Genomic DNA, 57,671 nt, shown 5'->3' on the forward strand with positions numbered 1-57,671 from the left:
TTTTTGCCTCAAATTTTGGTAAATTTTTTGTTTTTGATAACAATGAGGGAATTTCCGTTGTTGAAGAAAAATTTGATATAAACCAAAAAATTACACCAAAATTTTTAAAAATTATGACCCAAAAAGCCAAAAATAAATTTTCTGTAATTCCAGAAAATGAAGATTCTAATTTGCAAAAAACTGTAAATTCAGGGAAAAATAACGCTTCTGAAATTGCAATTTTCAAGGAACTCTCACAACTTTTTTCGCCAAATTGACGTTTTATTGACATGAAGCTTGTTAAACCAAACATTGTTTTTGATGATCAAAAGAATTATTTGTTAATAACGGCTTACAAAATTTTTTATTCAAATCCGATTATTAAATATGATCAAGAAAATGAAAAAAAAACTGATTTAACCTCTAAAATTAGCGAAAAATGGTCAATTTCAGCACCAAATCAGCTACCAACTCCAAGTTTTCGCCTTTATTGACTCGAACGCAATGCCAAAAAAAGATTCACAATGAAGTTGAATTCCAAGGAAAATGTAAATTCTGAGTATGATTTGCAGTTGATAAACAATGCTGATCAACCAGAGTCCGTTGAGGATTTTGCCTATAATTTTGGGGATGAAAAACCAACAAAACCTGAATTACCTTTAGAAAAGGAACGAAAAGAGCCGCTAATTAGGATTGTTTCGCAAAGTTTTTTAATTCCTTTTGAGGGTCAAGTTGCTGATTTTGAAGGTGAAAATTTTAAATTTAAATACCTTTTTAATTAAAAAACCCTGAAAATAGGGTTGTTTTTAGCCTTTAATTTAATCTCGAAAACACTTTTTTGATCCGAAAATTATGGTATAATTCTCTTAATTGAGTTTGCAAATTTTTACTCAATAAAATCTAAATGCCAGTTTGTTAAAAAGGATGGAGCAAGTTAAATATGCAAAAAAGAAAAAAGAAACTTTTAAATAGCAAAAAATCTATTTTTGCTTTGAGCGCAACTTTACTAACCTCAGGGTTAGTAATTGCTGTTCCACCAGTTGTTGTAAGCCTTCTTCCGAGGTCAAACCCATTGTTGGAAGTTCAAAATCAGGCAAAATTGATTTCAACTGTTGGTCTAAAAAGTGAATTTCTTGATGACAAAACGGATTATTTCGAGTTTAAAAAACAGCTTTTTAATCCTGACGGAAGTAGAAAAACTGATGTTAATTTAACTGATTTTTTCAGTTTTTACCAAAATTCTAATAGCAGTCTTCCAATTGATTTTAGTTCTGACATAATTTGATCACGTTTCAAAATAGAAATTGTTGATATTGATCCAATTGATAAGGAACAATCCTTTGAAATTTTTTACCGTCTTACACAGGATCTTGGTGATCAAAAAATTGCAAACTCTGATCTTTACAAACAAAAAATTGCTTTTAGTAATCCTATTAAAATTTTTTCATTGGGAAATTTTGCAGACCTTGCTAAGGGAAAACTCACTAAATTAAGACCTTTTTCAGTTCAAGAATTTGGTTTTCAAACAAACAAAAGAAAATTGACTAATCTAATAAAATTTGATGATTTTTATAATGAGGTAAATTCAGCAAAAAATTCTGTTGAAGCTCAAGAAATTATTGGAAAATACTTTAATTTGGATGAAATTTTAGAGAAAATTTTTGGCTTTAAACAAAATTATTTTCGTGATGAAACAGGAAGTTTTCATCCACGTTTTCAAATTGAAATTGCCAAGGATCCATTATTAAATTTAGAATACTTGTCAAAAACACCTAAGGAAAATCAATATAATTTGACATTTAAAGTTGGTTTTTCACCTTCTTATATTCAACAAAACCCAACTGAATCTCAAAAGGATTCCAAATTTCCTTTTGTTGTCACGCTTGATTTATCCAATAGATTTTTAGATAAATCAATTTCTGATAGCATAAAATTGACCGAATTTAGCCAGGATGACTACTTTTTCCCAGCTTCTCAACTAGAAGGCACCGAAAATGGTGTCACTAGTTGAGATTTTTTTAATTATTTTAATAACCAAATTTTTGCAACTCAGGCTGATAAACAAAAATTTTTAGATGATCTTTTAGCAAAAATTCTCAAAACACCTTTTTTATCTAAACTTAAATTTGATTCCGTGCTTGATGGTTTAGATTTTAGTTCAATTTCTAAATTTTTGAAGATTGATATTAAAACTGATTCTGAATCAACCAAACTTGTTTTTGATAATGGGAAAGTTGTTGCCAAGGTTGTTGGAAAAATTATCATTAAAAACAATAAAGGTGAATTAATTGCTGAAAAAGATTTTGTGCAAGATGTTCAAAATCCTCAAACTGCAGCGCAAAACGATTTGCAATTAACCAAAAGAATTGAAGAAACAAGATTTAGTTTTGAGCCGACTTTTGAGCAAAAAGTAAGTGATGGATCTGGTTTACCAAGAGCGGAAATTATGAATTTAGTTAAGAGCAACAACTTCGACAAATTGAAATTTGTTCTTGAAAACGGACGCTACTATGGCTACGATTTCAAAGAAGAAAAATTAAAACAACTAGTTGATGACTATGAATTTCCAGATCTTGAAAAATTTAATAAAAATTCAAATTTTCGCTTTATAAATAATGGTGGAACTGACCAAAAAACTAAACTTGTTGGTATTACAAATGGTTTTTTCAAAAACCAACTTGATGTTAGTCGTTTTTTTACAGCGCTTGCTAAAAAAGGTGTTAATTTTGTTGCGAAATTTTGATTTAATTGACTTAAACATTTAAAATTGATTGATGGAAATGTTAATTTACCTGAAAACTTAAGTTCAAATAATATTTTTTCTGAATTAGCAAAAATTAAACTTGTTACCAAGGATTCATCTTCTACAGCTTCAAGTAGTAGTAGTAGTTCTCAAGAGGATGGAATTTGACTTTTCTCTTTCAACAGTGGTCATCTAGCATCATCTGAAAAAGATTTAATAGATAGTTTTTATGTTAGCAAAAAATTTAAAAATATTTTAGATTTAATGAAAAACAACGAAAATAATTTAGATGCTAATTACTTTTTGGACCAAATTTTATCAACAACTAAAACAGTTTCTGAAAGCGAGTATATTTCAGAGGCAACAAGTAGCGGTAACATGATGAAAGATTTAGCTGATCTTTTAGTTGGTTTTTACTTTTTTGTTTTCAAAAAAAATGGTCAATTTTTAACCAAATCAATCGGTAAAAATTACGATTATAAAATTCAATTTGCTGTCGATGAAACAGCAAATCCAGTCTTAGTGAGCGTTGCTTCAACTCCTGCAGCAAATCAGGATCAAAAATTAAAACTAAAATATTGGTACAAAGTTGGTCCTGTTGATGAAAAAGGTAACCTGATTTCTACAATTTTTGAAACTAAACAACATGAATTAGAAATAAAAATAAACGAAAAAGTTAGATTGCTTACTGATGATGTTCAAAAATTAGAGGAAATTGCCCGTGAATTTCCAACTGTTAGTCAACACACTTTTTTAACACAAGAAGATTATAATAAACTTTTTGATGAAACAAAAAAAGCCCTCAACGGTAGAGTAAACAAACTTGTTGATATTTCAGATTTAATTAAAAAATTCCCATTTTATCACTATTTTACCACTAATTATCCAGGTTTTGGGCTCTATGTGTTTCAAAGACATTGAGGTGGTGCAAAAGAAGAAAACAAAGAAATCAACGGAATTTTTGAAAGCTCAAATCCAGTGGGTGTTGGTCCAAAACAGTACGATTTTTGACTTTATGTTTACAACAAAGAATACAATAAAAACCGTCCATGAAGACGTTCACCAGTTCCAATAAAAGTTATTATAATCATACACAAAGAATCGCTACTTTTGTCATAATTTTGAAAGGATTTTAGAAAATTATGAAAAAACTCACTTTAAAACAAATACTTTTTACAACTTTAGGAGTGAGTGCGATTGCCAGTGTTGCTGTTACAATTCCGCTTGTTAGTTCACTAACTTCAAGAAATTTTGATCAAAAATTGAAGGAATTTGTTGAAAATAAAAGCTCTGCCAAGAATTTGCCAAATTTTGACATTGAAAATAAACAAGAAATTGAAGAATTAGCTAAGAAATTACAGCTAAAATCAAAATTTTCTGAGCGCTTGGATGCTTATGATGCGCTTAATTTACATTATGACAAAAGTTACAATTTTGATATAAATGATGCAATTGATTTTTCTGATTTGCAGAAAAAATTTCCGAATTTAACTTTCAAAATTTTAGCACCTGAGTCAAAAAATGCTGTAAAAATTAGTCAAAATACCATCAAAGATTTGTTGCTCAGTGTAACAAATTTAGAAAAAACCGTCAATTTTACAACCAAAATCAGTCTTGATTTTTCCAAAAAATCGAAAAACTTTCAGTTTATCCCCGAAAATCTTAATGCTACAATTAATCTTTCAAAATTAGATTTTTTGAAAAACAAAACCGCAACAGAAATTGCAATTTTGTTTTATAAGGATTTTTACAAAAATTACAAGGAATCAAAAGATGAAAAAGTGGCAATTTTTAAAACTTTTTCCAAATTTGGTGGAGTTTCTTTGAGTTTAAGTTCAGATTCTTTGGTAATTTTACCCTCAAATTATGAACTAAAACCGGATTTACAATTGGAAAAACTGGTTTTTTCTAACGTTAACGACTTGCAAAAGTCAATTTCGCTAAGTATGATTTTGTTTGACAAATTAACAAACAAATCAACCAATTTTTCCTTAAAATTTGTTGATTTTCCGCCATCAAATGAAAATTTTGGCGATAAATTTTTACAAGCTTTTAGCCAAAATTATGAACTAAAACCGGAAATTACAAAATATTTATCTGAAAAAAATTCAAAAGTAAAGGATATTTTTCAAAAAAAACCTTCTGATTTAGTTGCAAATTTTGATTTTATTTCCTTATTTAAGGAAAAAGATCATAAGACAAAATCAACATTTTTAAGTGAAATTAAAGATTTTTTTCCTGGTTTTGAAGTCAAAAATGTTGATTTTAAATTAGGATCTTTTCATGAAAATCAAGCAGAAAACGATAATTTAGTGCCAATAAATTTGCAAGTTAGCGGAAATTTTTTAGAAAGCAACCTACCAGCTGGTCTAAATTTTGGTAACAAGAACGAGTATACTTATAATTTTAAATTTAATTTTGATGCTTCCAGCAAAATTAATTCTTCATATTTTGAAAATGCAATTAAAAATTTTGACTTAACCGTAAAAGATTTTAAAAATTTGAATTTCAAAATTAAAAAGGATTTGCCAATCACAATTTTTGCTTCAACAATTGACAATTCAATCAAGGATTTTTTGAACAAACCACTTGAATTAAAAAATATTACAAAGATTGTTTCTCCTCTTTTTCAAATTCTTAATTTTTCAGTAAATTCTAAGGAAATTGATGTTCCCGGAGCAAAATCAACCTTGCCAGCCCAATCAGTTGCCATAAAAACTCCTGTTTCAACGACCTTATTTGAAGAAAAGGTAGTTAATGGTCAAGAAGCACCAGTTAAAAAATCTGAACCAGCACTAGAAAAAAGTACTAAAAAAATGGGTGATTATTTAAAATCAATTTTTGATGGGCTTGAAAAATTGAGCTTTCCACCCAACACTTTTGTTTATTTATCAACAAGTTTCAAGGATGAATATACTCTGGAGATCAAGATAGAATCTGACAAGAAAGTGCTAGAAACGCTAAAGATTAAGATTAATGATGTTGCACGTAATAATGTTGCTTACAAAACGCTTAAGGAATCAACAAAAACAGATCTTTTCCTTGACTGACAAACAAATGTTGAAACAAAAATTGAGAAAACTGATGAAAAAAATTCAAAAACCTTGGTGACTTCAATTTCGTCAATTGACAATTCAAATTTAAAATTTGTGCCTGGATCAAGAGATTCCTCAAAGTGAAGCCTGCCCGAAACAAAACCTTTTCTTAACGAAAATGCCGGTGGAATTTACTTAACTGATTCAGGACTTGAGTTAGTAAAGTTACCAGAAAAAACAAGTGAAAAATCTCCAAAATTACCTTTACAGCCAAATTTTCAATTAACAAAAGGAAAAACTTTTGTTTATATTTTTAAACCTTCAAAGCAAGTTGGTCCAATTTATGCAAAATATTATTTGCTGCGATCATCCTTGAATGATAACAAAAGCGATTTTTCCTTAGTAATCAGGCCTTATTTTACAGTTAGCGAAAATTCAAAAATTAATTTAATTGGTCTTGATACTGAAAAACCACCAAAATCACCGTCTTTTTTTCCAACTTTATCAGCTATTCCAAATCAAAAATCAGGTGGATCAGGCACACTTTACGACACAGCAGGTTCATTGAAAACCACTTACAACGGTGAAGCGAAAATTAAATTCAGCATCAATAGATCACGCCAAATTGTCGCTGATCAATCAAGTTCAATCACCCCTCATAGCAATATTGATATATTTAAGGATTATTTGTCGCAACCTAATTCAACAATTATGTTAGTGGCAACAGTTGAAGTTGATAAGCAAGATAAACAAAAATTGAAACTTTCCTTTTACTCATCTGAGTACAAAAGTGGCAAAGTCGCAATTTGAGATTGGTTCCAGGACTTTAAACAAGGTCAAATTGATCTTTCCAAAGGTTTATTGCTAGGCGGTACAAAGTCTCCAAATGATAGTTGACCAGCGAATAAAGGAGTTAATCGCGACCTCGCGCCTCATGGTGCAGCAACTTTTAAAGCGCTTGCTTTGTTTGACAAGCCTGATAAAAAAGAAGAATACGACAAAATTATTGAAAAATTTCATCAGCAATATTTTGGAAAAACTGATAATTAGTGATTTCAAAAAAGAGAAAAAACCATTTTGTGCTCCAATATATAATTATAAAAAAGTTTCTAATAAAAATATATAAGAACTGTATAATGAATATATAAAAAAATTAAATTAAGTAAAAAAAGTATAAAGAAATACCATGACTTCCGTTTTATTGGATGCTTGTTGTTAATTATCAGTTTGCCATTTTTGTTTTCTTAAACTTAAAATCATATTATTAGCGTTTTTTCTTGGTTTAAAATTTAATTTTAAACGGACGTGCAAAAAAAAAAAAAAAATGTAAATTGTGTTATAATTAACGTTCAAGCAAATTTCCGCAACTAATTTAGGGGGTAAAAATATGAGAAAATTTAATTTACAACCTAATTTAATTGACATTTTTGGCAAAAAAAAAAAAAAACTGCCAAAACATTGTAAATTTATTTCTTTTTTTGTAAAAATATTATTTAATTTTCACTCTGTAAGTTCTCTCAAAAATTTTTATAGTTGAGAAAAAATTCACTATTTTTGCCGTAGTCTTGGGTGAGGGTTATAGAAAAATTATGAAAAAATTCACTTTAAAACAAATACTTCTCACAACTTTAGGAGTGAGTGCGATTACCAGTGTTGCTGTTACAATTCCGCTTGTTAGTTCACTAACTTCAAGAAATTTTGATCAAAAATTGAAAGAATTTGTTGAAAATAAAAGCTCTGCCAAAAATTTGCCAAAGTTTGACATTGAAAACAAACAAGAAATTGAAGAATTAGCTAAGAAATTACAACCAAAATCAAAATTTTCTGAGCGCTTGGATGCTTATGATGCGCTTAATTTACATTATGACAAAAGTTACAATTTTGATATAAACGATGCAATTGATTTTTCTGATTTGCAGAAAAAATTTCCGAATTTAACTTTCAAAATTTTAGCACCTGAGTCAAAAAATGCTGTAAAAATTAGTCAAAATATCATTGAAGATTTGCCACTTAGTGTGACAAACCCGGAAAAAACTGTTAATTTTGTAACCAAAATAAACCTTGATTTTTCTAAAAAATTGAAGGATTTTCAATTTAGACCAGAAAATCTTAGTGCAACAATTAGCCTTTCAAAATTAGATTTTTTGAGAAACAAAACCGCAACCGAAATTGCAATTTTGTTTTATAAGGATTTTTACAAAAATTACAAGGAATCAAAAGATGAAAAAGTGGCAATTTTTAAAACTTTTTCCAAATTTGGCGGAGTTTCTTTGAGTTTAAGTTCAGATTCTTTGGTAATTTTACCCTCAAATTATGAACTAAAACCGGATTTACAATTGGAAAAACTGGTTTTTTCTAACGTTAAAGACTCGCAAAAGTCAATTTCGCTAAGTATGATTTTGTTTGACAAATTAACAAATAAATCAACCAATTTTTCCTTAAAATTTGTTGATTTGCCGTCACCAAACGAAAATTTTGTCAACAAATTTTCAGAAATTTTTAGTCAAAATTTTGATTTTAACTCTGAAATTTCAAAATATTTAGCAAAAAATAATTTGAAACCGTCGCAAATCATCCAAAAAAAGTCTAAAGATTTAAATGTAGAATCAAATTTTTCCTCTTGATTTCAAGCCAAATTTGGTAAAGGCGAAACCACTTTTTTAAACGAAATCAAACCTTTTTTGTACGACTTTACGGCTAAAAAAGTTACTTTTAAATTAGGTGAATTTGAAAAAAATCAAACAAAAAATGAAAATTTGATTCCAATAAATTTAGAAATTTCTGGAAATTTTTCAAAATCACTTAATATTCCAGCCGGCCTAAATCTTAATAGCGGCAGCGAATACACCTATAATTTTAGTTTGAATTTTGACGCGACTGCCTCAATTTATTCATCCTATTTAAAAAATGCAGCTGAAAATTTTGGTTCTGTTGCAGCAAAAAATCCTGAAAAACTGAATTTTGAACTCAAAAAAGATTTGCCAATCACAATTTTTGCTTCAACAATTGATGACACAATTAAGCAATTTTTCAACAAACCACTCGATCTTAAAAACATTACGAAAACTGCGGCGCCATTGTTTGAATTGTTAAATTTCTCCACTAAATCTAAAGAAAAACTAGCAGTTGTGGTGCCAGAATCTGAGGCTAATGAGTCAAAGGATGCTGCTGCAACAGAACCTAAGCCAATGAAGGTTTCACATGTTTCAACTACTTTGTTTGATGAAGAGTCAGTAAAAGCAACTAGTCCTAAAAACCCAGCTTCTCCAATTGTTCCAGTGCCACAACCGCAGCAAAAACTAGGTGATTATTTAAAATCTTTTTTTGAGGATCTTGCAAAAAGCAAGTTTTTGCCGAACACTTTCGTTTATTTGTCATCAAGTTTTAAAGATCAATACACTCTTCAAATTGAACTCAGAGAAAATGAAAGCATTATTCAGAAATTTGAGGTCAAAATTGATGATGTTTTGCCAGACAATGTTGCCTACAAGGAACTCACAGATAACACCAAAACTTATCTTTTTCTTGATTGACAAACAAATGTTAAAACAGAAGTTCTTGAAAATGAAAAGACAAAAAAAGTAACTTCAATTTCATCAATTAATAATAAAGATTTAAAATTTGTGCCCGGAAAAAGAGAAGAAAAAAATTGAACATTGCCCGAAACAAAACCTTATATTAACGAAAAAGATGGCGGAATCTATTTAACGGATTCAGGTCTAGATTTAGAAAAAACAACTAAAAATAGCCCATCATCAGCAACACAGTCTTCAACTAGTTCACCAAAAACAAATCCAACCGCTGATGATTTAAAGTTAAAACTTGGAAAAACTTTTGTCTATGTTTTTAAACCAACAAAACCAGTTGGTCCGATTTATGCAAAGTATTTTTTGTTGAAAACAACCACAGAAACAAATAAAAATAATTTTGGTTTGTTAATCAGACCCTATAACACCATTTTTCCAAATATTTTGAGTACTAATTTGATAGGTTATGAATCTGAAAAAAAACCTTTATCACAAGGAAGATTTCCAGATTTAACTGATTATGAGCAAATTAGTTCTAATGGTGGTACAACCTTTGTAATGAAAACCACGCTGCAAAACACTTATAACGGAAAAGCTGATATTAAACTCAAGATTGATAAAAATAAAAACCCTCTTCTTGATGTTAATCTTAAAACTAAAAACTCTGTGGATCCGCGAAAAGATTTTCTTTCTCAACCTAATGCGACAGTGATGTTAGTTTTAACAATTGACAAAAATGATGAGGGAAAAAATAAACAAAAATTGAAATTTTCCCTTTACACATCAGAGCACAAAAATGGTTTAGAACCAATTTTCAATTGGGACCAGGACATTGAATTTGGTCTGCAAGTTGATTTGTCGAAGAATTTGACGCTTGGAACCACAAAAACTCTTGGCGAAAAATGGCCACCAGAATATCAGTCATCAGGTAAAACGTCCAAACCTGCGACACCAGTTAATCCTGATTTGGCACCAAAAGGTGGGATCACTTTTAAAGCCCTTGCCTTGTTTGATAAACCCAAAACCCATGAAGGCTTAACTGAAATCCTTAGAAAATTTCATCAACAATATTTTGAAAAAACTGATAATTAGTGATTTCAAAAAAAAAAAAAAAAACATTTTGCGTTTCAATATATAATATAAAAAGTATCTATATATTACATAATGGATATGTAAAAAAATAAAATTAAGTAAGAAAAGTTTTCATGTATTTCATTTTTTCCTTTATATTTGGCTTATTATTTGGCCGAAAAATTCAAAAAAGATCAATTTTAGCGCTATTTTTTTGGGCGATTTTTTTGTTGGTTACAGGGATTATAATTATTTTTGTGCTTGAAAAACCTTGATTTGATGCAACCTCAATTGTTGGTCTTTTGTCAATTACAATTTCAATGTTAGCAACAGTTTTAAGATTTGGCCTTTTTAGCAGTTTTTCGATTTCCTATCACAATTGAAGGATGGAATCGCAAAATAAAATTTTGAAAAAAAAGGGTTTTGAACCCCAAAAAATGGAAATTAACCATGCCTTTATTAAAAAAAAACAAAAAGAAATGTCATGACTTTCGATTTTTATTGGATTTTTTATTGGATGTTTGTTACTAATTATTAGTTTGCCATTTTTGTTTTCTTAAAATTAAAACCATATTTGTTAGCATCTTTTCTTGGTTTAAAGTCTAATTTTAAGTGGATGTACAAAAAGTTGTAAATTGTGTTATAATTAACGATCAAACAAATTTCCGTAACTAATTTAAGGGGGTAAAGATATGAGAAAATTTAATTTACAACCTAATTTAATAGACAATTTTGGCAAAAAAAAAAAAAAAACTGCCAAAAAATTGTAAATTTATTTCTTTTTTTGTAAAAATATCATTTAATTTTCGCTCTATAAATCCTCTCAAAAATTTTTATAGCTGAGAAAAAAATTCACTATTTTTGTCGTAGTTTTGGGAGAGTTATAGAAAAATTATGAAAAAATTTACTTTAAAACAAATACTTTTCACAACTTTAGGAGTGAGTGCGATTGCAAGTGTTGCTGTCACAATTCCGCTTGTTAGTTCACTAACTTCAAGAAATTTTGATCAAAAATTGAAGGAATTTGTTGAAAATAAAAGTTCTGCCAAGAATTTGCCAAATTTTGACATTGAAAATAAACAAGAAATTGAAGAATTAGCTAAGAAATTACAGCTAAAATCAAAATTTTCTGAGCGCTTGGATGCTTATGATGCGCTTAATTTACATTATGACAAAAGTTACAATTTTGATATAAACGATGCAATTGATTTTTCTGATTTGCAGAAAAAATTTCCGAATTTAACTTTCAAAATTTTAGCACCTGAGTCAAAAAATGCTGTAAAAATTAGTCAAAATACCATCAAAGATTTGTTGCTCAGTGTAACAAATTTAGAAAAAACCGTCAATTTTACAACCAAAATCAGTCTTGATTTTTCCAAAAAATCGAAAAACTTTCAGTTTATCCCCGAAAATCTTAATGCTACAATTAATCTTTCAAAATTAGATTTTTTGAAAAACAAAACCGCAACAGAAATTGCAATTTTGTTTTATAAGGATTTTTACAAAAATTACAAGGAATCAAAAGATGAAAAAGTGGCAATTTTTAAAACTTTTTCCAAATTTGGTGGAGTTTCTTTGAGTTTAAGTTCAGATTCTTTGGTAATTTTACCCTCAAATTATGAACTAAAACCGGATTTACAATTGGAAAAACTGGTTTTTTCTAACGTTAACGACTTGCAAAAGTCAATTTCGCTAAGTATGATTTTGTTTGACAAATTAACAAACAAATCAACCAATTTTTCCTTAAAATTTGTTGATTTTCCGCCATCAAATGAAAATTTTGGCGATAAATTTTTACAAGCTTTTAGCCAAAATTATGAACTAAAACCGGAAATTACAAAATATTTATCTGAAAAAAATTCAAAAGTAAAGGATATTTTTCAAAAAAAACCTTCTGATTTAGTTGCAAATTTTGATTTTATTTCCTGATTTAAGGAAAAAGATCATAAGACAAAATCAACATTTTTAAGTGAAATTAAAGATTTTTTTCCTGGTTTTGAAGTCAAAAATGTTGATTTTAAATTAGGATCTTTTCATGAAAATCAAGCAGAAAACGATAATTTAGTGCCAATAAATTTGCAAGTTAGCGGAAATTTTTTAGAAAGCAACCTACCAGCTGGTCTAAATTTTGGTAACAAGAACGAGTATACTTATAATTTTAAATTTAATTTTGATGCTTCCAGCAAAATTAATTCTTCATATTTTGAAAATGCAATTAAAAATTTTGACTTAACCGTAAAAGATTTTAAAAATTTGAATTTCAAAATTAAAAAGGATTTGCCAATCACAATTTTTGCTTCAACAATTGACAATTCAATCAAGGATTTTTTGAACAAACCACTTGAATTAAAAAATATTACAAAGATTGTTTCTCCTCTTTTTCAAATTCTTAATTTTTCAGTAAATTCTAAGGAAATTGATGTTCCCGGAGCAAAATCAACCCTGCCAGCCCAATCAGTTGCCATAAAAACTCCTGTTTCAACGACCTTATTTGAAGAAATGACTATTCAAGGAGTGCAAGTTGCAGATTCCGCAACTAAAAACCAGTCAACTCAAGAAGATTCTGTTGAAAAATTAGCGCCTGAGCCAAAAAAATCACTAAAAAAAATGGGTGATTATTTAAAATCAATTTTTGATGGTCTTTCAAAAAGCAACCTTCCACCCAACACTTTTGTTTATTTATCAACGAGTTTCGAGGATGAATATACTCTGGAAATCAAGATAGAATCTGACAAGAAAGTGTTGGAAACGCTAAAGATTAAGATTGAGGATGTTGCCCGCGATAACGTCGCTTACAAAGCGCTTAAAGATTCAACAAAAACAGATCTTTTCCTTGACTGACAAACAAATGTTGAAACAAAAATTGAGAAAACTGATGAAAAAAATTCAAAAACCTTGGTGACTTCAATTTCGTCAATTGACAATTCAAATTTAAAATTTGTGCCTGGTCAAAGGCAAAAAGATAATTGAAATCTAAATGAAACTAAACCTTTTATTAGTGAAAAAAATGACGGAATTTATTTGACTGATTCAGGACTTGATTTGCAAAAATCAATTACAGATCAAGCGTCAGGTTCAGATCTAAAACAAAACTCAGGTACTACTGATTTAAAATTGAAAATTGGAAAAACTTTTGTCTATGTTTTTAAACCAACAAAGCGAGTTTCACCAATGTATGCAAAGTATTTTTTGCTAAAAACAACTACTACAGAAAAAAATAAGAACAATTTTGGTCTATTAATTAAACCTTATAACACCATTTTTCCAAATATTTTGAGTGCCAATTTAATTGGTTATGAATCTGAAAAAACACCTTCATCACCAAAAAGATTTCCAGATTTAACTAGTGATTATGAAAAAAATATGTCCAATGGTGAAACCATTTATAGCATAAAAACTCAACTACAAAGCACTTATAATGGAAAAGCGGACATTAAATTAAGGATTAAAAATCACTCGCCTATTCCTGAAATTAATTTATCTACTAAAAATTCTGTGGATTCCCGAAAAGATTTTCTTTCTCAACCCGACGCAACAGTGATGTTAGTTGCAACAGTCGAAAAAAATGAAAATACAAATGAAAAAAATAAGCAAAAATTAAAATTTTCCCTTTACACATCAGAACATAAAAAAGGATTAGAACCAGTTTTTAATTGGAAACAAGATATTGAATTTGATTTGTTAGTTGACCTATCCAAAAATTTAACACTTGGAACTACAAAAACTATTGACGAAAAATGACCTCCTTCTGACCAACCTAAAGTTAGTTCTGATTTGGCACCAAAAGGCGGTATTACTTTTAAAGCTCTTGCCTTGTTTGATAAACCTAAAACCGATGATGCGCTAACTGAAATCCTTAGAAAATTTCAACAGCAATATTTCATTGATAATTAGTAATTTTTATATAAAAATCAAAAATTTATTATTAAAATTTTTGATCATATGGCGTGATTTTGAATTAATTTTGAGTAAGCACCCATGAAAAATGGTAAATTTGTTGTGAAAAAACAAAGGTTTTTCCTAAATTTTTCTATTTTTCAGGTCTTTAAGGTGACTTAAATTCAAAAAAGCGCCTATTATCGGCGCTTTTTTGAATTATCCACTTTTCAGGATTTTCAGCTTAAAAAATGGATAAAATTTGAAGCAAAAATTTTAGATGTTAACAATGAGACTTTATGGAAATTTACTCATAAAAACCTTTGTTTTTACCACTTTTTAGTGGAAAATCTATTTGATTTTTCTTAAATTTTTCCGCTTTTTACCAAAAAAAAAAAAAAAACGACTTTAATTTAAAAATATCACCGAAAATCAATGCTTTTTATAAAAAATTCATAAAATTAACAAAATTTGTCAAAATTATGAATTGTGCTATAATTTTTTCAGTTGATTTGAATAAAAATTATATATTTGAAGTAAAAAATTCGCTAATTTTACGCTAATTTTGAAAGGTGTTTAGATAAATTATGAAAAGACTGACTCTAAAACAGATAATTCTTATAACTCTCGGGGTCAGTGTAATTGCGAGCGCCGCTATTTCCATTCCATTTTTTAGCAGATTAAATTTAAAAAATTTTGATGAGAAATTGAAGCAATTTGTTGATAAAAAAAATTTTGCCAAAAATTTAGTAAAATTAACTAATGTAAATAAACAAGAAATTGAAGAATTAACTAAGAAATTACAACCAAAATTAAAATTTTCTGAGCGCTTGGATGCTTATGATGCGCTCAATTTGCATTATGACAAAAGTTACAATTTTGATTTAAACAATGCAGTTGATTTTTCTGATTTGCAAGAAAAATTTCCCAATTTAACTTCAAAATTTTAGCTCCTGAGTCAAAAACTGCTGTAAAAATTAGTCAAAATATCATCAAAGATTTGTTGCTTAGCGTGACAAATTCGGAAAAAACTCTTAACTTTACAACCAAAATTAGTCTTGATTTTTCTAAAAAATTGAAGAATTTTCAATTTATACCAGAAAATCTTAGCGCAACAATTAGCCTTTCAAAATTAGATTTTTTGAGAAACAAAACCGCAACCGAGATTGCGCTTCTGTTTTATAAAGATTTTTATGAAAATTACAAAGGATCAGGAGATTCTCAAAAAGCACTTTTTAAAACTTTTTCCAAATTTGGTGGAATTTCTTTGAATTTAGGCTCAGATTTTTTAACTGTTTTGCCCTCAAATTATGAAATAAAACCAGATTTGCAACAAGAAAAATTGGTTTTTTTAGAAATTGATGATACTAAAAATTCAATTTTATTGAACATGATTTTATCAAACAAATCGTCAAATAGTGAAACTAATTTTTCTCTAAAATTTGTTAATTTTCCAGCAAAAAGTGAAGATTATGGACAAAAATTTTTGCAAGCTTTTAGCAATAATTATGAGTTAGAACCAGAAATTAAAAAATATTTGTCTGAAAAAAATTCAAAAGTAAAGGATATTTTTCAAAAAAAACCTTCAGATTTAGGTATAAAGTTTGATTTTGTTTCTTGATTTAAGAAAAAAAATCAAGAAACAAAATCAACATTTTTAAATGAAGTCAAGGATTTGTTTCCTAGTTTTGAACTCAAAAATGTTGATTTTAAATTAGGGACTTTTCAAGAAAACCAAATAAAAAATGACAATTTAATTCCAATAAATTTACAAATTTCTGGAAATTTTGCAGATAAAATTTTGCTTCCAGCCGGCCTAAATCTTCACGAAAATAGGCAATATAGCTATAATTTTAGTTTCAATTTTGATGCAACTAGTTCAATTAATTCGTCACTTCTTAAAAAAGCAATTGAACTTTTTGATTTTGAAGGTGCCAAAAATCCTACAAATTTAAATTTTGAACTAAAAAAGAATCTTCCGGTTACAATTTTTGCTTCAACAATTGATGACACAATCAAAGAATTGTTTAATAAACCTCTTGATTTAAAAACTATTACAAAGGAAGCAGAACCACTTTTTAATTTGCTTAATTTTTCAGTTGAATCCAAAAAAGCAATATCATTTACCAAGACAAAACCTGTTGAAGTTTCAGCAACTTTGTTTCAGGAAGAAAAGCAAGTGGAAGAAGCTTCAAAATTACCAAAAGATGAGAAAAAACCAGGTGACTATTTAAAGTCTATCCTTGAAAATTTAGCAAAATTAACTTTCCCACCAAACACTTTTGTATACTTGTCTTCAAGTTTTGAGAACAAGTATACTTTAAAAATTGAAATTAAAACTAATGATATAACTCAAGAAAAACTTGAAATTGTAATTGGTAATGTTTTCAAAAAAAATAGTGCTTATGAAAAAATCAAGCAATTAACAAAAGTTCACTTATTCCTTGATTGACAAACAAATGTTGAAACAAGGTTTGATGATGCAAAAAAACAGAAGCTTTTAACTTCAATTTCGGCAATTGATAACCCTAATTTTAAATTTGTTGTTGGTGGTTATAAATCAAATTCAGATGAACTTCCTTTTCTTGATGAAAAAAATCAGGGAATTTATTTAGCCGAAAAAGGGATAATTTATCCAGAAAAGAAAGCAACTACACAACCCCAACCAGTTCAGCAAGGCAAAGGAACTGATAATAATGGCGGGACAAGCACAGTAAATAATTCAGCAAAAATCACGCTAGGCGAGGGCATTTCGCTTTTTTACGCTTTTAAGCCAACAAAATTACCGCGGAATTATTTTACAAGATATTTTTTATTCAAATCAGTAGCAAATAATGGTAAACAATTCGGTTTAATTGTTGAACCTGACAAAGTTAAAAAAGAATACAATCATATTGGTCCTGATTTTGTTAAAAGTGATAAATTTTCGGTTTTTGAAGCGGATAAATCAAAACAGGATTTTAAAATTGAACTAAAATGATGAAAAAAAGAAGCTGCACACATAACTTATAATGGCAAATTTAATCCCATTGATAGCAAAGACGAAAAATTTAAACAAGAGCCAGAAAATCCAATTAATCTTGACTATGATTTTCTTAATGAATCCGATTCAACAGTAATTTTGGCAGTAAAAGTTCAAAGAAAAGATGGTAAAATAGTGTTAAAATCTTCATTTTTCACAACTGGATATGAAAAAGGTGAAAAACCAAAATTTGAGTGAGAATGATCGATCCCAAACGACAAATATTTTGAAATAGATTTATCAAAAGGGCTTAGTTTAGGAGCGATTGCTTCAAAAGAATTGTTTTTGGTTGAAAAAGTGTTTAAAACTGAAAGAAGTTTTGCAGGAATTACTTTCAAAGGTTTTGCCATGGTTGATAATCCTAAAAATAATGATATTTATGACAAAATTTTTGAAATATTTAGGAAAGAATATATTTAAAAGTCTAATAAAAAGAGATTTTTGAAAAATTTTCTTTGATTATTTTTATTTTATGTTAAAATACACTTTAGTTTTTATAATTTTATAGGGTTTAAAAATGATAACAAAAAACTTGATATCTAAGTCTTTTTATATTGACATGATTTGAGCAAAAATCACGATTTTTGTTTTTAAGTTTTTTAGCATTTTTAGTAAATTTATTTACAAAAAAATAAAAAATACCCCCTTTTAATTTAATTATTTAACTTTTAGAAAAGAATTTAATTAAAATTTTAAAACGGGGTGAACAACCCCGTTTTTTCTTTTTAAAATTAAAAAAGTCAGCAGAAGAGGTGAAAAATGTCAGATAATAACAATGAAAATCCCCAACATTCTAATGAATTATTATCAAAAAATTATCTAAATTTGAAGATTAATCCAAAATATATTGACAATAATAAAATTTATACTGTTAAAAAGGCAAAAATCCCCAAATTTGTTTGACTAAAATACGTTAATTTTGACTCGCTTCCCTTTCGTTTTTTCAAAAAACTTGTCAAAATTTTTCTTGAATTCCTAATAGTTGCCTGAATTGTTGCCACCCTTGTTTTCTTGCTAATTGATTCAATTCCGGGTGAACCAGGTTTTCTTGATGGACTTTCGGAAGCACAAAAGGCAGCAGAAAAACATGCTTTTGGCCTTGATCTTCCACAAGCTCAACGCTATTTTAATTATTTATGAAAATTTATTAATTTTGATTTTGGAATTTCATACAGCTTACGCCCAAGAGTGCCAATTAATGACTTTATTTGACAGCGTTTCTTGACATCTTTTTCAATAGGAATAGTTTCTGTTTTCCTAACAATTGCCATTGGTGTCCCACTGGGGATCGCTGTGGGCAAAAACCCTGGAAAATTTCTTGATAATTTTGCAACAGTTTGAATTGCGATTTTTTCATCTATTCCCTCCTTAGTTTTTGCTTTAACCCTGCTTATAATTGGACAAAAATCAGGGATTCCTTACATTTTTAATGTTCAAGATTTTGCCACTTTTGTTCTTCCGGCACTAGCGCTTTCAATTGGTTCAATTATCAGCTATGTTCGTTATATTCGTTTTGAGCTCAACAATGAATTAAATTCCTTACATGCAAAATTTGCCTATCTTAAAAATTTGAGTCGAAACCGTTTTGTCTGAACTCACGCGCTTAAATCCTCACTTTTTCCAATAGCTACTTTTTTTCCAATTGTTGTTTTAGGTTCTTTTATTGGCTCAATTTTCGTTGAAAAAATCTTTTTAATTACAGGTTCCGGTGGAATAATGATTGATGCAATTCAATCAAAAGACAATAACATTATCCTGTTTCTTGTTATTGTTTATTCACTTTTGACAATAATTTCTTACACTTTACGTGACATTAGTTACGAATTACTTGATCCTAGAATCAGAAGGAGAGCAAAATAGTGCAGCAATTTCCCTCAATTGAAATTTATTTAAAAGATGAACTAAAACCAAATCCAGTTTTCCAACCATTTTCCTACCAAATGTGAAAATTAATGGTTAATCAAGCTAAAAATTTTGATCGTAATTATTTTGGTAAGCCAAGAAATAATTTTCATGACATTTTTCGCCGATTTTCAAGATCTTTTGCTGGTGTTTTTGGTCTTGTTACAATTATTTTTATGCTGATTTTAGCACTAATTATTCCGTTTACAACTGGTTCACCAACACAGTTGCGACCTGATATGAAAAATTTGAATTATTTTACTGGCAGCTTCATTCTCGGAACTGACTTACAAGGTCGAGATGTTTGGGCTTTTTTGTGACACGGACTCCGTTTTTCACTTATTCTGAGTTTTATTGTTGCTTGTTTTAATATTCTTTTTGGAACTCTTTTTGGAACTTTAATGGGAAATTTTGACCTTTTTGACAAAATTTTTACATTTATTATCAAAATAATTTCTAATGTACCAACAATTTTAGTGATAATTTTGATGACACTTGTTTTGCGCCCTAGTTTTTGGGTTTTAGTTTTATCATTTTCATTAACTGGTTGAATTGGTCTTGCAAATCAAGTTCGCGCACAAATCAAAAGAGCCAGAAATTTTACATGAGTGGTTGCTTCACGTGTTTTAGGAACGCCTTCATATAAAGTTCTTTATAATTTTGTGCCCTTAATTGTGCCACTTTTGATCACAAATATTGTTTTTGAAATTCCAGGAACAATTCTTGGCGAAACCGGCCTTGCTTTTATTGGTCTTTCATTGCCAAATGTGCCAACTTTAGGAAATGCAATCAATGCTGGAATCCCAATAGTTACCTTGTATCCACGTTATGTTTTAATTCCTTCTTTTTTCTTAATTTTATTAACTTCTTCAATTCAAATGATTGGAAATTCAGTTCAGGATGCCTTAAGGAGGCAAAGATAAAAATGTTTTCTTTTACATCATTTTTTAACAAAAACAGCAAATGTTCGCAAACAGAAAATCCAAAATTATGTCGTGAGTTAACTAAAAATCTTGAAAGATTTAAGATAGATTTGCAAAAATTAGAAGCAAAAAAATTACCTAAAACTAAATTTGAACAGGATTTTTTGAATCTTAAAGAAAAATTTCTTGCTTATGAAGTAAACATTAAAAAGCAATATAAAAACAAAAAAACCTTGAAAATTACTAATATTTTTGCTGATTTGCAAAAATATTACAAATCAAAATTCAGCAGATCTGATTTTGATTTTGCTGAATTTTCCAAAAACGTTGAATACAAGCAAGTCGGTGATAAAAAATACAAAATCGTTGCACAAATCAAGGATTTAAAACTTTCTTTTGTTAATCCGTCTGACCCAGGAGTTCGCAATATTGTCATTCGTAATGCCTCAATTGACTTTTATGAAGGCCAAATTCATGCAATTATTGGTGAATCAGGTTCGGGAAAATCGGTAATCACTGCTTGCCTTTATGGTCTTGTTGGCGAAAATGCTGTTGTTGAATCAGGCGAAATCAAACTTTTTAATAATCCAGTTCAAAATTTCGATTTTCGCGCTTGAGAACTTTCAAATTTCAGGGGCAAAATTATTTCTGCAGTTTTTCAAAATCCAATGTCAACTTTGAATCCAACAAAAAAAATTGGACCACAAATTATCGAAGGAATGTTACTAAATAAAATTGTCAAAACAAAAAAAGAAGCCTATGAAAAGGCGCTTTTGTATCTAAAAATGACCAAAATTGACAACCCTGAATTGGTAATGAAACTTTATCCGCACGAGCTTTCAGGTGGAATGATTCAAAGAATTGTAATTTCTGCGATTTTATCACTTGAACCAAAAATTATTGTCATGGATGAACCAACAACCGCGCTTGATACGACTGTACAATCACTTGTTCTTGATATCATTCGCGATTTACAAAAAAGACTGAAAATGACGATAATTTTTATCACTCATGATCTTGGTGTTGTTGCATCTTTGGCAAATTACATCACAATTATGTATGCTGGCCAAGTTGTTGAAGAAGGAACAAGAGACGAAATTCTTTTAAATCCAAAACATCCTTACACCTGAGGTTTGATCACTTCAATGCCTGATGTCAACAAGGGTGATCGTCTTCAGTCAATTCGTGGTGTCGTTCCATCTTCCTTGAATCAAATTGTTGGCGACGCTTTTGCAGTGCGGAATGATTACGCACTGGAGCAAGATTTTTTTGTGGAACCTGATTTTTACAAAATCAGCCCAACTCATCGTGTTAAATCTGCACTTTTAGATCCAAAAGCACCAAAAATTATTCCTCCAAAAATAATTTTGGAAAAATGGCAAAAATTTACCAAAATGAAAGGCGAAAATGAAAAATAATAGTAAATTTTACCTTGAAAAACAAACATGTTTTTTTGGTAAATTTAGCAAACAAATTTATCGAGTTTTGACACCTGGAGTTGAAAAAATGCTTGATTTTAAAGGAAAAACTCCTCTTGTCAGTTTCCAAAATGTTGATGTAACTTATGGTTCAGGATCCAAAAAAAACAAAGTAATTCATGATTTAAGTTTTAACATTTATGAAGGTGAAGTTTTATCTTTTGTTGGTGAATCAGGTTCAGGAAAATCAACAACTGGAGCAACACTTGCAGGTCTAATTCCACGTAGTTTTGGGAAGATTCAAATTAGTGATTTTGTGTTGCCACAAAATACACGAAAAATTCGCGGAAAAATTCTCGAAAAATTAGTTGCAACTGTGCAAATGATTTTTCAAGACCCAATGTCTTCACTAAATCCATATAAAAATATTTATGATGTGATTACAGAAGGGCTTGTTAATCTTGAAAGACGAAAAAAAGGTTCAATTAAAGAACTTTTTGCTCACCATTATTATCAAAATTGCCTTGAAAGTTTAATAAAAACTTTCAAGGCAAAGCAAAAAACAGAAATTATTCAGTACTTAAATGAGAATTTTTACCAAAATACTTTGCAAAAATCAGTTGATTTTTTATTTAAACAACTTATTGCTTATTTGAAAAATTTGCCAGAAATTGAAGAAAAAATTATTACCTTTTTAGAGCAAAAAGCTCTCTTTTTACAGCGTTTTTTACAAAAACCCACAAAGGATGTTACCCTTCAATTTGTGACTGATATGTTAAGTTCAGTTGGCCTTGACAATTCAGTTTTATCACGCTTTCCATTAGAATTTTCCGGTGGCCAACAGCAGCGAATCGGAATTTGTCGTGCACTTTTATTGCGACCAAAAATTTTGGTTGCTGATGAGCCAATTTCAGCTCTTGATGTTTCAATTCAAGCACAAATTATTAATATTTTTAAGGATTTAAAAGAAAAATATAATCTCACAATTCTTTTTATTTCCCATGATTTACGGATGGTTGAATACATTTCTGACCGTATTGCCGTAATTTATCGTGGACGAATTTTTGAGATTGGTCCAACAAAGGAAATTACAAAAAACTTTCTTCATCCTTACACAAAATCATTAATTGAGTCAATTCCAACAATTGAATCGCAGGGGGAATCACTAACTAAGTTTGTTTATGATCCTAAAATTCATGATTATAATGAAGAAAATCAACCTGAATGGATTGATTTAGGCAATAATCATTACATTTTAGCAACCGCTGATGAGGTTCATCGTTGGAAATCAGGAGATTATAATTATGAAAAAAAATAGTATCCTTTTTACTTACTTAGGCGCTGCGGGAGTTCTTGCTACTTCTTCAGCAATTATCGTTGGCGGAATCAAACTTTATGCAAATAGTAATGAACTTGGCGTTTACAATATTGAAGTTCGCCCTGAAAATCATACACAAATTAGCAATAATGAGATTAGTTTTGCTGATTTTCGAAATGCACAAGGTGAAAAAATTGCTTCATTTGATCTTAGTCAAACTGACAAGCCGATTGTACTTGATTCAAGTATTAAATCAGAAAAACGGCGTTTTTCAGTAGCAGAATTTGAAGACTGATTTGCTGATAATTATGATCGCCAAACCCCAATTTTTGATTTAAAAATTGGGGTAATGAAATTTGTTAATGAGTATTGAGATGCTTTGTCACCGCAAGAATTTATTAAATATGCTCGTTGGTTTAACAAAAATGTGGCTTGGGGCCCTGAAGCAATTACTTTGGAACACTTTGCACTTAAAAAAGGAGTAACAAAATCAGGAAATAATTTACTTTTGGGCCAACATCATATTGAACGGAAAGAGGAAACAAAAATTGAATTTTTTCCTGATTCTTTTTTTGGGTCCTTCCCAATTTACACTGAACTTTCAGGGGTTGGAAATGGTGCTGACAATCTTACTTATAAAATTTTTCAAGAGCCAATTTCTAAAGAATCACTTGACAAATATTTTTCTACTATTCCTATTCAACAAGTGCTTGCAAACTACGATAAATCAAAGGTAATTGGGGGAATTCCAGCCGTTGATTTGATTAAAAATGAACAAATTTACATCTATGATTTAGTAAAAATTTTAAAGGATTCAGTTGCACAGATTCCAGAACTTACAGCTCAAGTTAAAAATTTTAGAGATGGTGAATTTTTCTTTGTTTTTGCAGATCCTGCACAAAGCTTAGAAAAAGTAAAACAAAAATTCGAATTAGCAACTTTAATGTTTGCGCACGAAAAAAATATTCAATTACCAGCAAATTTTAGTTTTAAATTTAATGAAAATTTTAAAAAAACTCATAAAATTCTTGCTGTTAAAAACTTAGTTAGTCCACAATTAAATAATGACAAAAATATTCCTCAAGGTGTTTTGTCACTTCAACTTGAAAATTGACCAGATTCTGCTGAAAATAAGCAAAGCGATCTAAGATTTTATTTAACACCGCAAATTCAATCTGATACTACTACAATTTTGGCTGCTGAAATTGCAACTAAAATTCATGAAAAAGCAGCTAAAATAGCTCAAGAAGGATTTTTTGACCTTTACAATATCAATTTTTTAACTGGAAAAATAGTTGGAATTTACCAAAAAGATGCTGAAAATAGGCATTTTTTTTCAGTTGACCAATCTGATCCTTCGATTGAAGCGCAAAATGAATTTTTATCAGAATTTAACCCAAAATTATGGTCAACTTTTAAAATTGTTAAGGCAACAAAATTATCAAATTCAAAGTTAGAAATTCAACTTGAAAATTCTCAAAAACAAACAAAAAAAATTGTTTTTGATCTTGATCAAAAATCAACAAATTTTAAAAAAAACCTCAATGAATTCAATACTTTTAAGCTTGCAGTTAATTGAAAAAATCGCGCGATTCCAAAAGTAATTCAAGAAATTGAAACTCTTAAAGACGGTAAAAAAGTAACACTTTATCAACTTTATGGTGAAGTTTTTGATGGCCTTATTGACACAGTTTTAACTCATAAAAAAACAAATGGTGAAAATCTTTTTGGAACTTATGTTGATTTTGAAATTGATAGTGAGACTGGTCAAAAAAAATATCTAACAAAACGTGGAAATTACATTGGTTTTAGCCATTCATCAAGGATTCCCTACATTGCTTTGCTTAAAGCTTCGACTCATTTTTTCAAAACAACAGGAATTAATTACCTTAAATATGTGGGGACCCATGAGTATGGCCACCATCAGACATTAAATTATGCACAAGATAATTCAGATCCTAATTCCAATGTTGTTTTAAACGCGCTTTCAACAAATTCATCAATCAGTTTGCAATCTTTTTATAATTTAGATGTTTTGCAATTATACTTTGATGCTCGTTCATCAGGATTAACAATTCGGAAATCAGCACCGGGATTAAGTCCCCAAAATAATGGAGTTTATCCAAATTTTAGTTTTGATAGTGGTGGAAAATTTGAAAATGAATCTGAAATTTACGGTTCAAATGAAAATCAAGGGATTGATCGATTACTTTCACAGCCATCAAGACGATTTTTACAAACAATTGATGGTTTAAAAACCGCTGCTGAACTTCGTCGTCTTAAATTATATGATTTGTTTTTACTAAACTCAATTGATGCAGATTCTGCAACAATTAACCCAGCAATTTCTGATGCTGCGCAGTTTTTTCGTAACAAATCCAGTAAAAGTCCTGTTTCTGGCTTCATTAATTCCAGTAAAATTCCTGAATTATTTGCAAATTCTTTAACAGATGGAATGGGAAATTTACTTAAATTTGACCAAAATGGTCAAATTATTATTGCTGATTTTAAACCAAGTGCAGATAATAAAACTTTTAGTGATTTAAAAGTAAAAGTTTTCTATGCTAATGGTAACCCAGTAATTGATGTTTCTACTTTTAAAAATCCAAATAGTTTGATTGAACTTACAGAAAAAATTAAGAAAATTCGCCAAGATTTTTCAGCAAATATTGTTCAAAAATTTCAGAACAATGGTTGAAATTCTACTGGTGTAAAATTTCAACGTTTTTCACCCTCAAATCAATATTTTACTAAAACTTTAGGTGCAATTTTAACAAACAAGGTAGAAAATCAGGCATTTTTTGGTTCTATATTCAATTCAATTAATGATGAAATTACTGTGGGCATTGTCACTGATAGTTCAATTTTTGATTTAAGTATTTTTTTAAAAAGTGTTAGTGAAAGTAATATTCAAGGTATTTCAGAACTAAAATCATTCGCAAAAAATTTGCTTGACAAAGGAAAAAATAACTTTACTTTATCCCTAAGTAGTTTAAATTCACTTACTTCTATTTCAAAAGAAATTTTTGAGAGCGATAGCAATATTAATTCTTCAGCATTTGCTGAAAAATTGTCAAATTTTTTAAAAAATTCTCAAAAAAGCGGTATAAATTTGTTTGAAAAACTTAAAAATATTACAAATTTTGGAGATTCGTTGTTTATCAAAATTGCAAAAGTTATTGAGATTTTTAAAAAATCATATTCTCAAAGTTTTCGTGAGTGAATTCAAAAAAATAAAGGATCAGAAAATCAAGCTGAATCAGAAAAATTCACAAATGCTCTAATTTTTTTCTTTGAGAATATATATGTGGAATGAATTCTAAAAAATCATAAGAAAATCTTTAGTTTCACTGATAAAAATGGTCAAAACGTCGACTCTGATTATATTTTTGCCACACTTTCTAATTTTTATGATCTTCCAACTCGATCCGAAGACATTCAAACCTTGACAAATGGCCCAATTTTTGCAAGTAGTTACTTCGGAAAATTGATTTCAGCGGGTGAAAATCAATATTATCAGAATCCAAAATATGATTTTTATGCAGGGATTAACACTTCGCAAAAACTTGAAAATGTTCTTGATCAAACTGAATTTGATTCTAAAAAACCAATAACAAACCGTTGAATTTCACCTCTTGGAAATTTACTAAAATTTGATAAAGTGGTAGCAGATTCAACAAAAAATACTTCGCAATTACAGCCATTTTTTGGCATTGCTCATGAATTTAGGTTTAAAAATAAATCTGATTCAACTGAATTTGATACTTCAAAAATTTACTTAGATTCCTGAGATAAGACAGTTTTTAAATTTGATTATTCAGAAAATTATTTTGCCTTTCAAAATCAAAATCAGGAAACAGAATTTAATAATATTGAAGATTTTATTGAATTTATTTCAATTGATCCGTTTGCAATGAAAATAGCAAAAACTGAAAAAGGTTATGTCAGAAATTGAGATCTTTCATATGTAAATTCCAAATTTCACTTGTTAAAATATGCTTTCTCTAAATTGGGTGAAAAATTTGAAAAAAAATCATTAGAAACACCAAATTTTGAATGAAAAAAAGACCAAAAAAATGATCAAATTATTGCAAATCTTTTACCATACTTTAAAATTTCTGAAACCGAATTACATCAAAAAGTGCAAGAATTAGCCAACTTTCTTTTAGAAGCATTTGAAAAATCAACACTAAATTTATTAATTAAAAATACTAAAATTAATCAAAAAAATATTGATCACCTTTTTGATTCAAAAATTGGATTTATGGGATTTAAGAATTTTTCACGTGCAAATAATCCAAATTTACCATCGACAAAATTTGGTCCCTTGACAAAATTTGACCGAATTAAAATTGCATGATTAGATTTTGGTTCTTTTAATGAAACAAATTCGCTTGTTTTTGACAATGAAAGTTTTATAAATGATGACCTAAATAATTCAGAAAAATCAGAAGTGTTTGGTTGAATCAAAGACTTTTTAATTAGAAACAATATTAATTTTACTGATATTGACCTTTTTAAATTGCAATATTTGGTTGGTACAAAAACGACTGTAGATTACACAACACCAACAAGATCCGTGACAAGTCAATTTCAAAAAATGAACACAGATTTGGAACTTTCTTTACTTCGTTCGAAGAATATTTCTCGTTTTGAAACAAAACCTGATGACTTTTTTAGTAATTATGTTTATAATTTTCCTGAGTCCTTAACACGTGATTATGTTCAAATCCATTATTCACCAAGCACTGAAACTCTTGACAATATTGCTCCTGAATTTAAAAATATTACTGAATCCAATACTGGAAATGAGTATTTTGTAGACAGAATTTATACCCGAAAATGGATTAAAAATTTCATTCCAATTTATGATTTTGCTCAGGGTTATTCACAGAATTTTATTTCTAGCTATAACAATTATTTTTTAACAAATTTTGTTACTTCAAAGGATAAAACAAACCTTGATTTTCTTTATCAAAATTTGCTAGAAACCTACAAAAACTCCCAAAATAAAGGTCTTTATGGCAAATCTGCAAGTCTTAAAAATTTAGTTCAACAACAAATTACTAAAATTCAGGCTGAGCCACAGCCTGATAAATTCATTGATCAAATGCTTAAAAAAATTGAGCAATCAGCGAAAATTCAGGAATTAATCGCTAACTTTAATCGTGAAAAAAATGATTTATTTAGTGAAATTTCAATCAATTTAAATAAAATTCTCAATAAATACAAGGGAGAATTAGGTAACTATCAACAATTTTATCAAACAAACATTCAGCCAGTTGTTGGAAGATCGCAAAGCTGAAGAAATGGTTATATTAATAAAAATATTTCAACAAACAACGGTTTCTTTAAGGATCGTTTTCAACGAAAAGTGCTTGATTGGCAACTTTATGATGACAATTTAGAACCTGTTAAGGATCAAAATTTACGAATTACTGATCTAAAAGGTCAAAAAATTACCACTAGGCCAGAAGCTTTTTGGTATTATTTGCTAAAAACTCAAGGCGTTGGAGTTAAAACTGTCTCTGGAATTTGGCGTGATGCCGAGCATGATAAAGTCACTTTTTGAGGATTTGTTAAAAATGAAGATGCCAAAAAAGCTCATTTTTTAACCCTTGAAGATACACAAACACAACAAAAATATTTCATTAAAATTGCAACTGAAAACACAAATAACATTTTTTACTTAAAAAAACAGGCTGATTTATCAACAAAGTGAACTTTAGCAGATGAAGGTTACAGTTCCTGAATTTCTTCTTGATCAATTATTGGTGAATTTAAAAATGCATTAGTGCGCCCAGGTTCATCAGGTTCAAAAAAGCTTAGAATTTACTTTTCTGATGAAAAAAAGCAAGAAATTAAGGGACTTTTAACACTTGGCAAAAACAAATTTCTTGCTGAAAACGGGAAAAATTATCAACTTGCACCAACATACATAACAAATGAAAATGGCGAAAATTTTCTTGTAGTTCGCCCACAATTTAAATAGGTAGAAAATATGAAAAAATTAAAAAAAACCTTGATTTTAAATAGTTTTTTGTTACTTTCAGTTCCATTATTTGCTTCTTGTACAACAGCTCTTGAAAAAAATCGTGCTGAATTTGATTTTGGAATCGCCACTCCAGCAATTAACACCTTAAATTATGTAAAAAATAATTCTTCACATAAAATTTTGAATTCAATTGTTGAATCTTTTGTGAAACCGGGTCCATCTGCATCAAAATCTTATGGTGCTAAACTGAATTTACCGCCAATTTCATTTCAAATTTATGAAACAAGTTTAGGTTCAGCAAGTGGCACAAAAATCATGAAGAACCCCAAATTAATCAGTGATGCCGGTAGTTCTTACCCAATTAGTGACTTTGGAATGACAGTTGGTTCAGTTATTCCAACCGCTGGACAAGCAAAATCCTTTATTGGAATCCAAAATGAGGCACAATCATTTGTTTCAACAACGATTTTTTTAAACAACGGGGCATCAAAATGATCAAATAATCAACCAGTTGTTGCACAAAATTTTATTGATTATATTTTATATATTTTAAATATCAATGTTGCCTCACCTAATTTAGTTAAGGTTTTATCACTGAACATTAAAAATGCGCAACAACTTGTTTCACTTCAGCAAGATTATGTTTCTAAATTTGGAAAACCCTATTTAAATCCCTTTGGACAAAGAAATTACAAAAAAGATCCAAAAACTAGTGAGTTTTCACTTGATTTTTCCCAAAAAATCTTTCAATCTCAAAGTGAAAATGACGAAAAATTCGTGCAACAATTCAAGAGCTTAATGGCTGATTTTGGCATGTACACTGGCCAGGTTTTTGAACAAATGACAAATAAACAAGTTGTTGAACTTGTTAAGGAAAATTTCTCTTTAAATCCTGATTTCAGTGCTAATTCAACCAAAATTAACGTTGCTACAAAAGATGGCAAAAAAGTAATTGAATTAACAAAAAATCCTTTTTTAGATCCAGCGCAAATTTTTGATGGGCCCAATCTAGAACCAAGATTTGATTTTTTGCCTGGCGATGAATTTGGTCTCCGAATTCAATTTGAGGATACAGGCGCAAAAAAATTTATTAATCTTTTTCGTCAAATTATTGTTCCTGATACAATTGTGCCAATAAATCGTGAATTTGTGGAAACAAAAGCCGGCGGAATTGCTAATTTTGGCACTGATCTATCAAGGTTTGTTACCAATGGGCCCTTTGAAATTTCTGAATTAAACCTTGGTTCACAAGGTTCAATGGTTTTGTCCAAGAAACAAAGTTATTACTCTGCTGACAAAACTGTACCAAAAAAAATTAAGATTTTTTTCGCTGAACAACCAGAATTATTATCATCCTTATTTTTGGATGGTTACATTGCCGAAACGAAAATTCCTTCGACTTTTCAGGCTAAATTTTGAGCAAGTCAAAAAACAAGGCAGTATATGAAAAAGCAAACTGGATTTGGCACAATTGGAATTCAAATTAATCTTGATAATGTTAAAAAATCTTCTTCATTTCTTCAGGATCCTGACCTCCGCAGAGCTTTATTTTATGCAATTGATCGTGCAGATTTGCTAAAATTATATGGACTTGACCATTCTTTTACACAAACTACTTGGTCAAATTTTGATAATATTATGACTTCAAGAGGTTATCCACTTGAGACTTTTTTTACCAACCAATTTTATCAATCAGAAGTTCCAGATGGAAAAGGAAAGCAATTAACTTTTCCAATTTTGGCTCAGGATTTTGCCGATCATCTTGCAAAAAGTGTTTGATTTGAGTCAACATCACGAGTCGACAATTCTTACAATGTTCAAGCTGCTAAATTTTTCTTGGATCGTTTTCGCAAAAAACATCCTAAATTAACAAAAGTTGTATTAAATTTTATTTATAAAGATGATAATGCAGAAAAATTTGCAACTGGTTTGCACGATATTTTGAGTCGAAATTCCGATAATTTTATTAATATTGACCCTGTTAGATTGCCAGATGGAATTTATCAGCAGCGAATCTCCAACGGTGATTTTGATTTGACAGTAAAAAATTTTGACTTCTTTAACATTGGAAGCTCCCAACCACATTCATATATCAGAGCCTTTTTTAGCCCTGATGAAATCTCACCAATTGATAATAAATTTTCGGGGCTTGAATCAAATCCAGCAGCTTCACTTACATATTGAAAAATGTGAAATTCTTTAAGCGAGAGTCAGCGTGAAAGTTTAGTTGAGCGTCTGCAAATTTCGCCGATTTTCCGGGCAAAATTTGAAGATTTAATTACAAGAAAAGTAAAAAAAGATGCTAATGGTCAGCCAATTTACAAAAAAGTTTTTCTTGATAAAGAACAGAAAAATCTCGCCTATGATTTTAATGGCAAACCAATTTTAGTTCCCGATTTTGCTGAAACTTTAGATCAGTATAATTCGCGAATTGACGCATTTTTCAATGGTTTTTTTACTGACCAAGAAAAAAAAGATGGTTGAACACAAAATAAGGTTTTTGAATTTGTGATTGTTTTTGAAAAAATAATTCGCGAATTTGTGCCAATTATCCCCGTTATGGAAGTTGACACTTTTTGAACAATAAACCGGATTCGCGCTGGTGAAAGCAATTCATTCCAATTTGCATTTGATGTTGAAAACATTAAAGTTAATTTTGTTACTCCAGAAGATGGAAAAGAATAAAATTTTAAATTTTTTAACAAAAAATTCCTAATTAATTATATAAATTTAAAAAAGCTTGATTTTTTGTGTAAATTAGTATATTAATTTCAGACACATTAAGAAAGGGTGTGTCAAAATGAAACAATATAAATTCACAGTTGAACAGAAAATTAAATACATCAAAATCGCTGAATCTCAAGGAATAAAACTACAATTTTGCATGTTTATGGAAATAATTTAATACGAAATTGACAACAAAAGCTTTTCAATAACGGTATGAAAAGTCTAATAAGCGCTTGGGTAAAAATAAATTTCCTCGCAGACCAAGAAAGAAATACACAATTAACGATCCTTCTAAAAATAATCGTGGAATTTATCAAGAAATAATGGAAAATGTTCCTTAAAAAAAGCGCGGAATTAATATTGCAATATTTTTGATGAACTTAAAAGACGAAAATAAGAAATCAAAAAAAGATAAGCAAAAAATAAAAAATTCTACTAGAATTTGTTTGTTTTTTAAAGGAGAAGGAGATCCAACAATCAATGTTGCCAAAAGGCAATTCGCTTGTAAACCAGCCAACTGAATTTTTTAAAAATGAACATGTTAGAAAAAAAATGAAAATAGAGTCCGTCTTAAAACCATTGAAAAAAACTAATTTTCTGAATTTTCTCTACTGATTTATAAAATTTTTTGAAGTAGTTTTTCTCTAAAAATGCCAATGCTATTTCAATAATCATAATAAAACTTCATGCAATTCAGGAATAACTAAAAAAACCAATCTTGCTTCCAGTTATTCCGCTTTGCGATAAAACTGATATTTTTTGCCCGAGCAAAGAACCACCTAAAATTCCAAAAAGAAGCAAATTATGTACTGAATTTGAAATTTCAATGTTCAAATATTTCCAATATTCACTAGAAATTAGTGGTAAAATGTGATAAAAAATTATTTTTCATTTTTGTCAATTTTGCAATTTTAATGATTTACACTTCTGAAAATCAAGCGAATTTATCGTTTCATTCAGCTTTTTGGCCATCAAAATCGCTCCATTAAAACCAATTAACACCGCAACTAGCAAAATTGGTTGTAAACTAAAACTAACAAAAAGATAAAAAAATATTATTGTTGGAATTACACGGAAAAAATTTAATAAAAATTTAAAACTGAACGATTTAAGAAAATTATTTAATTTTTCATTTGCAAGAATTGCAAAAAATAAAGAAAAAACCATAATGATTCCAGCCGCAACCACAACTTGTGCGCTAAGACTCAAAATCATATAAGCTGGATTGTCAAGTTTTCCTAGCGCAAAAATTTTGCTATCAAAAAGGAAAAGCGAATTAAAAAAAGTCTTCAATTCAGCAAAATTTATTGTCCAATTTTTAATCTCAAAAATACTGAAAATCAGCAAAATTAGGACTAAAAAAATGAAAAAAAACTTAATAATCCGGTCATAATTCAATCTTAAAAACAGGAAAAATTTGTTTTTTTGCGCCACTTTTAGAGATTTTTTACAAAAAATAAATTTATTAAAAAATAAGAGCAAAAATTCAATAAGCATTGATAAAAAAAGCAAAACCAATAAAGGAATTCCAATAATTTTTCAACCCAAAACCGGATTTTGTAATCCATCATTAATTAAAAGGCCGATTCCAAGAACCCCTGTTGCAGAAATAATTGTTGTTCAGCGAATGTTAGATTCAAAACTAAATAAAAAAAGTGCAAAAAATTTATTTACAATTAATGGAAAAAGTTCACTTTTAAATGCAAAAAAGCGATTTTTTCCTATCATAATCGCTTTTTGATATCCAGATATGTCAAGTGTATTTAAAAAAGAGTGAAAATATCGGTGAAGTCAGATTCATGAGAACCAAAACAAAATTAAACTTGCAGCCAATTTTGATGGAAAAATAAGCTGAAAGGGAGAAATTATGAAGGGAATTGGGAAGGATTTTAAAATTATTATAACTCACCAGAAAAAAATTTTAATAAATTTATTTTTCATCAATTTTGAACTTGAAAGTGCAGTAAAAAAAGCAAAAACTGAGCCAAAAAATGTTCCAATTATTGTGTATTTAATTGTTGTTCACAAAAGTTTAATGCTTAATTCTAGAATCGAATTACTATAATTTGGGTGAAAATTGGAAAAATTAAATAAATTAAGCAAATTTTTTTTAAAAATTTCTCAACCTTTAAAATTAATTGGTGAATAAATATAATAAAAGGAAATAACAAAAAGCAGAAAAAATACGAGAAAAATAATAATTTTTCACTTTTTTATACTTGCTCTTTTTTGAAACCAAACCAAATTATTCTGCATTGCTCTCGCCAGAAATTAATTTGATTTTTTCCTGTTCAATTTTAGTGAAAGACTCATAAAAATCTCCTTTACCTTCGTTTATAATTAAAATTTTCCCTTTGTATTTTTTAATTAAATCAAGATTGTGTGTGACAATTAGACAAATTGAGTTATTTTTTTTTGCAAAATTAATGATCAAATCAATAATTTTTTTTGAATTTTTTGGATCAAGCGCTGATGTTGGTTCATCTGCCAAAATAATTTTTGGTTTTTGCAACATTAATTTTGCAATTTCAACCCTTTGCTGTTGTCCACCTGAAAGATCTTGAAAAGCAAAAAAAGCATGATTTTCCAGACCTAAATTAGCTAAAATATCAAAAATTTCCTCTTTTTGTTCATTTGTTGGAATTGTAAAAAAATTGTAAAAAAAGTTTTTATAGTTTGGCAAATTTTTTGCTAAATTTGTATAAACTGTTTGAAAATTTATTGAAGTTGGATCCTGCGATAGATAACTAATCAATTTTGCAAAGTTTTTTTTTGCTTTTTTGTTTTGTTCAAGCAAATTTTTTTGATTTCAAATCAATTTTCCGGAAACAAAAATTTCCTGAAAAATTGCAAGAAAAAACGATGTTTTTCCTTGTCCGCTTGGGCCTAAAATGAACAAAACATCCTCCTCACAGATTTCAAAACTAATTTTTTCAACAAGATTTTGACTTTTTCTATGAAGACGAAAGGAAAAATTTTCAAAAATCAAGCACTCTTTTTGGCTACTTTTGTTCATGAATTCTACGGAATTCAGGGTCTTTTTGGTCAACATGACGGTATCCGTTGTAACCAACGTTGGGTCCGTAGGTGTCCTTTCCGTTTTTGGCAAGATTGATAAAAGCCTCAACTAACATGTCGGCTTGAACCCTGTTAAAACCTGGCCGAAACGAGCCTATATCATACGAAGAAGGATTAGTGAGAATGAAAACTTCGATTTTTCCGTCTTTTTCAGTTGGGTAAAACTGTTTTTTATTGCCCGTATTTTTTGTTCAAGCAAAGGATGCTTCATCATCAAAGCTAATGCTGAAATTTTTGTCTTGTCCAATCGAAACCCCGTCCACTTTTTGAATAAATTTGTCCGGATTTTCCAATAGATCTTCACTTAAACTTGCAAAGAAAAAATTTTTGCCAAAGTGCTTTTTGATCAAATCAGCTTGCATTTTTCATCTGCCAGCAGAAGTCTGTTTTCCGTGAATTATCCCGTAATTACGGAATTTTTCTCAATTTTTTTGCTCTCAAGCATCACGGATTTTTGCCAATTTTTCCTGGTTGCCTGCAATTAAAATCATTCCGCGATAGTAGGAAATTAATTTTTTTGGCACTGATTCATCGTAAAAAAAACGATAGGCAATTCCATCCCATTTTTGCGCCCCACTTGCAAGATTAGACCAATTATTGTAAGAAATTTCGTTGAAAAGTAGGTCTAATTTTTTTGCACTTTGCCGAAGTGGATCATCATCAAGCCCATTTTGATAAAATTTTGGCTCATTTGAACTATTTTTGAAGGATCAAGTCAAGGTTTGTAAACCATTATAAAGTTTTTTTTCAGGATCATCTTCAATTGTTGTCGTCGCGTCAGCAATTGAAAAATCAAGTGCATTTTCGGAATTATCAGACGAAAGTAACTGAATTATCTTCGTCTTAGAGTCATCATTTCCAATAAAACTAAAACTAACAGGGGGCAAATTTTTTGTTTCAGGATTTTTTTGTTGTAAATTATTAAATTCTAGTGTCAAATTTTCAAGAAATTTGCTAATCCGATTAGGATCTTTTTCCTTTAAATCAAACCAACTTTGCCCTAATCCAAGATTTATTTTTGTGTCTCAGTTCAAGCTTATTGGCTGATCTTGCCTAGATTCTGGACTTATTTTGTCACCACAAGAGCCCAAAAAAACAAAACTGGCACAAAAAAATAGTGGAAAAAGTAGTATTTTTTTTTCAAATTTTTTAATTCACAACATATTCACCCTGTTTTTTAAAATAAATTTTAGCAAACAGGATTTTGTAACAAAAAAATGGCCAACTCGTTACGCTAGAATTACCTAGTTCAACTTTTAAGAGTTTCTCTCAGCCCAAAATGAGCACCTCTGTTTACCGTGTTTTAATTATAACACAAAAATCAACATTATTTTTAAGTTTTTAGGTTGGAAATAAATATAAGTTCGATTTAAAACAAATACAAAAAATAGTACAAGATAATCATAATATTTTTAATTCACCGCCTAAAAATTTAAAAATTAATTTAAAAGGAATAAGTAATCCTACAAAAGATAAAAGACAAATTCAACTTTTATTAAATAATCAAGCTAATTTTGATAATAATTATCGCTTTGACCCAAAAACATTAAATAATCAACCTCTTTTTAACATTTATCAAGGTAACTCAGATACAACAAAATCCCAAGGAAATCTAATTCTGTCAGGCATAAATTTACCTGGTTATATTAATGTTATTTCGAATATTAATACATCAAAAAAAAAAAAAAAATCAAAAATAAAGCTCGAAAATATCAAAATTAATTCTAAAGATCCAAAAATAATTGCAGAATAATTAAATAAACAACTAGCACCTTGAGGACTTAATTGAGAAGAATACTTAACTCCACTAGAATTTGATAATATTCTCACAAAAATTAGGTATAATAAAATTTCGGAAATTACTTTTAAACCGGGGAATTTTTTGACTCAAGAAGATTTAAAATTCAAAGTTGAAAATTTTGATTTTGAGCCTTATAAATTTGATTTAGAAAATTTAGAAAATAGTAAAAACTTTCTGGAAAATCCCAAAAATCTTTACTGATTTATTCCTGTTAGCGTTGTTGTTTTAGGAATTTTAAGTTTTGGTATCTGATTTTTAATTCGGAAAAAATTCAAAAAGTTAAGTTAATAAAAACCACCTTTTTGGGTGGTTTTTATTAACTTAACTTACTTTTGTTTCTTTTGGAAGTTCTTCTTTTGTTTCTTTTGTTTCTTTTGTTAGTTTTTCTTTTTCAATTTCTTTAGTTTTTTCTGGCTTTACTACCGACGAATTTGATTCATCATAATATTCATTGTCGATTTCAGGATCAGCTTTAAATTGGATTCCGTATTTATCTTGATAGTTTTTTAGTCATTGCCCTCAAGCTTTTTGCCCAGCTTTTTTGGCTCCTTGGCGTGCTTTTTCTTTAAGTTCTTCAGAATAATTATTGCCAATTTTTGCATCTTCTTGAGTTGGTAGATCTTGAATTTTGGGTAAAAGGGGTTGAAGGTAGGTGTTAAAGTAGGAGTTGTCGTGGATTAGGTTAGTCAAAGTGTCTAATTTTGGCGCTGTTAAATTTATTCTTCAAATAATTGGCGCAATTTTTTGGTTATAATAGTCAATAAAATCAGCAATTAAAGACTGGTCGTCTTGATTATTTGAAGCGTCAATATTAAAAACTAAATCTTTTCGTAGATTTAAATGATTATGTGGTTTTAAAAAGTTTTCTAGTATATTAGTAAAAGATCTAATTGGATTAGCTAATTTTCCAGCAAGTAGTTTTGCAGGTTCAATATTTTTATCATTTAACTCAAAAAATTGTTTTTCAATTTCTCATATGCTTTCTAAAATGCTTCTTGCTTTATTAGCTGAACTAATAATTCGTTGCGGGCGGAGCATAAACCAGCCTAATTCGTATCACAATTTTTCTGGATCACTTGGCTTATATCGTGTTTTTATATAATAATCATCTCGGAAATATCTGGCAGTATTTTTTCATTTATCTGTTCTATTTCCATTGATATATTCGCCGTTTTCATCGGCAAAAGCTGGTCACATTCTTTCGTTTGCTAGTAAAAAATCAAAGATAATTCTATTTTTTTGGTCATCATCGTTTTCGTCAATTTTTGCTTTATATTTATCAAGTTCGGGCCTAATGATTGGTCAAAAATTTTCAATTCTAATATCATTTAATCCAGAAACCTTATCCTTATCAGTTAAATCTTCATTAAAATCATAAGTTGATTTGCCATTCATTTTTTTTATAAAGTCTTCATATGATTTTCGCAGGCCTTGTTTTCAAACTTCGACTTCACCTTGAACTCCAGGACTTTGATAATCAACTAAATTGCGATTATAATATCCTCTAATTTTTTCATAAAAATAATCAAGTCTTTTTAAATATTCTTCTTTATTATATTTATAAGTATTAAATCCTTTTTTCTTTAGATATTCAGGAATTGACTGTAAAAAGTATCAATAAGGCAAAAGTCCATATTTCCCGGTTCCGCCTTTATTTGGAATAAAACTAGCTTCAGGAATTTCTTCGGTGTAATTTTTTTCAACATTAAAGCGATTTTTTGCTTCTTTTGGGTTTTTCTTTTGTCCGTTAAATCCTAAAACCGAATTAGTAATTGTATCGGAATTTTCTTCTAAAATTGGATTTCCAGCAACTGGATTTGCAGATTTTGGGTTATAACTACCCGGGGTAGGAACGAGCGATTTAGAAATATGTTTTTGCATTTCTTGATAAGGCTGAAAACAAGAAACTAACAAAGTTGGCGCTAATGAAAAACTAGTACTTAATAATAAAATTTTTTGTTTTTTCAATTTTTTATAGATCAAATGCAACATAAAATACTCCATAAATTAAACAAGCTATAATTAAAAAATAAAAATAAGTTAAATTTCGTTTGCGCTTTGCTGTTTTAGAAATAAAAGCTTTTATTCTGTTTGTTTGCTTAACTTTTGTAATATAAATTCCAAAACTAGACCAAAATATCAATGAGAAAATTGCACCAATTAAATGCCCAATTTCCATATTTCTCTCCTTACATCTTCATTTTTAGTTTCTTTTTGTTTTTATCTTTTTCTTCTTCAGCTTCTTGAGCTTGGTTTGGAACTAAATTTTCAGATAGTAAATTTGAATTTTGGTAGGTAAATTCACGCGTGATTGTCTCTTGGTTTTGGGTTTGCTGTTGCTTTTCTAGTTTCAGTAATGTTTTTTTAAATGCATTGTCCCTTTTTGCTATATTTTTAATTTTTGCCAATAAATTTTGTTCTAAACCAAAATAATTAAAATAGTCTCAATTTTTAATTTTCCTACTTTTCGTATCTATTTGCATTTCTTCTTTAAATTTTTCTAAAGACTCTAAGCTAGGTTCTAAATTCCTATTTTTAAATCAAGTTAGCATAAAATGAAAATCTCTTTGTTCAAGTGCATTTAATAGACTTTCTTTTCCATTTATTATCATTCCTTTACTCATGGTAAATCAATTAATAAATGTTGGGACAACATAATTAATGTTTTTATTCTTGTTAAATTTTTCTACTAAATTATTACAATATTCAATTATTTCTTTACTATTTCATTTATATTTTTCATTTAATTTAGTAATTCAATTTGCTAAAGGAGCATAAACCTGAACTTCATTATATTGTTCTTTTTCATAATGAATTATTTGTTCTAACGATTTTATATAATGAATTTTTCTATTTTGTTGAACTATATTCATTATTTCTTTAACAACTTTTTGCTTTTTCTTATTTCGAGGCTTTGGTGGATTCCGATAATCATTATTTAAATGTCTATCACTTGCATATTTAACAAAAGATGTGATCTTTTTTGTTTTTTCACTATATGAAACTTTTGATAAAACAATATAAGGATTGCCTCCTTTTGTTTGTTTGATTAACTGATTAAAAATTTCAATAACATATTGATAGTCTAATTCCTTTAAAATTCAAGGTTTTTCTTTATCTTTATTACTTTCAATATATTGCTCCATTTCGTCCTTGTTCATATAAAAAATTTGTGAACAATCCACATAGGAATCCTGAGTAAAATAGACGTTTGAAGTTCCGGATTTTGGTATTTCTACTTCACCAGGAAAAGGGATACGCTTTTTCCCTTTATCGTCATAAACAGATCTAGATTTTAAATAATAATATAGTTTTGTATCTCTATCATAAAAAATGATTACAGGATGGGAATCAATCGGTTCTCCTAAACTATTAAATACAACTGTTTGATCCGGCTTAAATGGACTATATTTTTTCAGTTTTATTCAATCTTTAATTGCCACAATAATTCCCTTTGATTAATATAAATTATAGTGGGGAAAAAGTTAATTTTTCCTAGTTTTTTCTTTTTTTAAAAAAAATTTCTATTATAAAATGAAAAATTATAATTTATACAGAATTAGAAAAAGAAACTTTATTAGCAAGCTTAATTGCAAAAGTTAAACAAGAAGATCTAAAATTTTCTCAAAAAATAATTAAAAATTCTGAACAAGGCCTTCACTCAAAAATTAAACGAAAACTGAAAACTGAATACGGAAAAATTGAAATTGAAATTAATAGATATTGAAAAAAAATTTTAGTAGGTGATGAAAACGGCGAAGTCATTGGCAAAAAAAGAAAAATTTTCTATTGTGATTTTTTTGAAAAATTAGTGCAAAAAGGAAGAACAATTACTAATTCACTAAATTAAAAAAATTCTGAACCTTTGATACGAAGTTAAATATGGCACAGCAATTTCGCGGTTTTTTTGATCTTTATAAACTAGACCAATTTGTAATTTTGAAGGTGTTTTTCTAAAGTTTCTGTTGCAACGTAACCATCAAATTGGAAAACTTTTTCACCATTTTTATACAAAAAGGTTGTTGGCGTTCCCTGAATGTTATTTTCACGAGCAAATTGGATATTATCACGAACATTAAATCTAATAACAACCAAACCATTAATTCCGTGTTTTACATTAATTTCATCAATGGTGGTTTCGTAAAGTGTGCAGGCTCCACAACCAGGTTGATGAAAAACAAGCAAAATTGCATCATTTTTGTTAATTTTAGATTTAATATCGTCAGTTACATGTAGGTCAAAAATTGGCATAATTTCTCCTTTTTTTAAAATGATATCATATTTTAAAAAAAGGAGAAATTAATATTTGTTAATAGGATTTTGCAAAAAGAACAAATCGAGATGTCATTTTTTTGCTAAAAAGTGATCTTGCTGCCGCCGGAAGACCAAAAAGTGATTTTTCTTGAATTACAAGACGAGCGGTTGCAGTTGTTTTTGCCTGAATCTCGGCTTCTTTTTTAGTTGACTCATCAAAAGCAACGATTACAAACTTGTTTTTTTCCAAATTTTTCTCAAAATCAATATAATTATCAACATAAATTGTGTTTTCAAAAAGGCGTGAAGTTGCGCGCGCTAGCATTTCAGCTTGAATTTGATCCAAAATTAACGTTATTTCGTTTTTAAGATTAGCAATATTTATTAGTTTTTTTTCAAAATTATCACGACGAACTAGACAAACTTGCTGATTTTGGACATCGCGAGGTCCGATTTCAATTCGCAAAGGTGAGCCATGAACTTCAGAATTAGCAATTTTGAAACCAATTTGGGCATCAGTGTCATCAATCTGAAAGCGAATTTGTTTGCTTTTTAAAATTTTTGCAACTTTTGCTGTAAAAATTTTAATTCTTGGATTTTTTTTAGCAAAAAATTCAAGAATATTGACCTGAATTGGCGCGATTTTTGGCGGCAAAACAAGACCATTGTCGTCACCATGAACCATGACAATCGCGCCAATCAAGCGGGTGGAAATTCCTCAAGAAGTTTGAAAAGGAATTGTGGGTTCATTTTTTGCATTTTTAAAATAAATTTCAAAACTTTTAGCAAAATTTTGACCCAAATAATGAGAAGTTGCTGATTGCAAAGCGCGGAAATTTTGCATCATTGACTCAATTGTATATGTTATTTTTGCACCAGCAAAACGTTCACGATTTGTTTTTTTACCAAAAAAAGTGGGAATTGCAAGGTAATTTTGCAAAAATTCTTTGTAAAAAATGATCATTTTTTTAGCAAATTTACGAGCTTCAATAGAATTAGCATGCACTGTGTGACCTTCTTGCCAAAGAAATTCAGTGTTACGCAAAAAGGGATTAGTTGTTTTTTCCCACCGCAAAACCTGACTTCATTGATTTAATTTACATGGTAAATTGTTATTTGCAGCAATTTCATTACGAAAATAGTCAGCAAATAACAATTCGCTTGTAGGTCTTAAAAAAATTTTTTCATTTAATTTTTTTTCCCCAACATGCGTAACTGTCAACAATTCCGGTGCGAATCCTTTAATATGATTTTTTTCTTTTTCAATAAACGCTTCCGGAATTAACAAGGGAAAATAGACATTTTTAATTCCCTGTTTTTTAAAATAAGCATCAACAACATGAACGATATTTTCCCAAATCGCAAAACCGTTGGGCTTAAAATAAATTGTACCCTTAATTTGCGCATAAGCCATCAAATCTGCTTGTGTTATAACGTCAACATATCATTTTGCGAAATCTGTTTTTGCAGGAGTTATTTTTTCAAGTTTTTTCATTTCAATATTAAAAAAAACAAATTAACCTTGATTTTTTGATCTAAAAATCAAGGTTAATTTACATGAGGCAACAAACATATGCTTGCACCAATTAGATTTAAATCATTGATTAAATCTGAATAAATTATACCATTTCTTCAAGTTTTTTTCACAAGAAAAATTTTTGCTTTTAATAAAATTTTACCACAAAGGATGGAAATATGGAAAAAATAGGAATTATTGCTCGCTTTTTGACAAATTTGCAAATTTTCTTCCCTTTGATAAAATATTTGATATAATGTTTATTAACAAAAATGTGCCATCATAGCTCAGTCGGTAGAGCACATCCATGGTAAGGATGGGGTCGCAGGTTCGATTCCTGTTGTTGGCACCATGACTATTTGGCCAAAAGATGCTTTTTCTAGCATCTTTTTTAATTAAAAATAGTTACAATATTTTAATTAAAATCTTAAAGGGAATTTTGAAAAAATGAAGTCAGCAACTGTTTTGTTTGTTGGTGATATTTTCGGTGCACCGGGAATTAGAATGTTTAAAAAACAACTGGAAATCTTGCAAAAAGATTACAAATTTGACCTTATAATTGTTCAAGCCGAAAATATCACTGGCCGCAAAGGCCTCAATCGCGAAGATTACCTATATTTAAAGGAAATTGGGGTTGACATTTTCACAGTTGGTAACCATGTATGATCAAATCCGGAAATTAACCTTATTATCGAGAATGATGACATTGTTCGCCCTTTAAATATTGGCCATGAATACCAGGGAAAAGGAAGCACAATTATTGTCAAAAACGATAGAACCTTCCGAATTACCTCACTTCTTGGTGTCGCTTTTAACAAACTAGTTAAGCCTTGAAATCAGCAGTTTGCTGATAATTTTTTTGATGCGATCGATAAAATTTTACTTGAGGATGAAGCCGATTTTCACATTGTCGACTTCCATGCCGAAACAACAAGTGAAAAAAATACTTTAGCGATTTATCTTAATGGCCGAATTAATGCTCTTTTAGGAACTCACACTCACGTTCAAACTGCGGATGCGCGACAACTTTCACTTGGCACACTTTTTATTACCGATGTTGGTATGACTGGACCTACAAATGATGCAATTGGGGTTAGTTTTCTTGACGTTTACCAGCGAATCCGTTATAATAAAAGTACGAGATTTCATACTTCAACAAATAAATGCCAATTTAATGGCGTGATTTTGGAGTTGAATCAGAATCTTGAAAAGCAAAAAATTATCCCGATTAATGTTTATGAAAGTTAGTAAATTCAATGTTTTTTTAATTTTTGAAGTTTAAAAAAACATTGAATTTCAGACATATTTTGCAGTTAAACAATTTTAAAGAGCCAAAAAGAAAAAAGTAGGTGTCGTACGACACCTACTTTTTGAATTGTGTAAATTAAAAATCCTTGCTAATTTATGAATTAATTTCCGATACGAAAGTGGCAAATTTCGCCGTCCTTGGGCAAATAATCCTTGCCTTCTAGGCGCATTTTTCCCTTTTCTTTGACAGATTTTTCACTACCGCATTCAACAAAATCTTCATAGGAAATGACTTCAACGCGGATGAACTTTTTGCGAAAATCGCTGTGAATTATGCCACTACAGTCTTGCGCGTTGGTGTTATTTTTGAAAGTTCAAGCTCTGACTTCTTTTTTACCAACAGTAAAAAAAGTAGCTAGATCCAAAAGATGAAAACTATGAAGCGCTAGAATATCAAGTGAGGATTTGTCCAACTTGTATTCGTCTAGAAAAAGTTGTTTTTCGTCTGCGTTGAGTTCAGAAATTTCCTGCTCAATGCGGATACAAAGCGGAATTACTTGACTTTTTTCCTTTTGCAAATAGTTTTTCAAATCCTGAAAATAAGGATTTTTTTCAGGAACAAGAATTGACTTTTGATCAAGATTGGCTACATATAAAACTGGCTTTGTTGTCAAAAGTTGCCAATTTTTCAAAATTAGCAATTCTTCGTCGCTAATTTCCAGATTGCGAACGGGTTTTCCAAGTTCAAGATGCTTTTTTACCCTATTTGCCAAGTTAAATTCAATTTTGACTAATTTGTTGGCGACATTGTTGACTCTACGACTTAATTTGGATAAAATTGACTCAATTGTTGCAAGATCAGCAAGAATTAGTTCAAAATTGATAGTTTCAACATCAGAAACCGGGTTAATTTGGTTGTTGACATGAATGATTTCAGAGTCCTGAAAACAACGAACAACATGAACAAGACAGTCAACATTGCGAATATTAGCAAGAAATTTGTTACCTAAACCCTCACCAGTTGCTGCGCCTTTGATCAAACCGGCAATGTCAACAAAAGAATAAGTTGGGAAAACAACTTTTTCTGGTTGAACAAGATCAGCCAATTTCTGTAATCGCGGATCACGAATTTCAACAGTCGCAATATTGGGTTCAATTGTTGCAAAAGGATAATTTGCAATCTCGATTTGTGACTTGGTAAGTGCTGAAAATAGGGAAGATTTACCAACATTAGGTAAGCCAATTATTCCTGCTTTTAAATTCATGTTTTAACTGGAAATTAGTTGTTAATGCGAGATTTATCGTAACTACCGCGAACTCTTTCGCCAATAAAAGGTAAAAGTGCCATAAAACGTGCTCGTTTTACTGCTAAAGCCAATTTTCGTTGGTGTTTTGCGCAATTTCCTGAAATCCGGGATGGCTGAATTTTACCAAAATTATTAACATGGCGTCGAAGCACTTCGACCTCTTTGTAGTCAATATAAACTGATCTTGCTTCGCAAAATTGGCAAATTTTCTTTTTATATTTTTTTAAATATTTTTTGTTCATAATTAACTTCCTTTAGTAAGATTTACTCAAGATTTTCAGGATCAAGAGCATCAATATCCCAGTCTGCCAACGGATCCTCAAGCGAATCCGTTCTATTATCTGTAACAGCTTCATCGCTAAAATCAGCAAAATCAGGGGAAACTTGTTTCCTCCGTGCAGAACCATCAAAAGAATCAAGTGGTGATTCAAAAGTGGGATTTTGAATTCGTTGGGTTAGTTTTTGGCGTCGCATTTCTAGTTGTTCTTTAGTTTCAAGTGTTTCAAAGTTTTCAACATGAACCTCATAATTTGTTAAGTAAGCATTTGTGCTACTTATTACACGGTTACTTTGAAGACTACCTTCAATCGCAATTAAAGTTCCAACTGTCGCTAATTTGTCAAGTAAAACAGCATTTTGTCGTCATGCAACAATTGGAATAAAATCCGTAATTGGTGTTGCATCTTGGCTGTATCTTCGGCGAGAAACAGCAAGCGAAAAACGAATAAAAGGAATTTCTGATTTTGTTGTCAAAAAAGTGGGTCTTGATGAAATTCGCCCAATCAAAATTATTCGGTTCATTTGTTGAATTTAAAATTCCCTAAAATAAAAGTTTTATTGTTTTTTGCCTATTTATCACGATTTTCAACAAATTTTTGAACATCATTTTCCGATCTAAATCCCTTTTTAGCGACTTTTTTTCCATTTTCAAATGAGTCTTGATTTGCAAAACCTGCTTTTGATCTAGAAAAATTTTGTTGCGAATTTGCACGACGAAAATTGTTGTGATTGTTGTTAGTTTCAAAATTTTTTTCAATTGAAGAAAAATCAATTTGCTGAGTTGCATCAACTGCTAAATTCTCAATATTTTGTTTATTAAATTTTGAATTTTGAAAATACTGTCTATCACCATTTTCACGCTTTAAACCAGGTTTTCAAACGCGATTCATACGTGGTTTAGGTTTTTTTCCAAATCCTTTTTCTGAATCAAGGTTAATAATTAAGTACCGCCAAACCGTTTTTGTAATGTTTGCACGACGGATAAATTCATCAATTAAGTCTGTTTGAATCAGTAAGTTTGCTAAAAAATACTGGCCAGTCAACGATTTTTTAATTGGATAAGCAAGATTTGTCAACTCGAGTTTTTGCAATTTTTTTGCTGCTTGATTTCCAAAAACAGTTGAAAATAGGTTTTCTAAAACCGATGATTCTGCTTTTGGATCCAAAATCACCATAATTTCATATTTTGGCATTTCTTCTCCTTCTGGGCTATACGGGTCAATCTAAATTAATTAACCAAGGATAATTTATAAAAATTAATTCCACAAATGCATAAAGCAAAGTCCTAGTTTTCACTTTTCAAGAAAATAGGATAACATAAATTATAGCACAAATTTTGCTTTTTTTGCAAAAATTTAAATTTTAAACAAGAAAATTATTTTTCTTGTTGCGACAAAATTCGTACTAGAAGATTAATAAGTTCTTCTTTTTTCAGTTCAGTGTAACCAGAAATTTCCAATTTTTGTGCTAATTTTTGAAGAACTGGCGCTTCTAGTTTTTGCAATCTAAGCCGAATTTCTTCCTCTTTTGATTGTCTTAAATTAATTTCATTGTTTTGAGAATCAGAATTTTCTACTGATTGCGGGTTTTGTTTTTCAGTATCTTGGTTAGTTTTTGCAAAATTTGAATTTTTAGATTCTGCAAAACTAAAGATATCCATGACTTTTGAATAAGTTTGAGGGTCTTTTTTCATTTGCTCCATTTGCTTTTCAAAAACTTGTAATGAATGTGAAAGTTTAAAGATTGATTTTATTTTAATAACTTTCTTATAAAAATAAGGAATAACAAAAAAATTAAGTGGTATAAGCAAAATTTGGGTAATTAAAATTCCAATGAAACTATCAGATTGCGGAGTTAAATGCCAAACCATCAAGATGGTTGAATTTAGAATTGAAATTGATGACAAGACATGCGCAAAAAATACTGTGACGAAAGATTGGTTGCCAATACTTGCAAAATCTTTCATTCGGTAAGAACTAAAAATTGAAATAACATAGTAGAAAAGTGTTAAAATAATTAAAATAATCGATAAAATTGAAATGGTGCGTCCTCAACTTCGAAGGTCAAAATTTAAAAATAACTGTACAAATAGTAAAATTCCCATTAAAACTAGCAAGACTGGATAAGTAAAAATTCAAACTCGATATAATTTTTTTTCATTTTGCCACAAGTCGCTAATTGAAGGGATTTTTTCATTTTTAAAGGGATTTTCTCAAATCATTGATCCTCCACAAAACCTTTGTTTACTAAATAATTATAGAACAAAATTTACAATATTATTGATAAAAAATAAAAAGTACTAATTTTATTCTTAAAATTCCATATTAAAATTATAATCTATGAATTGATTTATTTTCATTAAAGAAAAAGAACCTGGAATTATCAGGTTCTTTTTCATATGGTGGAGGTGCGGGGAGTCGAACCCCGATCCAAAAATAAAAACCTAATGAAATCTACAGTTTAAATAATAAGGAGTTTAATAAGGTGAACCAATTAAGTAGAAATTACGAAGGATAATATTAATTGGTAATTTAACAAATTGTGAATTTTACACTATTATTTTTTTGAAATGTTTCAAAAAAATAAAAAAGAAGTGTAACAAGAAGAATTAAAGTTTTGTATTAAGCGTATCTAGAAAACAGCGGAGTAATTATTACTAATTGAACTTGAAACTAAAAAGTCAGTATCTACTGTGCTAGTTTGTTTTTTTAAATTTTTTGCGTTTTAATTTAGAAATTGGTATTATGGTCTACCAGACCACTGCATTCAAAAAGATTTCTATAATTGTCAAATCCTTACTCACCCCCATAAAAAATTTATTTAAATAGCAAATCATAATTTGTATATTTTTAACGTTTTATATATTTTATAAATAATTATATCAAATAATTAAAATAAAAACTTAAAAAAAATCTTAATGTCTTAGTAAGTTTAGAATTTAAACTTAAAAACACTAATAATTCAATAACTTTCTCAAAAAAAAAAAAAAAATACTATATAAAATCAATATTTTCTTTCTAGTTTTTTACAAATTTTCAAGAAAATTTAAAGCAAAAAATTAGTCAGATTTTATAAAATCATTTCAAATCGAATCAGAAGTTCCATATGTTTCAAACAAATTTATCATTTTTTTCATTAATTGAATTTTATTCTTTTTAGAATAATGAAAATTAGAACCATATTCTTGATCAAGAAAATCGGAATCAAAACCTAAAAAAGTGATTTTTTTACTTGTAATCCTATCAATTAAAATAATTCTTAAATCAGATAAAAACCAATTTGTGGAGCTATTTAGGACATCAAATTCAATAATTAGAACGTCGACCTCCTTCAATTTGCTAGTTAAATTAGTTTTTTTTTCAATAATAAAAGATGTTAATTCTGCTAAATTAAAGTAGGCAACTCTCATGTTGTTTCGGGCGAAAATAATTGCAAACGATTTCAATAAATAACTGCGAATGATGCTATCACCGCCTCGCCAATAAATCAATTTATCCCTTTGGATTATATTTTTGAAAGTTGGTTTGTAATTTTTAAGGGGCGGTAACTTTTTCAAGGCGACTCTTCTTTCCTTAAAAAAATTAATAAAATCATCATAATTATGAAAGCTAATTTCCGGCAATAAAAAATTTTGTGCAAAATTTTTTTGTTCAACTGAAGGGCTGTAAATTGCAGTAATTTTGCTAACTAATTTATTTGTATATTCATTTCGAACTATTTCGTACTTTTGATTTTTGTCATTATGGAGTCAACCAATAAAAAAAAGATCAAGGTTTTGTTCAAATTCGGTTTTGCTAATTTGCAATTTTTTAATAAATTGAGCAAGTTTTTCATCTTTGCAAGCGATCTCATAATCCAAATTATAATCGCTTTTTTCCTTCAACGATTTGTTAATAAAGTCCAAATTCATTGTTAAATCCAGCCTTCTCCGGAGTTTAATTCGTTAAAAATTCAATCTAAATCTTCAGATTTTAAGGTGCTTTTTTTTGTTGATTCTGCAGTTTTAGTCGCATAAAAATTTTCATCTAAATGAAAGTTATTTGCAGGAAAACTGCTTTTTTTCATCTTTGACTGATAAATTTGTGAAAGTTCAAGTTCAACATCGCTGCCACTTTTAATATTATTTTTTCACAAATCATCAAGAATTACTTCAATATAATTTTTAATGATTTTACCGTTCACTTTGAAGCAATATTCAATTACAGAGTTAATTGCGTGGTTTGAAAAGTCTTTTTGAGTTTGAATTTGTAATAAGATCTGCTTCAAACGTGGGCGTAATTTTTCCTTTGTTAAATAAAAATGATAATTTTCAAAATCAAGGACTTTTTTTGCATTGTTGCTTTCAACACCTTGAAAAAGTAACAAGTCCTGTTGTTGAAGTTGGATTTCGGGTTTTTTACAATCAAAAACTTCATAAAATTTTTTTGAAATATTTGCTAACTTATGCAAATCAACCAAGGAATTCTGCGGTTTTTTATCCTGTTTTATAAACCAAGCCAATAAATTTTCATAAACTGGTTTTGTAATTTTCTGAACAATACAAGGTCTAAGATACGGGTTTTTGCTGATTTGAATCGGGAAAAGTGGCTTTTTTAGAGCAATAATATATTTTTTTGAATCATTATCATAAAAGGTTTGAATTAAATAAACAGCTTCTAAAATTATGCGATTTTTGTGAAAAGTAGCAGAGTTAATTTTGAAAATTTGCTCTAAAAAATCATAATTTATTGCCTGATTGCTATTTTTAATACTCAAAAAATACTGGTACAAAGTTAGACCTTCTGACTTAATGAGTGGAAAATAAAAATAAAGTAAATTGTTTATATCTTCATTTGTGAAATTGTGTTCTGAAATTACAAAGTAGCCTTGCATCATAGCATTTAATTTTACAACTATTTGAAAACTTTTCGAAAAAATTTTGGAAAAAATCGTGCTTTTTTCCACTTTTTATCTGAGATTTTGACATCATAAAATTCAATTTTTATTTCATTTAACAAACTATTTTTTGCCGAAATGGATTTTTCAACTTTTTTTTGTTGAATGTTCAAAACTCTTTGTTTTTCATCGGTAACAATTCAGATAATTTTTGAAAAAAATTTCAAAAAATTGGCATTTTTAGTTCACAAATTAGGGATTTCAACAAAATGATAATAATTTTCGTTTAAATGTTTTTCCAATATTGGGTAAATTTCCATTTCAATTAAATCGCGATTTTCTTGGGAAGAAACCATAAAATCACGAATTTTATTTTTATTTATATGATTTTGATTGACAAAATCAGGTCTTATTTTCTTAATTTTTAGAAAACAATCACCATTGTTTTGATAGCAATTTGCAAAAAAATCATCAGTGTACAAAACTGAATATCCAAAGGTTTCAACTTTTTTCAAAAAGGTGGTTTTTCCAACTGCATATTTACCAACAACTGCTGCAGTTTTAGGCTTAAAAATAAAATTTTCAAGCGCTTTTGCAACCCCAAATTTCTTAGAAAAACCTATAAAATGAGCGGTTTTTTTCAAATTTTTTGAACTATTTTTCATTGCAATCAAAGTTTTAACAATACCTTTTACAGAAACATCATTATCTGAATCACCGATGTGAAAAGCTCGATCAAGGCTAATTTTTTCAAGGTCAGCAACAAAAAAAGCACCAACGCCTTTTGACGCATTTTGATCCGTAATTTCAAGGGTAAAACCTTTATTTACAATACAAATTTGCAATTGGTGAGCAAATTTTTTATCAAGAAATTCTTTAAATTTTTTCACTTTTTGCGGAAAAAGTGAAAAAATTGAAATTTTATTTAATTTTTTTGGAATTTCTAGATCCTTATAACATAAAAGTTTGTATTTTGAAAATTTTTGAAATAAAAATTTAAAAAAATTACCAGAATAGGCAGTTTCGGAGTTTAATGCAATTGCAAATTTTCACTTTTTTGCCAAATTGATAATTTCGACAAAAATTTCGTGCTTGATTTCTCAAGTTTTAATTAAATTAAGATTTTTGTCAAAAATTTCAGCACCATTAAGACAAATGTAAAATTTAGCGCTGATTTTTTCGCCAATTCTGACAACTTCAGCAGTCAATTTTCGACCTGTTGAAATTACAATTGAGCATTCTTTTGCCAATTTTTGCACTGCATGAAGATTTTGCGCAGAAACTTGCGCATTTTTTCCACTTTTAACATCCAAAAGTGTGCCGTCTAAATCAAAAAAACCAATTTTATACCACATGTTTCAATATTTTTATTATAATTATATTAAAAATCATGATAAAATTAGTGCTTGATTTATCAGTTATGATAATCGTTTTTTATTAATTCTAATTTTTTTAGAATAATAAAGCGATTAAATTTTGATTTTAAAACATTAATTATAAAATAATTTTTTATATTTTCAGAGGACCGAAAATTTTATATGAAAAAACAGAATATATTCCAAAAAATTGCCAATTTGAATTCTGAAAATAAACAAAAAAATGAACAAAAACCTGCAAAATCAAAGACAAAAAAGATTTTGCTAACATCGCTGGGAATTGGTGGTTTTTCACTAACTTTAGGTCTTGGAATTGGGATTCCACTTTATTTTTCAAGTCAGAAAAATAATTTGCTAAACAAACGAAATCCTAATGATGATGCTGTAATTTTTAAGTCGCCTAAATCAACAAAAAACCTAAAAATAAGTGATGTTTTGGCAATTTTTAATTCTACAAATGCAAAACAGCGTGAAAATCTTTTGAAAGCACAAAAAAATCTAATTGAATTTCTATATAATCAAGAATATTATGCTTCCAAAGTTTTTCAGTCTGCATGGGAAAACACAAATTCCGAAAAAACCACCGGAAATTCAAGGAAATTTTCTTTGCAATCATTTTCAGAAATCCGTGAGTCGCAAAAAAAATATTTAGAAGATGAGCGTTCCCGCTACCAGCGAACTTTTGGTTTTAACAATTGGGAGTCAGAATTTAATAAATATTTGAATTCTGACCCGCGCTTCAATAGTGCCATCAATTTTGATCAGGCAGTTGATGCTTTGACAATTTCGAATGCACGTGAAATCGCTTTTTCACGGTTCAAACTTGAATTTAACAAAAATTTTACAAAAAGCGACATCGAAGATCGAATTTTGAAAGATGACATAAAGGATGAAAAAGGAATTGTTGTTTTCAAAAAAGGTGATAAATTATTTAAAGGTTTGATTGAACTTGGAAAAAATGCTTTTGTTCCTGATATTTCTGCGCCAAAATCAGGAAAGGATTTGGAAATAAAGGATCAAAAAGTTGCTGCTTTTCTTAGTCAATCTTACATAAAAGATTACATGAATCCTGAAAAAATAATCAAGCAAATCTACTTTGATGCATCAGCACCTTTGCGGGGAAATTTTAATTTTTACAAAATTTCCCAAATTAGCATTAATGCTAAACCTAATGACAAAGATGCAAAAGCACCTTGAATTTTAACAAAAGAAACTCTGGAACAACTTTTGGCATACAAGATTTTAGTTGCTGATTCAACTTCCTCAACTGCAAAAAATGTTTCTAATAATTTAGAGTTGATTGAAAAATTTCAGGGGGGAAATTCCACTGATCCTGTTCAAAATAGACAAGACAAAATTTTGTTGTCAACACTTATTTATGAAAAAAATAAGGAGAATGCTAGCAAATTTGGCGAATTACCAGTTGTTTCTTTAAATCAACTTTTAAATAATAATGAGGCAAGTTATGTTTTTGCTTTCATGCCAAATTTGTTTGCTAATAATCAAAAAACGAATCTTTTTAGCAAAATCTTGTTTGAAAAATTAAAAACAAGTGTTTTCAAAGATGCGCCAAGCATTTTAGTTGCCCCTTCTTCTTTGAATTCAAAGTCAATTTCTGAAATTAGCGCCTTAAATCAACGATTAAAATCGTTTATTAACGGGCTTTCTGAGAACCAAATCAAGGAAGCTGGAAAAGCGTTTTTGGAAACCTTTGCGGCTAGCGCAAATGACACAAGAATAAAATCTGTCTATGAAATAGGTAACAATTTAAAAGTTATCAGCGATTCAAAAGGGCTAAAAGTTTTAGCTACAACAAAAATTTCCTCTATTGAGCAATTTAATGAAATTATCAAAAAACAATTGCAATTAAATGCGAATAATCAGTTGGATCCAAAGCAGAATTCAACCATAAATTTAAGCGAACTTTTTGCTGATATTTCCAATAATGACTTCATTCAGGCGCTATTGATTGACGATCCTGAGTACCAAAAACAGCTAAAAACCGCTTCTGAGCAGGAACAAAGCGATTTTTTATCCTCAGTTGCCCAGGCCGCAAAGAATTATCTAAATTTTTACATTTTAGATCAAGTTTTAAGAATAAATGGCAAATTACAAGACTATATTACTAATGCAACTTTGAATAATTTAAATGCTGATTTTCACTATAACAATGCAGCTGAACGGTGGGAATTGGCGGGAAACCCTAATAAAGAATTGCGCCAAGCAATCATTGACAAATTGGAAAGTTTGTTCCAATTTAGGCGCTAGGTGAAAGGAAATCAGTGAAAACTTTTTTGAAAAATATGAAAAAAAAGCAACTTTTTGTTACTTTTTTGTTAACTTCGTTCCCGCTTGCTTTGGTATCTTGTACAATTGAAGTTACAACAACGCAACGCGCTGAAGAAGATAGGAAATTGTCCTCAACTGATGCCAAAAATTTTGTTGAAAATGAATATGTAAAAAATATTTTGGCAGAAAATTTCTTTAAATCATCTAGTTTAAACCTTGATGCTGAATTTGCAAACACAAATTCAGCTTTTTTTGCCCAGGCAAAAAGAGCCTTTGATTTTTACCAAAATTATCAGGTTGGTCTTGAACCAACTTATAGTTTAAAATTAATTGCAGATTTGCAGAATAAAAATGCGCTTTCCACAAGCGAATTTGCCACACTTTCAGCGCAAGCAGGTTACAAAAAAATTTTTAATAGTGAAGCTTTTATAATTCTTTATAAAAATTTTGCAACCGGAATTGCACAAACTATTAATAAAATGTTATTAGTTCGTAGTTATTTAACACAGTTAACTGACAAAAGTTTGCTTGAAAACTCGCAAATTTACAAGGATGGAATCTCTGATAAAAGCCCATCATCAATTCGCGAACTTTTTCAAAGTATTGACCCTAACTCACCAGATTTTTTTCTAATTTACTTGATGCTAAACAAAAGTCCAGCACAAATTTGGCAATTTGAATCAAATGATCAAAATAGCATTAGTACTTTTAGTCAGCTATCAGTGAAAGACGTAAATTCATTTAATAATTTTTTACGAAGTGAAAAAATTGATTCAAAATCAACTCGAAAAGAACAAGAATTTGAAAAATTAGGTACCAATGACAGTTTAGATTCTTCATTATTACTTGGTTATTCAGGCATTTTGTACCGCCAAAATGTTAATCAGGGTGACTTGAGTTTTCAAATTAAGGATTTGAAAACTCAAGGCCAGGTAAAATCTGGTTTTTTCGATTCACAAACCAATTTAATTTGGTCATCTGACCAAATTAAAAATTTTGTACTTTTTGCAAAAGCAAAAATTTTTCCAGTTGTTTTTAAAGATGGTTTTGATAAAAAAAATACTAACAATAAAGTAGAAATTTCGGATCTTGAAATTAAAACAAGCGGAAATCTTTCTGGTATTGAATACAAAATTCAAAGAATTTTTCCTGATTTAAATTCAGATAAATTAATAACCGCAATTGTTGAAATTAAAATAGGTTCAGCAAAATATTTTTATAGCGCTCAAATCTCTTGAGACGAAAAAAAATTTTATTTTAACCCTGAGATCAATACAAATGGCAATAATTTGCCTACCATTGGTGATGGAATTCCTTCAACTTTACCTGATTTATCAAAAATTTCGGTAAAATATGTTAATAAATTGGCGCCTTTGTATGATAAAGTTGTCACTGATTCTTCAGGAAAAAAGGTTTATTTTTCTTTAGATAACACTCCTTGAAAAACTGATGTTCAAAAAACTATATTAGCATATTCATTATATTTGGCTGACCAAACGGGAATTTTTCAGGATGCAAAAAATTTTTTTGAATCAACAGGGTATAAAACTGAAATAATTGATAAAATAATTAAGGAAAAATAGGTGTTTACATGGAAAATAAAGAATTATTTTTAAAAATAATTGACAGAGAACTTCCTGCAAAAATTATTTTTGAAGACGAAAAAGTAATTGCATTTCTTGACAAATTCCCCGCTTCCCCAGGTCATTTTCTTGTTGTTCCAAAAAAATATTCACGAAATTTATTTACAATTAGTGACGAGGACTTAGCTTATTTAATGCAAAAGGCAAGACAATTAGCTCTAGAACAAATTAAAGAACTTGGTGCAACTGGCTTTAAATTGTTAGTAAATAATGAAAAAAGCGCTGCACAAACAATTTTTCATACCCACGTTCACATTATTCCATTTTATAAATAGTTTTATAAAAAAACTTAAAACATTTCTTTTTTGCATTAAAAAAAGAAATGTTTGCTAATGTCTATCTAAAAATAAATTCAAAAACTATTTTAGATAAAGTTTTTGAATTTTTTCCACCAAATTATATCTATCAGTTTTTAGGGCAAGACCTGATGTAAGGTGTGAAGTTAGACCATATTGGTCGTAAAAAAGCCTACTTACATCACCATTCACGGTCAGAATTGAACGGTTAATAAAAGCAAGTGATCCATCCGTATTGTAGATTCCGCTGCCTGAAGCTCCTGGACCATTTGTTGCAAAAAAATTAGCTGCAATCATCCGTGGATTCTCAATATCTTGTCGAAAATTTATTCCCTTAAAAATATTTTTAACATTAATATCATTTGGTCAAAAAAGTCCAATTTTCGTTGTAAAATCAAAATCACCATCACCTCAGGTTCGATCTGAAATTTTTAATGGTGGAAATTTGTGAATTTTTTCCCAATATTTTTTAAAATCAGCAAAGCTAGAAATAAAATTATCAAAACTACTTAGCAAATATTTTTCTGAAGATTGAGTAAAAAATGTTGTTTTGTTTTTTTGATAAAATTCAATTAGTGAATCTACATCTTTAATAAATTTTGCATAACTAAAATAAAAAACTGCAACATCAAGATTTTCATTGTCAAAATTGGCAAGTTCAAAATAATTTTTGTACAAATTTGTTGCAAATGCATTTTCTGAAGCTGAATTTAAAAAATTTGCATTTAATTGGTTATTTTTTTTGCTTTTTTCAATTCTTTCCTTAATGAGTCAAGCCTGTAAAAGCGGGCGATTATCTAGTTCTTTAATTTTATAGTCATCATAGTAGCGGAGAAAATATCTCAAACTTGGGTAAAAATTTCCATTTGTTTTTTTATTCATCAATTCCCAAAATGGTAAATTACTTGATCGACCTGGAAAAATTACATGTCTGTTAGTTAAAAATGCTGCTTTTTGGCTGTTTGCATTCAAAAAAACCGCACTTCCTGATGAAAACCTCATATTTCTTGTGTAAATTTCAAAAAATTTTTTATCCTCAATAGGCAAGGAATCATAACCGAACCAACGCAAATTATAGTATCTTGAAAGTGATTGTGGATTGAAATAACTAAAATAATTTGCTTTTGCTTGAATTGAGTCAACCAAATTAGGACGCATTTTATCAAGTAAATAGACTTTAAGTTTATTGTTTTCTTGCCCAAGAAACATTGAATCATTTTCTTTTTTTATCGCCTTTTGTGAGTTGTTTAGGAAAAATTGTTCAATGCCTTTTGAAAAAAATGGCTTTTTTATCACGGGTTTTTCAGCATCAGACAATAATTCTGGCTTGAAATTGAAAAGCGATCGATGATTTACTTTTACAAAATCAAACTCAGTTTTTGTTTCTGAAACTGAGTTTGATTTTGTATTATAATCTAAATTATTTTCTTCGCTTTGAGAATCCTTTTTTGAATCAGGCGCTTTTTCCTGATTTGGTTGTTTTATTTCTTTTTTATTTTCTTCGCTTTGAGAATCCTTTTTTGAATCAGGCGCTTTTTCCTGATTTGGTTTTATGATCGAAGATTCAGATTTTTCAGGTTTTGGTAAATCAGCATTAGAATTTTCAACTTTTTTCTCTGTTTTTTTGTCTTTTTCAATAGTTGTTTTTGAATCTAAGTTGATTTTTGTTGTGCAACTAAGTGACAAAAAAGGGATGAGACCTATTAAAAAAAAGAATTTTTTTATTTTTTTTGTCATTTTTCCATCCAAAAATTAATTATATAATTTTACCAAAATTACAATTAAATATTTGAAATTTTATTTATTTATAATATAATTTAGTAAATTTATGTTTATTAGTATGAAAAGAGGTGTTATGACAATTAAAAAATCCCGAAAATTAGGTTTTTTTGCTGCACTTTCAATGATGGTGGGCTCAGTTGTTGGCATTGGGATTTTCTTTAAAAATGCAACTGTTGGAAGTATCACTAACCATAATGGTTATGCTTGACTTTTTGCTTGAGTTATTGGTGGTTTAATTTCACTTTTTGCAGCAATTAATTTTTCAGAAATTAGCTTTTTAAAACAAACAAGACTAAACGGATTGGCAAATTGAGCCTATCAAGTTGGAGGAAAAAAAGCCGGATATGCGACACTTTTCAATTATACTTTTTATTATCTCGGTCTTTTAAGC

At 29.1% G+C, this 57,671-nt stretch carries 38 protein-coding genes, 1 tRNA gene and 1 riboswitch (2 of these 40 only partly in view); of the genes, 22 read left to right on the forward strand and 17 right to left on the reverse strand.

Annotated features, from left to right (window positions below):
- From IM807_RS00930 to IM807_RS04185, 14 genes are all read left to right on the forward strand, one after another.
- Positions 1-761: the 3' portion of a hypothetical protein gene (locus IM807_RS00930; RefSeq protein WP_196362710.1), read on the forward strand. It extends 268 nt beyond the left edge of the window; only the last 761 of its 1,029 coding nucleotides appear in the window; its start codon lies beyond the left edge, outside the window; its stop codon occupies positions 759-761.
- Between the two features lie 158 nt (positions 762-919).
- On the forward strand, positions 920-3,841 hold the full coding sequence (locus IM807_RS00935; protein ID WP_196362711.1) for a P97 family adhesin: 2,922 nt from the start codon (positions 920-922) through the stop codon (positions 3,839-3,841).
- 23 nt (positions 3,842-3,864) lie between these two features.
- A complete protein-coding gene (locus tag IM807_RS04170) occupies positions 3,865-6,807 on the forward strand; it encodes a P110/LppT family adhesin N-terminal domain (RefSeq protein ID WP_196362712.1) in 2,943 nt (980 codons plus the stop codon).
- Between the two features lie 539 nt (positions 6,808-7,346).
- Positions 7,347-10,376 (forward strand): P110/LppT family adhesin N-terminal domain, encoded by a 3,030-nt coding sequence (locus tag IM807_RS04175; protein WP_196362713.1) that lies wholly within the window; start codon positions 7,347-7,349, stop codon positions 10,374-10,376.
- Between the two features lie 113 nt (positions 10,377-10,489).
- Positions 10,490-10,915, forward strand: a complete 426-nt coding sequence (locus tag IM807_RS00950) for a DUF3899 domain-containing protein (RefSeq protein WP_196362714.1) — start codon at positions 10,490-10,492, stop codon at positions 10,913-10,915.
- 334 nt (positions 10,916-11,249) lie between these two features.
- The gene (locus tag IM807_RS04180; RefSeq protein ID WP_196362715.1) at positions 11,250-14,249 is read left to right on the forward strand and encodes a P110/LppT family adhesin N-terminal domain; all 3,000 of its coding nucleotides are present in this window, start codon (positions 11,250-11,252) and stop codon (positions 14,247-14,249) included.
- 569 nt (positions 14,250-14,818) lie between these two features.
- Positions 14,819-15,181, forward strand: a complete 363-nt coding sequence (locus tag IM807_RS00960; protein WP_196362716.1) for a P110/LppT family adhesin N-terminal domain — start codon at positions 14,819-14,821, stop codon at positions 15,179-15,181.
- A gap of 62 nt (positions 15,182-15,243) precedes the next feature.
- Positions 15,244-17,673 (forward strand): hypothetical protein, encoded by a 2,430-nt coding sequence (locus tag IM807_RS00965; protein ID WP_196362717.1) that lies wholly within the window; start codon positions 15,244-15,246, stop codon positions 17,671-17,673.
- Positions 17,674-18,012: 339 nt separating this feature from the next.
- Positions 18,013-19,113 carry an ABC transporter permease gene (locus tag IM807_RS00970; protein ID WP_196362718.1) on the forward strand — a complete coding sequence of 367 codons (1,101 nt, stop codon included), beginning with the start codon at positions 18,013-18,015 and terminating at the stop codon, positions 19,111-19,113.
- On the forward strand, positions 19,113-20,078 hold the full coding sequence (locus IM807_RS00975) for an ABC transporter permease (RefSeq protein ID WP_196362719.1): 966 nt from the start codon (positions 19,113-19,115) through the stop codon (positions 20,076-20,078). The genes IM807_RS00970 and IM807_RS00975 overlap by 1 nt, the downstream gene beginning before the upstream one ends.
- Positions 20,079-20,080: 2 nt before the next feature.
- A complete protein-coding gene (locus IM807_RS00980) occupies positions 20,081-21,496 on the forward strand; it encodes an ABC transporter ATP-binding protein (protein ID WP_196362720.1) in 1,416 nt (471 codons plus the stop codon).
- Positions 21,486-22,814 (forward strand): ABC transporter ATP-binding protein, encoded by a 1,329-nt coding sequence (locus IM807_RS00985; protein ID WP_196362721.1) that lies wholly within the window; start codon positions 21,486-21,488, stop codon positions 22,812-22,814. The genes IM807_RS00980 and IM807_RS00985 overlap by 11 nt, the downstream gene beginning before the upstream one ends.
- A complete protein-coding gene (locus IM807_RS00990) occupies positions 22,801-28,806 on the forward strand; it encodes a PDxFFG protein (protein ID WP_196362722.1) in 6,006 nt (2,001 codons plus the stop codon). The genes IM807_RS00985 and IM807_RS00990 overlap by 14 nt, the downstream gene beginning before the upstream one ends.
- A 9-nt stretch (positions 28,807-28,815) precedes the next feature.
- A complete protein-coding gene (locus IM807_RS04185) occupies positions 28,816-31,494 on the forward strand; it encodes an ABC transporter substrate-binding protein (protein ID WP_196362723.1) in 2,679 nt (892 codons plus the stop codon).
- A gap of 612 nt (positions 31,495-32,106) precedes the next feature.
- Here IM807_RS04185 and IM807_RS01000 read toward each other — a convergent pair.
- The gene (locus IM807_RS01000) at positions 32,107-33,264 is read right to left on the reverse strand and encodes an ABC transporter permease subunit (protein ID WP_196362724.1); all 1,158 of its coding nucleotides are present in this window, start codon (positions 33,262-33,264) and stop codon (positions 32,107-32,109) included.
- Positions 33,265-33,403: 139 nt separating this feature from the next.
- Here IM807_RS01000 and IM807_RS01005 point away from each other — a divergent pair, with 139 nt between their 5' ends.
- Complete coding sequence (locus IM807_RS01005) at positions 33,404-33,601, forward strand: hypothetical protein (RefSeq protein ID WP_196362725.1); 198 nt, start codon at positions 33,404-33,406, stop codon at positions 33,599-33,601.
- 180 nt (positions 33,602-33,781) lie between these two features.
- On the opposite strand, the gene IM807_RS01010 is transcribed toward IM807_RS01005, so the two are convergent.
- Positions 33,782-34,552: an ATP-binding cassette domain-containing protein gene (locus IM807_RS01010; protein ID WP_196362726.1), complete on the reverse strand. Its 771-nt coding sequence runs from the start codon at positions 34,550-34,552 to the stop codon at positions 33,782-33,784.
- Entirely contained in the window at positions 34,539-35,777 is a 1,239-nt protein-coding gene (gene cypl / locus IM807_RS01015; protein WP_196362727.1) for an ABC transporter thiamine pyrophosphate-binding lipoprotein p37/Cypl, read from the reverse strand. The genes IM807_RS01010 and cypl overlap by 14 nt, the downstream gene beginning before the upstream one ends.
- A gap of 46 nt (positions 35,778-35,823) precedes the next feature.
- A riboswitch (TPP riboswitch) is annotated at positions 35,824-35,915 on the reverse strand.
- Between the two features lie 581 nt (positions 35,916-36,496).
- Between cypl and IM807_RS01020 the strand changes: the two genes are divergently transcribed.
- Positions 36,497-36,703, forward strand: a complete 207-nt coding sequence (locus IM807_RS01020) for a hypothetical protein (protein WP_196362728.1) — start codon at positions 36,497-36,499, stop codon at positions 36,701-36,703.
- Between the two features lie 33 nt (positions 36,704-36,736).
- Here IM807_RS01020 and IM807_RS01025 read toward each other — a convergent pair whose 3' ends face one another.
- The 5 genes from IM807_RS01025 to proS all read right to left on the reverse strand — a co-directional run bounded on the left by IM807_RS01025 (position 36,737) and on the right by proS (position 42,164).
- Positions 36,737-38,407, reverse strand: coding sequence for a hypothetical protein (locus IM807_RS01025; RefSeq protein ID WP_230861148.1), 1,671 nt, complete (start codon positions 38,405-38,407; stop codon positions 36,737-36,739).
- Entirely contained in the window at positions 38,388-38,594 is a 207-nt protein-coding gene (locus tag IM807_RS01030; RefSeq protein ID WP_196362730.1) for a hypothetical protein, read from the reverse strand. The genes IM807_RS01025 and IM807_RS01030 overlap by 20 nt, the downstream gene beginning before the upstream one ends.
- A gap of 10 nt (positions 38,595-38,604) precedes the next feature.
- Positions 38,605-39,858: an Mbov_0400 family ICE element protein gene (locus tag IM807_RS01035; protein WP_196362731.1), complete on the reverse strand. Its 1,254-nt coding sequence runs from the start codon at positions 39,856-39,858 to the stop codon at positions 38,605-38,607.
- 478 nt (positions 39,859-40,336) lie between these two features.
- A complete protein-coding gene (locus tag IM807_RS01040; RefSeq protein WP_196362732.1) occupies positions 40,337-40,666 on the reverse strand; it encodes a thioredoxin family protein in 330 nt (109 codons plus the stop codon).
- 58 nt (positions 40,667-40,724) lie between these two features.
- Complete coding sequence (gene proS, locus IM807_RS01045) at positions 40,725-42,164, reverse strand: proline--tRNA ligase (RefSeq protein ID WP_196362733.1); 1,440 nt, start codon at positions 42,162-42,164, stop codon at positions 40,725-40,727.
- 297 nt (positions 42,165-42,461) lie between these two features.
- Between proS and IM807_RS01050 the strand changes: the two genes are divergently transcribed.
- A tRNA-Thr gene (locus tag IM807_RS01050) sits at positions 42,462-42,537 on the forward strand.
- Positions 42,538-42,632: 95 nt separating this feature from the next.
- Positions 42,633-43,433 carry a TIGR00282 family metallophosphoesterase gene (locus IM807_RS01055; RefSeq protein WP_196362734.1) on the forward strand — a complete coding sequence of 267 codons (801 nt, stop codon included), beginning with the start codon at positions 42,633-42,635 and terminating at the stop codon, positions 43,431-43,433.
- Between the two features lie 161 nt (positions 43,434-43,594).
- Here the strand turns inward: IM807_RS01055 and ychF are convergent, their stop codons facing one another.
- From ychF to IM807_RS01095, 8 genes are all read right to left on the reverse strand, one after another.
- Positions 43,595-44,698 carry a redox-regulated ATPase YchF gene (ychF, locus tag IM807_RS01060; RefSeq protein WP_196362735.1) on the reverse strand — a complete coding sequence of 368 codons (1,104 nt, stop codon included), beginning with the start codon at positions 44,696-44,698 and terminating at the stop codon, positions 43,595-43,597.
- Positions 44,699-44,712: 14 nt separating this feature from the next.
- Positions 44,713-44,982, reverse strand: coding sequence for a 30S ribosomal protein S18 (rpsR, locus tag IM807_RS01065; RefSeq protein WP_196362736.1), 270 nt, complete (start codon positions 44,980-44,982; stop codon positions 44,713-44,715).
- A gap of 22 nt (positions 44,983-45,004) precedes the next feature.
- Complete coding sequence (locus tag IM807_RS01070; protein WP_196362737.1) at positions 45,005-45,541, reverse strand: single-stranded DNA-binding protein; 537 nt, start codon at positions 45,539-45,541, stop codon at positions 45,005-45,007.
- A 47-nt stretch (positions 45,542-45,588) separates the two neighbouring features.
- Positions 45,589-46,212, reverse strand: a complete 624-nt coding sequence (gene rpsF, locus IM807_RS04190; protein WP_196362738.1) for a 30S ribosomal protein S6 — start codon at positions 46,210-46,212, stop codon at positions 45,589-45,591.
- Between the two features lie 182 nt (positions 46,213-46,394).
- Positions 46,395-47,240 (reverse strand): hypothetical protein, encoded by an 846-nt coding sequence (locus IM807_RS01080; protein WP_196362739.1) that lies wholly within the window; start codon positions 47,238-47,240, stop codon positions 46,395-46,397.
- Positions 47,241-48,077: 837 nt separating this feature from the next.
- Positions 48,078-48,929 (reverse strand): hypothetical protein, encoded by an 852-nt coding sequence (locus IM807_RS01085; protein WP_196362740.1) that lies wholly within the window; start codon positions 48,927-48,929, stop codon positions 48,078-48,080.
- Positions 48,930-48,931: 2 nt separating this feature from the next.
- Positions 48,932-49,894 carry a DnaD domain protein gene (locus IM807_RS01090; RefSeq protein WP_196362741.1) on the reverse strand — a complete coding sequence of 321 codons (963 nt, stop codon included), beginning with the start codon at positions 49,892-49,894 and terminating at the stop codon, positions 48,932-48,934.
- A gap of 17 nt (positions 49,895-49,911) precedes the next feature.
- Positions 49,912-51,249 carry an HAD-IIB family hydrolase gene (locus IM807_RS01095; protein ID WP_196362742.1) on the reverse strand — a complete coding sequence of 446 codons (1,338 nt, stop codon included), beginning with the start codon at positions 51,247-51,249 and terminating at the stop codon, positions 49,912-49,914.
- Positions 51,250-51,432: 183 nt separating this feature from the next.
- Here IM807_RS01095 and IM807_RS01100 point away from each other — a divergent pair, with 183 nt between their 5' ends.
- From IM807_RS01100 to hinT, 3 genes are read left to right on the forward strand one after another with little or no spacing between them, the layout of a single operon-like run.
- The gene (locus IM807_RS01100) at positions 51,433-53,538 is read left to right on the forward strand and encodes a HinT-interacting membrane complex protein P80 (protein WP_196362743.1); all 2,106 of its coding nucleotides are present in this window, start codon (positions 51,433-51,435) and stop codon (positions 53,536-53,538) included.
- Positions 53,539-53,552: 14 nt separating this feature from the next.
- On the forward strand, positions 53,553-55,142 hold the full coding sequence (locus tag IM807_RS01105) for a HinT-interacting membrane complex lipoprotein P60 (RefSeq protein ID WP_230861149.1): 1,590 nt from the start codon (positions 53,553-53,555) through the stop codon (positions 55,140-55,142).
- An 8-nt stretch (positions 55,143-55,150) separates the two neighbouring features.
- Positions 55,151-55,477 carry a histidine triad protein HinT gene (hinT, locus tag IM807_RS01110; protein WP_196362744.1) on the forward strand — a complete coding sequence of 109 codons (327 nt, stop codon included), beginning with the start codon at positions 55,151-55,153 and terminating at the stop codon, positions 55,475-55,477.
- A gap of 84 nt (positions 55,478-55,561) precedes the next feature.
- On the opposite strand, the gene IM807_RS01115 is transcribed toward hinT, so the two are convergent.
- Entirely contained in the window at positions 55,562-57,235 is a 1,674-nt protein-coding gene (locus IM807_RS01115) for an Mhp366/Mhp367 family surface (lipo)protein (RefSeq protein ID WP_196362745.1), read from the reverse strand.
- A gap of 118 nt (positions 57,236-57,353) precedes the next feature.
- Here IM807_RS01115 and IM807_RS01120 point away from each other — a divergent pair, with 118 nt between their 5' ends.
- Positions 57,354-57,671, forward strand: partial view of an APC family permease gene (locus tag IM807_RS01120; protein ID WP_196362746.1) — the beginning only. 1,242 nt of this gene lie beyond the right edge of the window; only the first 318 of its 1,560 coding nucleotides appear in the window; its start codon is at positions 57,354-57,356; its stop codon lies off the right edge, out of view.

The organism is Mycoplasma sp. 'Moose RK', from assembly GCF_015708155.1.
In the GTDB taxonomy this organism is placed as follows: domain Bacteria; phylum Bacillota_I; class Bacilli_A; order Mycoplasmatales; family Metamycoplasmataceae; genus Mesomycoplasma.